Source organism: Microcystis aeruginosa NIES-4325 (genome assembly GCF_008974145.1).
In the GTDB taxonomy this organism is placed as follows: domain Bacteria; phylum Cyanobacteriota; class Cyanobacteriia; order Cyanobacteriales; family Microcystaceae; genus Microcystis; species Microcystis aeruginosa_G.
Window position 1 is genome coordinate 1 of record NZ_BJKP01000013.1, and the last position, 57,671, is coordinate 57,671.

48 protein-coding genes, 1 tRNA gene and 4 pseudogenes (1 of these 53 running past the window's edge) are annotated in these 57,671 nt (G+C 42.3%); 17 read left to right on the plus strand and 36 right to left on the minus strand.

Translation table 11 applies throughout. The annotated features are described in order from the left end of the window. Window positions 1-128: 128 nt before the first annotated feature. Both MiAbW_RS09120 and MiAbW_RS09125 read right to left on the minus strand, forming a co-directional pair. Window positions 129-710: pseudogene (locus MiAbW_RS09120) on the minus strand (protein kinase domain-containing protein); the annotation flags it as partial. A gap of 33 nt (window positions 711-743) precedes the next feature. Next, window positions 744-1,020, minus strand: a pseudogene (locus tag MiAbW_RS09125) (hypothetical protein). Between the two features lie 215 nt (window positions 1,021-1,235). On the opposite strand from MiAbW_RS09125, the gene hemC reads away from it, so the two are divergent. Further along, a complete protein-coding gene (hemC, locus tag MiAbW_RS09130) occupies window positions 1,236-2,195 on the plus strand; it encodes a hydroxymethylbilane synthase (RefSeq protein WP_151695865.1) in 960 nt (319 codons plus the stop codon). A gap of 79 nt (window positions 2,196-2,274) precedes the next feature. Here hemC and MiAbW_RS09135 read toward each other — a convergent pair whose 3' ends face one another. From MiAbW_RS09135 to thiS, 7 genes are all read right to left on the minus strand, one after another. Next, window positions 2,275-3,153 (minus strand): sulfite exporter TauE/SafE family protein, encoded by an 879-nt coding sequence (locus MiAbW_RS09135; protein ID WP_151695866.1) that lies wholly within the window; start codon window positions 3,151-3,153, stop codon window positions 2,275-2,277. 180 nt (window positions 3,154-3,333) lie between these two features. Continuing rightward, complete coding sequence (locus MiAbW_RS09140; RefSeq protein WP_151695867.1) at window positions 3,334-3,879, minus strand: rhodanese-like domain-containing protein; 546 nt, start codon at window positions 3,877-3,879, stop codon at window positions 3,334-3,336. Window positions 3,880-3,901: 22 nt separating this feature from the next. Continuing rightward, window positions 3,902-4,603 (minus strand): MBL fold metallo-hydrolase, encoded by a 702-nt coding sequence (locus tag MiAbW_RS09145; RefSeq protein ID WP_151695868.1) that lies wholly within the window; start codon window positions 4,601-4,603, stop codon window positions 3,902-3,904. A 203-nt stretch (window positions 4,604-4,806) separates the two neighbouring features. Next, on the minus strand, window positions 4,807-5,100 hold the full coding sequence (locus MiAbW_RS09150) for a ferredoxin (protein WP_151695869.1): 294 nt from the start codon (window positions 5,098-5,100) through the stop codon (window positions 4,807-4,809). Between the two features lie 315 nt (window positions 5,101-5,415). After that, window positions 5,416-6,186 carry a peroxiredoxin-like family protein gene (locus tag MiAbW_RS09155; protein ID WP_151695870.1) on the minus strand — a complete coding sequence of 257 codons (771 nt, stop codon included), beginning with the start codon at window positions 6,184-6,186 and terminating at the stop codon, window positions 5,416-5,418. Then, entirely contained in the window at window positions 6,183-7,319 is a 1,137-nt protein-coding gene (locus MiAbW_RS09160; protein WP_151695871.1) for an anhydro-N-acetylmuramic acid kinase, read from the minus strand. The genes MiAbW_RS09155 and MiAbW_RS09160 overlap by 4 nt, the downstream gene beginning before the upstream one ends. Before the next feature lie 33 nt (window positions 7,320-7,352). Beyond that, window positions 7,353-7,562 (minus strand): sulfur carrier protein ThiS, encoded by a 210-nt coding sequence (gene thiS / locus MiAbW_RS09165; RefSeq protein ID WP_151695872.1) that lies wholly within the window; start codon window positions 7,560-7,562, stop codon window positions 7,353-7,355. Between the two features lie 550 nt (window positions 7,563-8,112). Between thiS and MiAbW_RS09170 the strand changes: the two genes are divergently transcribed. Continuing rightward, on the plus strand, window positions 8,113-8,670 hold the full coding sequence (locus MiAbW_RS09170; protein ID WP_151695873.1) for a PEP-CTERM sorting domain-containing protein: 558 nt from the start codon (window positions 8,113-8,115) through the stop codon (window positions 8,668-8,670). A gap of 73 nt (window positions 8,671-8,743) precedes the next feature. Here the strand turns inward: MiAbW_RS09170 and MiAbW_RS19575 are convergent, their stop codons facing one another. Next, on the minus strand, window positions 8,744-8,881 hold the full coding sequence (locus MiAbW_RS19575) for a hypothetical protein (protein ID WP_172967357.1): 138 nt from the start codon (window positions 8,879-8,881) through the stop codon (window positions 8,744-8,746). Next, window positions 8,871-9,092 (minus strand): hypothetical protein, encoded by a 222-nt coding sequence (locus MiAbW_RS09175; RefSeq protein ID WP_151695874.1) that lies wholly within the window; start codon window positions 9,090-9,092, stop codon window positions 8,871-8,873. Before MiAbW_RS09175 ends, MiAbW_RS19575 begins: the two co-directional genes overlap by 11 nt. A gap of 114 nt (window positions 9,093-9,206) precedes the next feature. Here MiAbW_RS09175 and MiAbW_RS19580 point away from each other — a divergent pair, with 114 nt between their 5' ends. From MiAbW_RS19580 to MiAbW_RS09200, 6 genes are all read left to right on the plus strand, one after another. After that, complete coding sequence (locus tag MiAbW_RS19580) at window positions 9,207-9,371, plus strand: hypothetical protein (RefSeq protein ID WP_172967358.1); 165 nt, start codon at window positions 9,207-9,209, stop codon at window positions 9,369-9,371. 222 nt (window positions 9,372-9,593) lie between these two features. Then, entirely contained in the window at window positions 9,594-14,168 is a 4,575-nt protein-coding gene (gene gltB / locus MiAbW_RS09180; RefSeq protein ID WP_151695875.1) for a glutamate synthase large subunit, read from the plus strand. Window positions 14,169-14,259: 91 nt separating this feature from the next. After that, window positions 14,260-15,483 carry a hypothetical protein gene (locus MiAbW_RS09185; protein WP_149979343.1) on the plus strand — a complete coding sequence of 408 codons (1,224 nt, stop codon included), beginning with the start codon at window positions 14,260-14,262 and terminating at the stop codon, window positions 15,481-15,483. Further along, a complete protein-coding gene (locus MiAbW_RS20000) occupies window positions 15,461-15,682 on the plus strand; it encodes a DUF4926 domain-containing protein (RefSeq protein ID WP_238707228.1) in 222 nt (73 codons plus the stop codon). The genes MiAbW_RS09185 and MiAbW_RS20000 overlap by 23 nt, the downstream gene beginning before the upstream one ends. 150 nt (window positions 15,683-15,832) lie before the next feature. After that, window positions 15,833-16,081: a hypothetical protein gene (locus tag MiAbW_RS09195; protein WP_151695876.1), complete on the plus strand. Its 249-nt coding sequence runs from the start codon at window positions 15,833-15,835 to the stop codon at window positions 16,079-16,081. Next, entirely contained in the window at window positions 16,074-16,484 is a 411-nt protein-coding gene (locus MiAbW_RS09200; protein ID WP_151695877.1) for a type II toxin-antitoxin system VapC family toxin, read from the plus strand. Before MiAbW_RS09195 ends, MiAbW_RS09200 begins: the two co-directional genes overlap by 8 nt. A 554-nt stretch (window positions 16,485-17,038) precedes the next feature. Here MiAbW_RS09200 and MiAbW_RS09205 read toward each other — a convergent pair. The 7 genes from MiAbW_RS09205 to MiAbW_RS09235 form a co-directional block, all read right to left on the minus strand. Then, a complete protein-coding gene (locus MiAbW_RS09205) occupies window positions 17,039-17,773 on the minus strand; it encodes a M15 family metallopeptidase (RefSeq protein WP_151695878.1) in 735 nt (244 codons plus the stop codon). 31 nt (window positions 17,774-17,804) lie between these two features. Continuing rightward, a complete protein-coding gene (locus MiAbW_RS09210) occupies window positions 17,805-19,196 on the minus strand; it encodes an NAD-dependent malic enzyme (RefSeq protein ID WP_151695879.1) in 1,392 nt (463 codons plus the stop codon). 388 nt (window positions 19,197-19,584) lie between these two features. Then, window positions 19,585-21,765: an O-linked N-acetylglucosamine transferase, SPINDLY family protein gene (locus MiAbW_RS09215; RefSeq protein WP_151695880.1), complete on the minus strand. Its 2,181-nt coding sequence runs from the start codon at window positions 21,763-21,765 to the stop codon at window positions 19,585-19,587. Between the two features lie 12 nt (window positions 21,766-21,777). Then, window positions 21,778-23,937, minus strand: a complete 2,160-nt coding sequence (locus MiAbW_RS09220) for an O-linked N-acetylglucosamine transferase, SPINDLY family protein (protein ID WP_151695881.1) — start codon at window positions 23,935-23,937, stop codon at window positions 21,778-21,780. A gap of 17 nt (window positions 23,938-23,954) precedes the next feature. Further along, window positions 23,955-26,108 (minus strand): O-linked N-acetylglucosamine transferase, SPINDLY family protein, encoded by a 2,154-nt coding sequence (locus MiAbW_RS09225; protein ID WP_151695882.1) that lies wholly within the window; start codon window positions 26,106-26,108, stop codon window positions 23,955-23,957. A 17-nt stretch (window positions 26,109-26,125) separates the two neighbouring features. Continuing rightward, window positions 26,126-28,276, minus strand: coding sequence for an O-linked N-acetylglucosamine transferase, SPINDLY family protein (locus MiAbW_RS09230; protein WP_151695883.1), 2,151 nt, complete (start codon window positions 28,274-28,276; stop codon window positions 26,126-26,128). 196 nt (window positions 28,277-28,472) lie between these two features. Next, complete coding sequence (locus MiAbW_RS09235) at window positions 28,473-28,808, minus strand: c-type cytochrome (protein ID WP_151695884.1); 336 nt, start codon at window positions 28,806-28,808, stop codon at window positions 28,473-28,475. A gap of 184 nt (window positions 28,809-28,992) precedes the next feature. Here MiAbW_RS09235 and MiAbW_RS09240 point away from each other — a divergent pair, with 184 nt between their 5' ends. Beyond that, the gene (locus MiAbW_RS09240) at window positions 28,993-30,054 is read left to right on the plus strand and encodes a mechanosensitive ion channel family protein (protein WP_151695885.1); all 1,062 of its coding nucleotides are present in this window, start codon (window positions 28,993-28,995) and stop codon (window positions 30,052-30,054) included. A gap of 44 nt (window positions 30,055-30,098) precedes the next feature. Here the strand turns inward: MiAbW_RS09240 and MiAbW_RS09245 are convergent, their stop codons facing one another. The 3 genes from MiAbW_RS09245 to MiAbW_RS09255 form a co-directional block, all read right to left on the minus strand. Next, on the minus strand, window positions 30,099-30,779 hold the full coding sequence (locus MiAbW_RS09245) for a GerMN domain-containing protein (protein WP_151695886.1): 681 nt from the start codon (window positions 30,777-30,779) through the stop codon (window positions 30,099-30,101). Between the two features lie 212 nt (window positions 30,780-30,991). Then, complete coding sequence (locus tag MiAbW_RS09250) at window positions 30,992-31,807, minus strand: LmeA family phospholipid-binding protein (protein ID WP_151695887.1); 816 nt, start codon at window positions 31,805-31,807, stop codon at window positions 30,992-30,994. A 7-nt stretch (window positions 31,808-31,814) separates the two neighbouring features. After that, on the minus strand, window positions 31,815-32,057 hold the full coding sequence (locus tag MiAbW_RS09255; protein ID WP_002763591.1) for a hypothetical protein: 243 nt from the start codon (window positions 32,055-32,057) through the stop codon (window positions 31,815-31,817). A 145-nt stretch (window positions 32,058-32,202) separates the two neighbouring features. Here MiAbW_RS09255 and MiAbW_RS09260 point away from each other — a divergent pair, with 145 nt between their 5' ends. Further along, complete coding sequence (locus tag MiAbW_RS09260; protein ID WP_151695888.1) at window positions 32,203-34,167, plus strand: flavin-dependent dehydrogenase; 1,965 nt, start codon at window positions 32,203-32,205, stop codon at window positions 34,165-34,167. A gap of 336 nt (window positions 34,168-34,503) precedes the next feature. Here the strand turns inward: MiAbW_RS09260 and MiAbW_RS09265 are convergent. The 3 genes and pseudogenes from MiAbW_RS09265 to MiAbW_RS20435 all read right to left on the minus strand — a co-directional run. After that, a pseudogene (locus MiAbW_RS09265) lies at window positions 34,504-35,229 on the minus strand (formylglycine-generating enzyme family protein); the annotation flags it as partial. 316 nt (window positions 35,230-35,545) lie between these two features. Next, the gene (locus tag MiAbW_RS09270; protein WP_072926669.1) at window positions 35,546-35,866 is read right to left on the minus strand and encodes a hemolysin XhlA family protein; all 321 of its coding nucleotides are present in this window, start codon (window positions 35,864-35,866) and stop codon (window positions 35,546-35,548) included. Window positions 35,867-35,877: 11 nt separating this feature from the next. After that, a complete protein-coding gene (locus tag MiAbW_RS20435; RefSeq protein WP_016514863.1) occupies window positions 35,878-36,000 on the minus strand; it encodes a hypothetical protein in 123 nt (40 codons plus the stop codon). A 152-nt stretch (window positions 36,001-36,152) separates the two neighbouring features. On the opposite strand from MiAbW_RS20435, the gene MiAbW_RS09275 reads away from it, so the two are divergent. Beyond that, window positions 36,153-36,368, plus strand: coding sequence for a hypothetical protein (locus MiAbW_RS09275; RefSeq protein WP_002762940.1), 216 nt, complete (start codon window positions 36,153-36,155; stop codon window positions 36,366-36,368). A 76-nt stretch (window positions 36,369-36,444) separates the two neighbouring features. On the opposite strand, the gene MiAbW_RS09280 is transcribed toward MiAbW_RS09275, so the two are convergent. The 3 genes from MiAbW_RS09280 to MiAbW_RS09290 all read right to left on the minus strand — a co-directional run bounded on the left by MiAbW_RS09280 (window position 36,445) and on the right by MiAbW_RS09290 (window position 38,634). Beyond that, entirely contained in the window at window positions 36,445-37,869 is a 1,425-nt protein-coding gene (locus MiAbW_RS09280; protein WP_151695890.1) for an AAA-like domain-containing protein, read from the minus strand. 189 nt (window positions 37,870-38,058) lie between these two features. Beyond that, window positions 38,059-38,406 carry a YkgJ family cysteine cluster protein gene (locus MiAbW_RS09285; RefSeq protein WP_151695891.1) on the minus strand — a complete coding sequence of 116 codons (348 nt, stop codon included), beginning with the start codon at window positions 38,404-38,406 and terminating at the stop codon, window positions 38,059-38,061. A gap of 156 nt (window positions 38,407-38,562) precedes the next feature. Then, a tRNA-Val gene (locus MiAbW_RS09290) sits at window positions 38,563-38,634 on the minus strand. An 81-nt stretch (window positions 38,635-38,715) separates the two neighbouring features. Between MiAbW_RS09290 and MiAbW_RS09295 the strand changes: the two genes are divergently transcribed. Both MiAbW_RS09295 and MiAbW_RS09300 read left to right on the plus strand, forming a co-directional pair. Continuing rightward, a complete protein-coding gene (locus MiAbW_RS09295) occupies window positions 38,716-39,237 on the plus strand; it encodes a metal-binding protein (RefSeq protein WP_151695892.1) in 522 nt (173 codons plus the stop codon). 236 nt (window positions 39,238-39,473) lie between these two features. Further along, a complete protein-coding gene (locus MiAbW_RS09300) occupies window positions 39,474-41,261 on the plus strand; it encodes a 6-pyruvoyl-tetrahydropterin synthase-related protein (RefSeq protein WP_151695893.1) in 1,788 nt (595 codons plus the stop codon). On the opposite strand, the gene proC is transcribed toward MiAbW_RS09300, so the two are convergent. From proC to pipX, 4 genes are all read right to left on the minus strand, one after another. Next, window positions 41,238-42,050, minus strand: coding sequence for a pyrroline-5-carboxylate reductase (gene proC, locus MiAbW_RS09305; protein WP_151695894.1), 813 nt, complete (start codon window positions 42,048-42,050; stop codon window positions 41,238-41,240). The two genes, MiAbW_RS09300 and proC, sit on opposite strands and share 24 nt — an antisense overlap. Window positions 42,051-42,182: 132 nt before the next feature. After that, window positions 42,183-42,755, minus strand: coding sequence for a cell division protein SepF (locus tag MiAbW_RS09310; protein WP_151695895.1), 573 nt, complete (start codon window positions 42,753-42,755; stop codon window positions 42,183-42,185). A 318-nt stretch (window positions 42,756-43,073) separates the two neighbouring features. Next, window positions 43,074-43,733, minus strand: coding sequence for a YggS family pyridoxal phosphate-dependent enzyme (locus tag MiAbW_RS09315; RefSeq protein ID WP_151695896.1), 660 nt, complete (start codon window positions 43,731-43,733; stop codon window positions 43,074-43,076). A 3-nt stretch (window positions 43,734-43,736) separates the two neighbouring features. After that, a complete protein-coding gene (gene pipX, locus MiAbW_RS09320) occupies window positions 43,737-44,009 on the minus strand; it encodes a transcriptional coactivator PipX (protein ID WP_151695897.1) in 273 nt (90 codons plus the stop codon). A gap of 508 nt (window positions 44,010-44,517) precedes the next feature. On the opposite strand from pipX, the gene MiAbW_RS09325 reads away from it, so the two are divergent. Then, entirely contained in the window at window positions 44,518-46,059 is a 1,542-nt protein-coding gene (locus MiAbW_RS09325; RefSeq protein ID WP_151695898.1) for an NAD(P)H-quinone oxidoreductase subunit N, read from the plus strand. A 99-nt stretch (window positions 46,060-46,158) separates the two neighbouring features. Here the strand turns inward: MiAbW_RS09325 and MiAbW_RS09330 are convergent, their stop codons facing one another. From MiAbW_RS09330 to ychF, 3 genes are all read right to left on the minus strand, one after another. Continuing rightward, on the minus strand, window positions 46,159-48,192 hold the full coding sequence (locus tag MiAbW_RS09330; RefSeq protein WP_151695947.1) for an N-6 DNA methylase: 2,034 nt from the start codon (window positions 48,190-48,192) through the stop codon (window positions 46,159-46,161). A gap of 33 nt (window positions 48,193-48,225) precedes the next feature. Beyond that, complete coding sequence (locus MiAbW_RS09335) at window positions 48,226-49,200, minus strand: hypothetical protein (protein WP_002734555.1); 975 nt, start codon at window positions 49,198-49,200, stop codon at window positions 48,226-48,228. 337 nt (window positions 49,201-49,537) lie between these two features. Beyond that, window positions 49,538-50,629, minus strand: coding sequence for a redox-regulated ATPase YchF (ychF, locus tag MiAbW_RS09340; RefSeq protein ID WP_151695899.1), 1,092 nt, complete (start codon window positions 50,627-50,629; stop codon window positions 49,538-49,540). Window positions 50,630-51,008: 379 nt separating this feature from the next. Between ychF and MiAbW_RS09345 the strand changes: the two genes are divergently transcribed. After that, window positions 51,009-53,042 (plus strand): elongation factor G, encoded by a 2,034-nt coding sequence (locus MiAbW_RS09345; RefSeq protein WP_151695900.1) that lies wholly within the window; start codon window positions 51,009-51,011, stop codon window positions 53,040-53,042. Between the two features lie 186 nt (window positions 53,043-53,228). Here the strand turns inward: MiAbW_RS09345 and MiAbW_RS09355 are convergent, their stop codons facing one another. Both MiAbW_RS09355 and MiAbW_RS20005 read right to left on the minus strand, forming a co-directional pair. Continuing rightward, complete coding sequence (locus MiAbW_RS09355; protein ID WP_151695902.1) at window positions 53,229-54,842, minus strand: hypothetical protein; 1,614 nt, start codon at window positions 54,840-54,842, stop codon at window positions 53,229-53,231. A gap of 30 nt (window positions 54,843-54,872) precedes the next feature. Continuing rightward, window positions 54,873-55,040 (minus strand): annotated as a pseudogene (locus MiAbW_RS20005) (IS30 family transposase); the annotation flags it as partial. A 597-nt stretch (window positions 55,041-55,637) separates the two neighbouring features. On the opposite strand from MiAbW_RS20005, the gene MiAbW_RS09365 reads away from it, so the two are divergent. After that, entirely contained in the window at window positions 55,638-56,864 is a 1,227-nt protein-coding gene (locus tag MiAbW_RS09365) for a dicarboxylate/amino acid:cation symporter (protein WP_151695903.1), read from the plus strand. Between the two features lie 116 nt (window positions 56,865-56,980). After that, on the plus strand, window positions 56,981-57,671 hold the start of the coding sequence (locus tag MiAbW_RS09370; RefSeq protein ID WP_151695904.1) for a cation:proton antiporter. 698 nt of this gene lie beyond the right edge of the window; 691 of the gene's 1,389 nt are visible here — the first part of the coding sequence; its start codon is at window positions 56,981-56,983; its stop codon lies off the right edge, out of view.

Genomic DNA, 57,671 nt, shown 5'->3' on the forward strand with positions numbered 1-57,671 from the left:
AAAATTTCTGGAGCCCAGTGGAATGAAGAAAATATCCCTCAAGTGCTTAAACACCGCTGTGCTTACCTAAATAACAGTCTTTAGCTATTGAATAGTATTTATGTTCTGACAAAACTGACTTGCTCCCGATCCCAAGCTGAGGAAATATCACCCCTAAAGGCTTCGGGAGGCATATAAATAATTGTACCGGTATTGTGGACTGTTTGAGTGTGGCTTTTGTTATTTAAAGTTCTAATTAAGCCAAAATCTGCTAACTTGTATTGTTGATTAACCTTGAGGATATTACCCGGTTTTAAATCTCGATGGACTTTATTTTGTCCATGAAGATAATTTAAGCCCTGGGCGACTTGAGCAGCAATATTTTTAATCTCACTTGATGACAAACTGCCTTTGGCGATGTGATTTTCTAAGCTACCCTGTGCCAATTCCATCACTAAATAAAGCATTTCAGTATTGAGAAAAGTAAATTCCCCCACCGAATAAGCCTTAATTAAATTAGAATGTTCTAACTTTCTGGCATTTTGTAACTCAATTAATTTATCATCGCTACTTTCGGGGATAACTTTAATGGCAACTTCTTGAACCGATGTATTTCTGACCATTTCACTAGCATGAAATACACCACCAAAACCACCCGCACCGAGAAACTTATTAAGACGATAAGAGTTTATTTGTTGCCCTTCTAACATCCTCATCATTTGGTCTAGCATAATAATAACTCCACGATTTAAAATTACCTATAATCATTGCAGCAAATTCGCCCCAATCAAACCGACTCGATCGACTGCTCGATGTCCGATTCTAACGAACCAAATTTGAGCATCGGTCAATCGGGTTAAAAGTTGAGTTGGAAACTGTGAGGATATCTTTGGCTAATTCAAAAGCACCTGTTTTGATATCAATAGCTACAATCTTCCCATGATTGTCCTTCTCAACCTGCTGACGCAGCCGAGACTGATAGATTTCCTGTCCACGTCGGACAAATTCTTCTTTGTTATAGCAAGGGTGTTGTAATGTCATTAGTTAGACGCTGTTGCAACCTTTGTCCCTCTATTTTAATCTAGGCTTTCAGCTTTGCTGTCAGTAGGGAATAATAGTCACCCCATTTCCTGAAAAATATTAAGAGATGTAACTATTTATGCCTAACCTAGAAAGTGATTACTCAACAGGGCTGAGATCAGGATAGTCTAGATCGAGCAGTCAGATAGATGTTTAGTTAAATTCCTACTTCAGATATGTCCGTTTCTAGTCCTCCTCGTTCCCTGCGTATCGGTTCCCGTAAAAGTCAGTTAGCCCTAGTACAAACCTATTGGGTACAGGCAGAATTGAGTAAACACCACCCCCATCAACAGTTTGAGGTGGAGACGATGAGTACCCAAGGCGATAAAATTCTCGATGTGGCCCTGGCGAAAATCGGTGATAAGGGTTTATTTACCAAAGAATTAGAAGTGGGAATGTTGGATCGATCGATCGATCTTGCCGTCCATTCTCTCAAGGATCTGCCCACTAATTTGCCCGAAGGCTTAATCTTGGGTTGCGTCACGGAAAGAGTTAATCCGGCCGATGCTTTGGTGGTAAATAGCCAAAACCAAGACTATCAATTAGACACTTTACCGGAAGGTGCGGTGGTGGGGACTTCTTCCCTGCGGCGATTGGCCCAGTTGCGTTACCATTATCCCCATCTGACTTTTAAAGATGTGCGCGGCAATGTTAACACCCGTCTGGCAAAACTAGACGCGGGAGAATACGACGCGATTATTCTGGCAGTAGCGGGACTGGAAAGGTTAGGATTAGGCGATCGAGTTCATCAGGTTATTCCGGCGGAAATTTCTCTCCATGCGGTGGGACAGGGGGCTTTAGGGATAGAATGCCGCGATGGAGATCCGGAGGTTTTGGAAGTCCTAAAAGTGTTGGAACACGCCCCTAGTCGCGATAGATGCTATGCTGAACGCGCTTTTTTACGCGAGTTGGAGGGGGGCTGTCAAGTTCCCATCGGAGTGAATACGGCGATCGAGGATGGTATCCTAACTTTAACGGGTATGGTGGCTAGTCTCGACGGTAAGCGCCTGATTAAGGACTCGGTTAGCGGCGATCCTAGCCATGGGGAAGTCTTAGGACGAGATTTAGCCCATAAAGTGCGCGACGCTGGTGCTGGAGAGATTTTAGCCGAGATTTTCGCTGAAGTGGGACGATAATCAGTGATCTGTCTTAAGTAGGGTTGGCTAAATAAATCTAACCCACCCTACACCAGACGAAAAACTTTGTCAGCAAACCCTAATTAACTTCAGTTTGGTGGGTAGTATTCTCCGCTGGGATGATAGGATTGCTTTTCGGAGCTAGGAAATTGTGCAGGATATGACGATTTTGAATTAAAACTAAAGTTGCGATCGCTAGGAGAAAATAACCAAAACCTTTTTGTAACTGTTTTGCGGACACAAACTGTCCCAGATAGGAACCGATAAGAGTACCGAGGGCAGCCGCAAAAGCAAAGGATAGGGTTAACTGCCAATCGAGGCTAATATGACCTAAATAACCCAGTAATCCGGCTACAGAATTGAGGAAAATAATCAGCAAGGAAGTGGCGATCGCTTGAACCATGGGGATTTTACCCAATAATACCAGCGCGGGAACGATAGCGAAGCCTCCCCCAACCCCAACTAATCCCGTCAGGACACCCACAGCGATTCCTTCGCTCATTAACCAGAGCCAGCAATATCGGCACACTGGTTGGGGGTAGAGAGTCAGATCTTTTTGCCGATCGCGGGCTTTATAATCAGGATTATCTATCTGTGTTGATCTACCAATCATAAAGGCTGCCGCTAGGATCATTAGCGTCGCAAACAGGAGCATCTGGAAGGTGGCAGTGACGAAGGGTAATGTGGCTAATCTTGCTCCCAAAAAAGCCCCCATCATCGTCGCAGAACCGAAGATAAAAGCGGTTTTTAAGTTAATGTTGCCTTTTTTCCAGTGGGGAATCGTGCCGAGTAAACTGACACTACCGATGACTAGAAGCGTCATAGCGATCGCCGATTTGGTCGGTACTCCCATCACATAGACTAGAATCGGTAATGCTAGTACAGAACCTCCTCCTCCTAACAATCCCAGACTAATCCCCGTACAAACGGCTAATAAATGTCCAATTAACCAAGTCATTTCAGTTATCAGTGATCAGTGATCAGTTATCAGCTTCTGAAGACAACAGGCCCCAAGTAAAGAGTCTGACAATTCTCCTACCTAAAAAGAAGGCTAGAAACTAAGTACATCTTAGGTTTTAGATTCAGCCCTTGTTATCAGTTATTTACTGGTTACTGATTACTGATTACTGATTACTGCTTACTGATGGGGTTGATTATAGGGAAGTTTGGCTAGAAGCATAGCTAAGGCACAGGTATTACTAATCCCCGCAAAAACCAGACCAGAACCGACAAAACCGCTTAAAATCAGGAACCAAGGCGAGAGAAAGGCTCCTAATGCCGTTCCGAGGACAACTAGGGAACCAGCGACGATCTGCACCTGACGAAATAGGCTAATTGGCGCATTTTTGTCTTTTTCGGTGGCATAACCCGCACTTTTCCAGGTATTTAAGCCGTTTTTAAGCTGGGCAACTTGGCTAAATCCTGCCGCAATCAGTTTTTGTGCCGCTACAGTGGACCTGTTGCCGGAATTACAATAGAGAACTAGGGTTTGATTGGGGTCAAAAGCGATCGAATCGGGGTTAAAACTGGAAAGTGGTACTAATTTCGCCCCTGGAATGCGATCGCTGGCGTACTCCCCCGGTTCTCGCACGTCAATTAAGCAAACTTCTCGGCGCTCAATTAAGTTTTTTAAAGTATGGGCATCAAATTCTAGTAATTTTGCTTGATTTGTGGTATTGGTCATCGTTAATCTCCTGAATAGATATTTAAGCTAAAACAACTCCTAAATTGCCGCAGCCTTGGTTAGCGGGAACTGCCTCCATGATCTTTTTGGGATCGGGTAAATTAAGACTGTTCATAAACTCGATAAATTGTCTGCGGTTACGTCCGACAAAACGGGGATTGTATTGTTTTTCTTCGGCAATGGTGGAGACAGTTAAACCGCGATAGTCGTGGCCGGGATAAACTAGGGTACTATCGGGGAGAGTGAAAAGTTTTTGCGTAACCGAATCAAAGAGAGTACCAGCATCGCCGCTTTGGAAGTCGGTACGACCACAACCCCGGATAAATAGGGCATCTCCTGTCAAAATATGACTGTTATTGACTAAATAGGCTAGATGACTATCGGTGTGGCCGGGAGTAGTGATCGCTTTGATGGTGATATTTCCTAGTAACAATTCCTCTCCATCCGCCAGATGGCGATCAGCACAGGCTACTTGAGCATTTTCGGGAACTATACCCAGACAGCCTGTGATTTGCCTTAATTTTCCAGTTCCTGTGACGTGATCGGCGTGAATATGGGTTTCTAAACAATATTTTAGCGTTAATCCTAGCTCCCGTAATTGCCGATCATCCCTTTCCACCTGTTCCCACACTGGATCCACCAATACCGCTTCCTTGCTGACGGGATCGGCAATCAAATAAGTATAAGTGCTGGTTTCGGGATCGAACATCTGACGGAATAGCATGATCTCTGACTCCCCTTATGTAGCTTTATAACTATACTACCATATAATTATAAATTGGTAGTATATCTCTGGCAGGATTAATTTTTGGGCTGTATCTCACTGTCGAGTCAAGGGGCAAAAATACAAACAAAGCGAGAACTGTCGCTCTTGCAGTTCCCGCTCTATTATTGTTGGAGCATCTAACTCCCAAATATTGAGTTAAATTAGTACAACTCTTCTTCTTGGTGGGTGATGATCACACAGTCAGAAGTAGGACGGGCGACACAGGTGAGGACATAACCCGCCTCAATTTGATCGTTATCTAAGAAGGATTGATCGGATTGATCAACGCTACCAGATTCGATTTTACCAGCACAAGCAGAGCAAGCACCAGCACGGCAAGAAGAGGGTAGATCTAATCCTTTTTCTTCCGCTATATCGAGAATATATTCATCATCGGGAACATCAATTTTATGCTCGCCATCGGGTGTTTTCAGGGTGACTTTATAAGTTGCCATAGGTTGTTCCTCTTAATCAATTTAATCAATCCAGTGAAAACGGCAGTCTCAAAATGCCTTCTCTCGCTGTTTAGACTGAAACGGGTCGAATCAGTTTCCTTTTTGATACTACGGGAAAATTTACCCGGCTCAACTTACCATTAGTAATGACAGCCTTAAATAAACTTAAAATAATATTTACTTATCTCTTGGGTAAATAACTCCCGACAGTTGCGGATCAATGGTCAAATAATTTCATCAATCTTTGGGTAATAAGGTAGGTGGACAAGATTAAAGGTCAGGGTTGGGATTGGGCTAGATGGAGAAGAAAAAAGCTTAATCTGGCAAAAAAGCAAGGGGATAACTCATATTCTCAGCAAAGCCCAAGATACCTCTATCTCGATGCTCATAGAGTAAATTTCCTTGACTATCAAATAAAAAAGTCCCTCCCCGTTGGGTTAGATAACTACTATCGGGAACATAGGTTGACCAATTGCCCAAAACTTGACCCATATTACGCAGTCTCAGGGTGGCTAATTCAAAAGGTCGCTGAAAACCTTGACCCCCGGCAAGATTGAATAGGGAACCCCGGAAAGGTGGTAAAGGCCGCGCTTGAATTGTTTCCGCCTCGGCAATTAATTGCGGGGCTTTGCGATCGCCAAGATAACCCCGCAGCACTTCGGCCAGAGTACCCGGACTACCCACACCCGCACACATGAAAATTAGATTTAACCAGGCATTTTGCCCAGGAGAAAATCCGGGTAATTTTAGCGATAAACCGCGATAAAGTCCTAATAAATTATGTAATTCAGCTTTGGGGTCAACAAAAAGCCAATCTTGCCGAAATTTCGTATATTCAGAGAATTTTAAGCCCGAATTGCGATCACCGATACCGATGGCACGAATGGTTATCCCGGCATTTTGCCAAAGGGCCGCCTCTTTTTCTAACCACCAAGCGTATTCGAGACTGTCAAAATCTCCCAATTGCGGCCAAACAAGAATTAAAAGACGTTTGTAGTCAGTACAATCGCTTAAAATTGGCACTATTTGCCCATCGCTGACCCTTTGGCGTTGAATTGTTGAAAATATTTCATAGCTGCTGCTCATAGGTAAATTTCTCCTAATAAAACCGCTGCTTTTGCCCCCGTGACTTGCGGTAAATTACCGGGGAAATTGTGCCAGCGCCAATAGGCCAAAAGGGCAAAAGCGATCGCTTCTTTAAAATCGCTATTTAATCCTACCTCATCGGTGGTTAAAAGCTTGACATTTGACCCCAAATGTGCTAGGAGTCGTTGGCGCAGGTAGGCATTACGAGCGCCACCACCGCAGAGCAGCACTTCTGCGGGCATTTCTGGCAAAAAGGTTTGATAGCTGTGGGTGATCGAAATGGCGGTTAAATCGGTTAAACTAGCCAACCAGTCGGCATGACTGAGGGAATAAGCTTGGGCATCCTCGTGCAATTGGGCTAGATAGGCGGGACTAAATAACTCTCTGCCAGTGGATTTGGGGGGATATTGGTGAAAATAAGGCTCCTGTAGCCATTTATGAACTAATTCGGGGCAGGGTTGACCCTGGGCCGACCATTGACCGTTATAGTCGTAGGTTTGTTGGCCTTGGCTCAAAAATTGTACGGCCAAATCGATGAGAACATTGCCGGGGCCGGTATCCCAACCGCAAATTTTTTGCTGCCAATTTTCCGTTTGTCGGGGGGGTAGATAGGTTAAATTGCCAATACCGCCGATATTTTGGACGCAGCGGGCTTTGGTGGGGTGAGAAAGCAGATAAGCGTCAATTTTCGGCACTAGGGGCGCACCGTGACCAGCTTGGGCGATATCGGCAGCGCGAAAATTACTAATGGTGGGGATACGGGTGATTTTTGCGATCGCTGCTCCCCGTCCTAATTGTACCGTGTAACCGAGGCGATCGTTTGCGGGGGGTCGATGAAAAACGGTTTGACCGTGACTGCCGATTAATTGGGCTTTTGGGGCTTCTTTTTGGATATTTAAGACGGCTTGGGCGAATTCTGCGGCGATATCATCATCTAAGCTGGCTAAAGCTTCAATAGAGAGCTTTTCTCCCCCACAGACTTGCACAATTGTCTCGCGTAATCGGGGGGAATAGGGATAGGTTTCCCCAGCTAATAACTGCACCTGTGGAGATTCCACTGTACCGCTAATCTCCACTAAAGCGGTATCGATGCCATCCACCGATGTGCCACTCATTAAACCGATAACTAACAAGTTTTTTCCCTCAACTGTCGATTGTTGATTATTTTATCCCCCTCCGACAATAGTAACAATTTCTAATTTATCTCCCTCTTTGATTTCCGTGTTTTGCCAATACTGACGATGGAGGATTTCCCCGTTATATTCCACTGCAACTAACCGAGGATTCATGCCCAAATTTTCTAATATTTGTGGTAGTTTAGTTTCTGGTAAACAGGTTTGAGTTTTGCCGTTAATTTGCAGGGTTATTTCTGACATAGTTTTGAAAGTAAAAGGCTCTCCCTTACTTGTAGCGATAACTATTTGGCTCTCTTAGATTTGGTGGGTAAAATATATTCTAAGATACAGTCTTGGGGTAGTGAGTGGAACGAACCACTCCAGACACAAAGGACACAAAGACTGATCGCTACTATATAAGTTAAACTTATCACACAAAGAATAAGAGAGCCACTATTTTAATGCTAATTAATGCGATGTGCAACTAAAAACGACACAATCAGGGTTTCCGAGGATACTTGATCTCTGCTGATTTCTGAAAGCCTTGTAAATCAAGACTAAAAATATAGTTGCACAGGGGGTTAATTATTTTGTTTGTCTTTGGCCAATGACAAGAGCGATCGGCTGTTAGAGTTCACCCTAAATCGGGGCAATTATCGAGGCAATAAACCCAACTCCTATACCATAAAAAAGTCAAAAAAACTGTATTAAAATTAGCAGAAGTCGGCAAAAAAAAAAAAAATAAGATATGTGAAGAAATTTTGCATACCTTAACTTTACTTAACCTAACTCCACATAGGAGGATTTACCGATGAAAGTCACCGTCGCATCTTTTAACAAACCCCTAACCGTCGCCCTCGCCACGGTAGCCACCGCCACCCTCGCACCGGTTGCCAGTGCCGCCACTTTTAACTTCTCCTTCGGCAACGTAACCGGTCCGGTCTCTGGAACCGTACAGGGGACGCTCACCCTACCGGACGGAGACGGGACAAATGCCGCCACTTCGCTGATCGTGACTTCCGCTCCCTCCGCCCTAGGCTACACACTCCCCTTGGATGTTCTGGCGAATCTTACTAATTTAGTGAGTAATAGTTTTACGGTCAGTGGCGGGGTGATTACCGCGAGTTCATTTGCCGCTCAGAATAGTGGCGCAGCTTTGACTCTAAATTTTTTCCCTGGCACCATCGGGAGTGTATTCACTGTCCAGGGATCAGCAGCTGCATTCAGTGGTGTCGTCGATCTCAATAGTACAACCCTAACCTTCACTCCCACCGTTCCTACCACCGTTCCCGAACCAGCGACGGTTCTCGGTTTACTCTCCGTTGCTGGGGTGGGTTTATTGTGCAAAGGACGGAAACTAGAAGGGTAATTTTGACCGACTGATCCCCCCTTAGTCCCCCCTTGATAAGGGGGGTGCCTGACAACTTTTAACACCTACCTACTTAACCAAAGGGATTAACGATCATCAATTGATTCTCGATTCGCTGACCATCTTGTAAATCTTCACTGTAGAGAATTTGACAGCCCGCTTCCAGAGCGCTGGCCAGTATTAAACTATCAAAAAAAACTTTATCGGGCATTAGCCTCGTCCCGATCGAATGTAAATCCCCGTGTATTTAAAGAAATCGCCTCGAACATCGTTTTTTCAGTTTTCTGGCTCGGTTCGGGGATGATTTCCGAGTCATCCAAAACAATCACCCGTATCATCTTACCTTCCCATCGAGAAGAATATCGGGGGGGAACGCTCACCCGACCCTTATGAATAACCGTCCTAAATTCGATCGCTTCCATACATGGCTCCAATTAAACCCTATCTCTACTTTAGCTCTAGAGTCAAGCTATCATAGCTCGGACCTATTTTAGAGACTAAAATAAGGTTAAAAATCGCTTGCAGGGTTTAAGGTGATGGAAGGAAAAGAAACAGGACTAAATGAACGGGAACTAGAGGAAATTCTGGAAATGGCGCGGGATGCGGCGGAAAAAGCCCGATCGATGGGCGAGGTAATTACAGAAAATTCAAAAAAATGGCGAGAAAGAGCAGAAAGAACCAATCGAACGGGATCGAGATAGCGATCGAGTATTTCTTCGATTATAGGAGCGATCGAACTTGTATCGGAAAAGCGATCTCGATCGAGGGGGAAAGCAGCGAGAGGAACCCTTGTCACATCGAAACATTTCCTTAAGATATAAGACCGAAGGTCCAGTCTGGATACAGAATTGATATACCTAGAATCGCTACTCTGGCTCACCCTCTAGGCCCTTCCCTTCCAGACTGCTAGGCTATTAGACAAGATGAATAACAATCAAACTCCACGGAAACAAGGACTATACGATCCCCAATTTGAACATGATGCTTGTGGTGTCGGTTTTATCGTTCATAAAACGGGTAAAAAGTCCCACGATATTGTTGAACAGGCCTTAACAATTTTATTAAACCTCGATCACCGTGGCGCGTGCGGTGCGGAAAAAAATACCGGAGATGGGGCGGGTATTTTATGCCAAATCCCTGACCTATTTTTCCGGAAAGTGACCAGTAATCTAGGTTTTACCTTGCCAGCAGCCGGACAATACGGGGTAGGAATGCTCTACACGGCCCCTGATGCCGAAATTCGCGGGAAAAGTCGCCAGGAATTCGAGAAAATCGCCGCCGAAGAGGGGTTAAAAGTTCTCGGTTGGCGTGATGTTCCCACGGATAACTCTAGTTTGGGCAATTCGGCCAGATCTACCGAACCCTTTATCGAACAGGTTTTCATCGAACGCGATGCCAATTTAAGCGATGATCTGGCCTTTGAACGCAAATTATACGTTATTCGCAAGCGTTCCCACCTCAATCGTCAATCTTTTAATCGTTACTGGTATCCTTGCAGTATTTCTAGTCGTACCATTGTCTATAAAGGGCAATTAATGCCGGTACAGGTGGGTGACTATTTCCCCGATTTACACGACCCCGACTTTCAAAGTGCTTTAGGATTAGTCCATTCTCGTTTTAGTACCAATACCTTCCCCAGTTGGGAACGCGCCCACCCTTACCGTTATATTGCCCACAATGGCGAAATTAATACCCTGCGAGGTAATATTAACTGGATGCACGCCCGTCAGTCGATGTTTGCCTCACCCTTGTTCGCGGAAGACATCAAAAAAATCCAGCCGGTTATTAATATCGAGGGTAGTGACTCCTTAATTTTTGATAATGCCCTAGAATTAATGGTTTTATCGGGGCGTTCTCTCCCTCACGCTGTCATGATGATGATTCCTGAACCCTGGGCAGCCCACGAATCGATGAGTGACGAGAAAAAAGCCTTTTATGAATACCATTCCTGTTTAATGGAACCCTGGGATGGTCCGGCCTCGATCGCTTTTACCGATGGTACGATGATGGGAGCAGTGTTAGACCGCAATGGTTTACGTCCTTCCCGTTACTACGTCACCAAGGATGACCTAGTAATTATGGCATCGGAAGCGGGAGTTTTACCCATTGAACCGGAACGCGTCGCTTTCAAAGGTCGTCTGCAACCCGGCCGGATGTTCCTTGTGGATATGAAAGAAGGTCGTATCGTGGCCGATGAGGAGATAAAAGCAGGTATTGCCAAAGCTCATCCCTATCGCCAGTGGTTAAACGAAAATTTAGTCAATTTAGACGATTTACCGGCCGTTGAAACTGCGCCACCGGAAACTGCTGTTTCCCTAATTCAACAGCAAACCGCTTTCGGTTACACTTTTGAAGAATTACGTCTTTTATTAGCCCCCATGGGCCGGGATGGAGTGGAAGCAGTGGGTTCCATGGGTTCCGATACACCCCTAGCCGTCTTGTCCGATCGCCCAAAACTGCTTTATGATTACTTTCAGCAGTTATTCGCCCAAGTCACTAACCCCCCGATTGACTCGATTCGCGAAGAAATTATCACCTCTCCCATTACCACTATCGGTGCGGAGAGAAATCTCCTAGATCCCCAGCCAGAAAGCTGTCACCTGATTAAACTTAACTCTCCCATCCTCACTAACGCCCAATTAGCGCGTTTACAGGGCAATAGCGAATTTAAAACCGTGACTATTCCCATTCTCTTCGATCCCACTTCGGGAGTCGAGGGGATGCGTAGCACAATTGAGGCAATTTGTCAAGAGGTGGACGAGGCAATTTTAGCGGGCGCGAGTATTATTATTTTAAGCGATCGAGGTATCGATAAAAATCACGCCCCGATTCCCTCACTGCTGGCGATTGCTGGTTTACACCACCACCTCATCCGGCAGGGAACCCGCACCAGAGTCGGCCTTGTCCTGGAATCCGGCGAACCCCGGGAAGTGCATCACTACGCCCTTCTCCTCGGTTATGGTTGCGGTGCGATTAATCCCTATCTAGCCTTTGCCACCCTCGGCAGTATGATCGAGGAAGGATTATTGGTGGGAGTTGACCACCAGACCGCCTGTAAAAACTACATAAAAGCCGCCACCAAGGGCGTAATTAAAGTGGCCTCTAAAATTGGCATTTCTACCCTGCAAAGCTACCGTGGGGCGCAAATATTCGAGGCTATCGGCTTAAATCGATCGGTAGTTGATCGCTATTTTACTTGGACAGCTTCCCGCATTGAAGGGGCCGATTTAGAAATTATTGCCAAAGAATCCCTACTCAGACATGGCCACGCTTTCCCCGACCGGGATGTTAATGTGCATACCCTCGATATTGGCGGTGAATATCAATGGCGTAAGGACGGGGAAGCCCATCTTTTTAGCCCAGAAACCATTCACACCCTGCAACAAGCGGTAAAATTGGGCAAATACGACCTCTTTAAGAAATATTCCCAACTGGTCAACCAACAAAATCAAAAATTCTTCACCCTGCGGGGACTATTAACCTTTAAAAACCGGGAAAGTATCCCCATCGAAGAAGTGGAACCGATTGAAGCGATTATGAAACGCTTTAAAACTGGGGCCATGAGTTACGGTTCCATTTCCAAAGAGGCCCACGAATCCCTCGCTATTGCCATGAATCGCATCGGTGGCAAGTCGAACACGGGGGAAGGGGGCGAAGATTCCGAGCGCTACACTTGGACAAATGAACGGGGAGACTCGAAAAATAGTGCCATTAAACAGGTAGCTTCCGGCCGTTTTGGTGTCACCAGTCTTTACCTCTCCCAAGCGCGAGAATTGCAGATAAAAATGGCCCAGGGGGCAAAACCGGGCGAAGGCGGTCAATTACCGGGTAAAAAAGTCTATCCTTGGATTGCCAAAGTCCGTCACTCCACCCCCGGAGTTGGTTTAATCTCTCCCCCACCCCACCACGATATCTACTCGATTGAAGACCTAGCGGAGTTGATTCATGACCTAAAAAATGCCAATCGTGCGGCCAGAGTGAGCGTAAAACTGGTTTCTGAGGTGGGAGTAGGCACAATCGCCGCCGGAGTCGCTAAAGCTCACGCTGACGTGGTTTTAATCTCTGGTTTCGATGGTGGGACCGGTGCCTCACCCCAAACCTCGATTAAACACGCGGGTTTACCCTGGGAGTTGGGACTAGCAGAAACCCATCAAACATTGGTGTTAAATAATCTTCGCAGTCGCATTGCGGTGGAAACCGATGGCCAGATGAAAACCGGGCGCGATGTGGTGGTGGCGACCCTATTGGGGGCCGAAGAATTCGGTTTTTCGACCGCGCCACTGGTGACGTTGGGCTGTATTATGATGCGGGTTTGTCATCTTAATACCTGTCCGGCGGGGGTAGCGACTCAGGATCCGTTATTACGGAAGAATTTCATCGGGGATCCCGAATATACGGTGAATTTCATGAAATTTATCGCCCAGGAAGTGCGGGAAATTATGGCCGAATTGGGATTCCGCACCTTAAATGAAATGGTGGGGCGAACTGATGTATTAGAGCCGAAACAGGCGGTAGAACATTGGAAAGCGAAAGGAATTGACCTAACTCCAATTCTCTATCAACCGGAGGTGGATCCAGAGGTAGGACGCTATTGCCAGATTCCCCAGGACCACGGTTTAGATAAGTGCTTGGATATAACCGTTTTACTTGATTTATGCAAGGATGCCATTGAAAAAGGCGAAAAAGTTAAGGCGACACTACCGATTAAAAATATTAACCGCGTGGTGGGGACGATTTTAGGCAACGAAATCACTAAACGTCACTGGGAGGGTTTACCGGAAGATACCGTGCATCTCCATTTTCAGGGCAGCGCGGGGCAGAGTTTCGGTGCTTTTGTTCCCAAAGGGGTGACACTGGAGTTAGAGGGGGATGCCAATGATTATGTGGGTAAGGGTTTAAGCGGTGGCAAAATCATCGTTTATCCGCCCAAAGGTTCCACTTTTGTGGCCGAGGAGAATATTATCATCGGTAATGTGGCTTTATACGGTGCAACCAGTGGTGAGGTGTATATTTCTGGGGTTGCTGGGGAACGTTTCTGTGTCCGCAATTCTGGAGTTAATACCGTAGTTGAGGCCGTTGGCGACCATGCCTGTGAGTATATGACCGGGGGTAAAGTCGTTGTTTTAGGTCCCACCGGTCGCAATTTCGCCGCCGGGATGAGTGGTGGTGTCGCCTACGTCCTCGATGAGTCGGGGGATTTCGCCACTCGTTGCAATACCCAAATGGTAGCTTTAGAGGCGCTAGAAGGGGAAGAAATCGACGATTTACGCGAGTTAATTCAACGCCATGCTGATTACACCCAAAGTCAAAAAGCAGCCCTGGTTTTAGCAAATTGGTCGGAAATGTTGCCCAAGTTTGTTAAAGTAATGCCCAAGGATTATAAGCGGATGTTGCAGTGTATTAAAGAGGCGTTAGATTCTGGTTTAACCGGCGATTCTGCTCTCGATGCCGCTTTTGAAGCCAACGCCCGCGATGTGGCAAGGATTGGCGGTAGTTAGGGTTTAATGGGGGCTGAATAAGCCCCCTTGTTAATTTAGGGGAGATTTTGGGGCAAACTAAAGATAGATTTATGTTTATTAGGCACACAGTATGACTCCCTTAAAACTGACATTTGATATGCCCGCTCACATCCTAGAAGGTTTATTAAACGGTACTTTAGAAAGAGTTGGCGGCGTTGTACGCGATGCCTCAACCAAACAAGTAGTAATGTGGCTTCGGGATACAGCAACTAATACAATATCAACGGCTGGCATTCCAAGTTTTGATCCTGTAACCGGCGTTTTTAATCTAGTCGTAGAGGGAGTGAATGCGGGAGTCTCGATTAATGGCTTCAAGGCTGTTAATCAAAGACTCGACTTAATGCAAGGAGTTTTAACCCTAACTTCAGCCGCAAGTATTTTGAATCTTGGTGTTTCTGTTATCAGTTTTACATTCATGGCGCATCGTTTAAAAGAACTAGAGAAACGTTTACAAAAAGCTCAAGAGTTTTTAATTAAAATTGACAGAAAAATAGATTTGAGTTTTTATGCCAATTTTCGAGCAGCCTTAGACTTAGCGATTAATGCTTTTACCATGAGTAAGGGAGATAATCGTATAAGTAGCGCAGTGAATGCTATAAACAGATTTCTAGAAGCTCAACATATATACTTAGATTATGCTGATAAAGAGTTGGAACAAAAAAGTCAGATAGCTGATGAGTATTTGTTAACTTTATGTCTCGCTTATATTGCCGAAGCTAGATGTTATTTAGAATTAGAGGAATTTGAAACTGCCGCAAGACGGTTTGAAGAGGGTAAAATTCAAATCTATACAAGAATCGAAAAATATGTAGATACCTTGCTAACTTCTAATCCCTCGATGTATTTGCACCCTAAACTAAAAGGACAAATAGATTTATCAAGACTAACGAGAATTTATCAATGGAAAAGTCCTATTTTAGACGAAAATTCTGTGTTTGAAATTATTCGAGATGATATAGGCGGTAAATCGTTAATTGACGATGGCCAGATCAATAGTTGGATTGAGTCTTTACCAGCATCAATAATTGAAAAATCAGAAATCAAAAAGGGATTTTGGGGAATAGAGTCGGAAACACGAAATGCCGTAATCGAGCGATTACCGATAATCATGGAAGATATGGAATCTATAATTGAGACAAATTACCGTTTTGAAGCTTATGAAGTCGAAGTTAAAGCATTGTCAAAACTTGGTATTAGTTTTCATGAATGGCTTAAGCTACAGCCAGAAGAAAACAAGTCTAAAAATAATAATTTAATGTATATTATTCCTAATGAACCCCTCGATCTATCTTAACAATTGTGATTCTACTAAAAGACATTACCGAAGAAAAACCATCGGCGGGAGACGTGGGAAATTGGTAGAAAAACATCAAATCGAGGGATTAGAAACGGGGTATAGTGTCGAATTTTTCGATAGGTTGGGAAAAACGATTACTGTTGTCACCATGGCCGAAAATTCCCTCCGTTTCCCCACCCACGAGGATCGACCTTGACCCTACAGGACTGATATTTTCCCATCTTTAGCAGAATATCGGCATCTAGAAGAGGGTGCGATCGTGCGGTAGTTATAGTTGAGAGGGTGTGTTACACTAGCCTTAAGGCACTGTGTAGGCCGTACTCGAATTACTTCTCAACAATCCATTATGATAAAAAATCTACGAGTTAGTTATGATGGAATGGTTTTCCGTCCCGAAGAAAAGATTGAATTAGAACCCAATACCAATTACATCATCCAAATTATTTCTCGGGAAGATCCACTAGAAAATAAACATAAAAATGCTTGGGAACTGTTAGAAGAAATGGCTGGCACCTATGAAGCTCCAGAAGATTGGTCAAGGGAACACGATCATTATTTATATGATACTCCCAAAAGAAATATAAGCGATGAATAAGTCCAAACTTTTTTTAGATACGGTCTTTATCCAAGCAATTCTCAATCCTCATGAGCAATATCATCAAATTGCTATGCAGTTCCTCCCCTATGTAAAAAATGCAACAGCAGTTTGGGTTACTGAAGCCATTTTTATGGAGGTTGGTAATGCTCTTAGTCATTACAATCGTCCTAAGGTTTCTGCCTTTATCAAGCAATGCTATCAAACCGATAATTTATTCGTTGTTACTATCACTTCTACTCTTTTTCAAAAAGGCTTAAAGCTCTACGAATCAAGAGCTGATAAAAGCTGGGGATTAGTAGATTGTTTTTCTTTTATTGTTATGGAAGAAAATCAAATTACCGACGCTTTAACTTCAGATGTTCATTTTATTCAAGCAGGTTTTCAAGCTTTACTACGATAATTAATTAGCGATCACCATTTAGTTAAAGATATAATTTTACGGCAAGCGGGAAGATGAAAGGACTTTCTAGTCCGATAATACTAAATCTGTTGAGTAACGCACAGAAAACGGGTTTCTCGGAGAAACCCGTTTTCTACTCATGCAAAAGGCAAAGGGGAATAAATAATCAGTTTTTAAGGTTCTTCCGAACTTACACTGTAGAAAATTCCTCAAGTTCCCTCTCTGCCCAGCAATGCTCTAAAGTTGATAAATATCAATCTAATAAAAACTCAAAGCCTTAGTATATAAGCTTTTAAAGCGTGAGTTGTTGATAGTTTTACATGACAGGTTCGGTAGAGCCGTTTTTAATAACCAGATTTATTATTAGAAACACTCACAATACAATATAATCCTATTTTAGTAATTAATTCCAGAAAATGCCATTGATCGCCGATAAGATTATCTTATTTTTGTTTTTCTAATTGTTGGGTTTTCTAAAAAGTTGGTGCGTTACGGCAATATTTAGACCTTGATTTTTTCCCTAAAAACAAGGGATTGCCTAACGCACCCTACGTTTATTTTTGTTTTCCTAATTGTTGGGCCTTATAAAAAGTTTCTAAACTGTGACTATCCCCGACAAAACGCCAGTGCCAAGGTTCATAATTAATACCCTGGAGATTATTTTCGGGGAAAGATAACTCGAAACTATACTGGGCAGCGTTATTTTGCAACCAACGAAAAGCCGCAGTATTAGCAAAACTGCTACTTAAATTCGTTGCGGGAGTGCGACCATCGCCAATATCGATCGCATAACCGGTATGATGTTCGCTGTAACCTGGAGGTGCGCTCACTTCTGCTCGTTTGCGGGTTTGCTGATTGCGTTGTTTTTTAACTTCAAAAAAGAGCTTTTCTTGGGTTGCTTTTGATCGAAATGCGGAAATCGGCATTAAAATCACCCCCGACCTTCTCGCGTCACTCTGCATCTGGATAAAAGCTTTGGCTGCTGCTTTCCTTAAACGCATAGCACCATCCGTAGTAATAGGGGCTAATTCCGTCTCTGGGGCCTCTTGATAGGGTAAATGACCTAGAATGTTCTCAATGGGGCTAGGAGTGGCTTTAATCAGGGGGGAGGGGTTAATAACCGGTTTTTTTACGGAAGCAGGGGGACGATTCAAGACTGCTATGGCAATTAGGCCAGTTCCCACCAGAGCAAGTAAACCGCTTGCGATCGTTATGAGACCATTAGGATTAGTAGTTTTTCTGTACTGGCTGTCCCGCAAAGCTTCGGGAATATCATCGATCGGTTTCACGGTTTACTGACCCTCCTCCAAGATAATTACATTATTCCCCGGCCACTCCATCTTGACGAGCAGCCTGTTGAACGGCGGCGGCCACAGCCGTAACTACACGACTATCAAAAACCGAGGGAATAATATTCTCTCGATCGAGATTAGCAGGAGTGATCAAAGAAGCGATCGCTTTGGCCGCTTCCAGATACATATTATCGGTGATTGCCCTAGCGCGACAGTCCAAGGCCCCGCGAAATAATCCGGGGAAAGCGAGAACATTATTAATCTGATTGGGATAATCACTGCGTCCGGTAGCCACCACGGCCACCAAATCATTGATTAATTCCGGTTGAATTTCGGGAATCGGATTAGCCATGGCAAACACGATCGCATTTTTGCCCATTCCCTTGACCATTTCGGGAGTCAATACCCCCGGTGCGCTCACCCCCAAGAAAACATCAGCGCCTTTGAGAGCATCCCCTAGCTTACCACTGGCAGCCACGGCCCAAGCTTGTTTTTCTGGGGTTAAATCGTCCCGGTTTTGGGAGAGGATACCATGGGAATCACAGAGGATTATATCTGTAGCTCCTGCGGTTTTAAAGAGATTAGCGATGGCGATTCCCGCCGCACCCGCACCATTAATGACGATTTTGACTGTATCAAGCGATTTTTTGACCAATTTGAGGGCATTAATCAGGGCAGCTAGGGAAACGATCGCCGTACCGTGTTGATCATCGTGGAAAACGGGAATATTTAACTCCTCTCGCAGACGTTTCTCGATTTCAAAACAGCGTGGCGCGCCGATATCCTCTAGGTTAATACCCCCAAAAACCGGAGCGATTCTTTTGACGGTTGCGATGATTTCTTCGGGGTCTTGGGTGGCTAAACAGATGGGAAAAGCATCAATTCCGGCGAATTCCTTGAATAACATCGCTTTCCCTTCCATTACTGGTAGGGCAGCCTCTGGCCCGAGATTTCCCAATCCTAATACCGCACTACCATCGGTCACTACTGCAACAGTGTTGCCCTTGATGGTCAATGAGTACACTTGTTCAGGTTGGTGGGCGATAGCGGTGCAGATGCGACCAACTCCGGGGGTGTAGGCCATGGCCAGGTCATCTTGGGAGGTGAGGGAAATACGACTTTCAATGGAGATTTTACCCCGACGATGGATATCGAAGGTGCGATCGGAAACTTTGAGCAGTTTAACATCCGGCAGAGCTTTAACCGCGGCGATAATCTGTTCCGCTTGGTCGGTACTAGCGGCATCAACCATAATCTCGCGGGTGCTAATCTTTAAATTGCGTTCGATCAGAGAAATCTGCCCTAAATTCCCCCCGACATCGGCGATCGCATTGAGGACAGAAGCGAAGGTTCCCGCTTGATTGGGGATTTCTATCTTGAGACTTAAACTATAGCTAGGATTGGGCGTTAAATGAACCATGCTGAAGGCTTCCAATACTGATAAATATTGATTATCTTCTATCTGTGAGGGACTTTGGTATCTAATTGCGCAGTTTCTTTAGCTATTAGGATATCGGTGGGCCGCACACCAGTAGGACCACAGGGAGTCAAACCATGGCAGTTATCTTAATGGTGAGGTAGGAAGTTTTCCTTTTGGGGAGTCGGTCTTCGGATCTCTTATTCTTTGTGTGATCAGTTTAACTTAATATAGGATCGCTCAATCTTGGTGTCCTTTGTGTCTTTGTGGTTCGTTCCACTCGGTCTCGCGTAGCGAGCGCGTTGCGACCGCCAGCAGCACTGTATCTTATAATACATTTTACCCACCAAACCGAAGGGAGTCGGTTCTCGGTCGGCGATGGCAAATTAGGTTAGACTTCATCTTGATGAGAAAGGCTGTAAATATTCCACATTTGTTGATAAGCATTTTCTAAATCTCTGGTAAATTGTCTGGCATTCCAGAGGGGAGATGTATGACGAGACTTTCGGAGTTTCCAACGGACTTCTTCTCTTAAATTTTTATCCAATCCTAACTTAATTCCCCACTGCACATATTCTTCATCACTCCAAGCTATACCCTGACTAATGCCAGCATTTTTCATAAAAGTATAGCTATTGCGGGCTGCAAATTGTTCACCAACCCTAGTGACTAAAGGAATTCCCATCCAGAGGGTTTCTAGGGTTGTGGTTGCACCATTATAGGGATAGGTATCGAGAACTAGATCAGCAATTCCTAGATTAGCGCGATGGGTTTCCTCATGCAAATCATTGGGCAAAAATCTTAATCTATCTTGACTAATTCCCAATTCGTCGGCACTTTTGAGAAATAATTCTCGAATGGTTTCTTTGTCGGCAAAACCTTTGATTAAAAGATAGCTATTAGGAACCTGTTGGAGAATCTGCAATTGCAGATAAATCATGTTTAAGGTGCGTTTTAATCCCGATTGCACGGTCAGATAAATAATAGCACCATCGGGAATATTTAAATCAGTTCTTCTCCTAGTGGGAACACCCACTTCAAAACCATCCACGGATAAATAAGAGTTAGGAAGTCGGATGATTTGTTCTGAATAAATTTCTTCAGCATTTTCGGGTAAAACGTAGTTATCGGCAATAAAATAATCAATAGCAGGGATTCCCGACGCATCTAATCCTAACCAAGTTACCTGTATCGGTGCGGGTTTTAAAGCCATTACTAGATAAGTTGTATTATTAGTTAAGCTATCAATATCCACTAAAATATCTAAGTGATCTTGACGAATTTGGGCGGTTATTTGTGCAATTTTTGCTGGCAAGTTATAGCTATAATCTGAGTTATTTTTAAACCATTTTTCAGTAATTTCGTCCGCTGCTTGGTTGACAAAATAGGTGTAAATTTCAAATTTATCTCGATTATGATAGTGAAATAACCAGCGACTTAACCAACCCACAGAATGGCGACGGAGAGTATGGGCAATATAACCAATTTTTATTTTTCTTGCTGGAGATTTTGGAGAAGAAACAGGAGCAATATAGTTGTAGCGGTTTCTTATATCTGCTTGAAAAATTTCCGCTAGTTTACTTTGTAAATATCGATTAATTTTGGGATTATCTTGATAGTAGGGAAGACAGCTAGTAACTCCTAAAATAGAGTCGATAATAAAAGGACGTGCATGAAATTGTTTGTCTTTAATTTGCCGATCAATTAGTTGTATTAATTGATCGATAAATTTAGGTAAATTTCCCCAGTCTCCCTTAGCTTGTAAAATACCAATAACTAGAGAAATTCCCAAGAGCTTTTCAGTAGTTGTCTGGCAACTTTTATAAAAATTATCGGCAATTTCTAGAGCTTTTTTATAGTCAACAGTGGTGGTTTTATAAAGATTAAACAAACTACTTTGTAGGTATAAATCCTCTGGGAGAAAGCGCAAACAAAGTTCTACTAAATTAATAGCAAATACACTTTGCTTTTGTTGATAACCATAATTGACAATTGCTGACATAACTTTAGCTGCAATTATTGCTGGATTATTGATATGTAAGGCTGCTAATTCTAAAAAGTAGATGGTATCAGTACAGGGGTAGATTAAAACTTTTTCCGTCACTCGCAGCAGTAAATCAAGATTAATTGCTGCTGTAGCTGTATTCTCTAACAGTTCAAATACACACAAATCATTGCACTTTTCCATCGCAAAAATTTGGAATTGTATTTCTAATTCCATCAGATGCAGGAGATTATTTAAAAAACTAGGATTAAGATTTTGTAGATGCAATCGAATTAGATAACTTGTCTCTAGTCTTTGGGAATTTTCTTGTCTGGTTGCCTCGGCATCTAAGATTTGAGTTAAAGTTTCTATCCACCCCGATAATTCTGATTCGGCTGCTTGACTCAACACCAATAACCAAGTAGCTTGTGCCTCTTCTTCTCTATCCTGTAAAAGATAGGCTAATCCTAGATAAAAATAATCCTCAATTACTGGAGAATTGTTTTCAGTTAACTGTTCATAAAACTGCACCACCAGTTGATAATTGTTGTCGTTTAAGTGGGTTTGTACGTCTTGATGCCATTGCATAGTTTTTATCCGCTAAGATTGACAATAAATATTCCACATTTGCCGATAAGCATTTTCTAAATCTCTGGTAAATTGTTTGGCATTCCAGAGGGGAGATGTATGACGAGACTTTCGGAGTTTCCAACGGACTTCTTCTCTTAAATTTTTATCCAATCCTAACTTAATTCCCCACTGCACATATTCCTCATCACTCCAAGCTATACCCTCAGTTATTCCCGCGTTCATCATTAAAGTATAACCGTTGCGTGATGACCATTGTTGCCCCACTTTAACCACCAGAGGAATTCCCATCCAGAGGGTTTCTAAGGTGGTTGTACCACCATTAAAGGGATAGGTGTCCAAAACCACATCAGCGATGGCTAAATTTGCCCTGTAGGTTTCCGTCTGATAGAGAGGAAGCATCTTAATTCGATTAGTTTCTACCCCAACTTCTGCGGCAATTTGACAGAATAAATCGAAGAGGGAATTATCATCAGCAACTCCTTGAATCAGGAAATAACTATTAGGTACGGATTTGATGATTTGTATTTGTAAGCGAATCATCGCCAGATTACGCTTAATTGCTGTTTGAGAACTTAGGTAAATAACGGCATCATTATTAATACCTAAATCCTCTCTTCGTAGGGTAGGAACGGCTATTTCAAAACCATCCACAGCGACAAAAGCATCAGGTAAACGCCAGATTTTTTCTTGATAATATTCTTGGGCATTTTCTGGCAATACATAAGGATCCGCTACAAGATAATCTACTGCGGGTAAACCAGAACCATCAAAACCTAACCAGTTAACTTGAATAGGGGCAGGTTTTAATGCAATAACTTGGGCAACGATTGCCCCAGTACCACTATCTAAGTCCACCAGAATATCGATGTTATCTTCTTTAATTTTTCGGTAGGTTGCTAGGGAATCAGCAGTAGCATGATAGATTTTATCTGCGGGATTAGAAAACCATTTTTTAGTTATTTCATCCACAGGTTGACTCACCATATAAAGGTGAATATCGAACTGCTCACGATTGTGATAATTAATAGTCCAACGACTCAATAAACCTACGGGATGACGTTTTAAGCTTTGGGCAATGTAACCAATTTTAAGTTTTTTATTGGGATTATTTTCTCTGGTTTTGTCAAAATTTTCCTCCTGAAAACCCAGCATTTCTTTGTAGTTTTCTTGAAAAAAACTGCCAATCTGACTTAAAAGAATGCGATTCTCTTTCGGGTTATCTTCATAGTAAGAAATCGGGTTCATAACTGTTAGTAAACCTTCTCTAACTAAGGGATGTATGTCTTGGGGCTTTTTTTCTAAAAATTCTTTGATTAAGTGTTTATACTCTTGACAAATGCCAGGAACGTTATTCCATTTTGAGGCTCGCAAAGAAGCATTAAAAAGGAGAGATTGACTAAACATTTTTAAATCAATCGTTTGACTTTTCTCTTTCAACTTATTGACTAAATTTATTGCTTTTTCATAGTCAGGTAAAGAGATGTAAAACCAAAATAAATTAACTTCTAAGTACCAATTTTCGTGATAAAGTGGTAAAAAAGCTTCCGTTAAATCTACCGAATAAAGAGGCAGTTTTTTTTGAAAAGCTACCTGACGAGTAATTTTTAAAATATGATCCAGAAGTTTTAAAGAATTCGACAGATAGGGTAAACTTAACCGAACTAATTCTATGGTATATTTATGAGCGTAAGGTATGACGGCAATTACTACCTGTTCCAATAATTCAGAGTTAACTGAACCCTGAGTAATTAATTCTAGTATTTGCCATTCTTGCAGTTGTTGAGGATGAAATCTATTTAATTTAATTTCAACGAGGGTTAAATGCAGTAAATTATCGAGATAACTGGGATTAATTTCCTGTAGATGTTTACGGATTAACCAACTGGTTTCTAGATTTTCTAACTCTAATTGTCGGTTAGCTTCGGTAGCTAAAATATTGCTTAATTCTGGCAGCCATGACTCGGTTTCCTGTTCTTCTCCTTGAGTAAAAACAAATAGCCAAGTAGTTTGCGCTTCTTCTTCTCTTCCTTGCAAAAGATAGGCTAATCCTAAATACCAATAATGACCAATTTCTAGGGGTTCTTTTTCTATCAGTTCTTCATAAAACTGACTAACAATATCGTATTGATTGTTTTCTAAAGCTGATTTTACTTCATTTTGCCAAGACATGGTTTAATTCTCCTTAATTAACTTTCACAATATATTTGCCACATTTGACGATAGGCATTTTCCACATTTTTAGTAAACTGACGGGCATTCCAAAGGGGTGAAGTTTTTCTAGATTCATCTAATTTAGCGATAACTTTGCGTCTCAACTGTTCATCCATTCCTAATTTTATTCCCCAATCGATATACTCCTCATCACTCCAAGCAATACCCTCACTAATTCCCGCATTAACCATTAAAGTATAACTGTTACGACTTGCCCATTGTCGTCCAACTTTTGTCACTATAGGAATCCCCATCCAAAGAGTTTCTAGAGTAGTAGTTGCACCACTATAGGGATAGGTATCGAGTACCACATCGGCAATTTGGAGATTAGCGCGATGAATTTCTTCGTTAGCAACTCCTGAGAGAAAGCGCAATCTATTTTCATCGATTCCTTCCTCTTTAGCAATGCTGATAAATAAATCTTTGATAAGCTTTTCACTCCCCGCACCTTTGATTAGTAAATGACTGTTGGGTACTGCTTTAATAATCTGCATTTGTAAGCGAATTGTGGCAGGATTTCTTTTTAATCCCACTTGCAAAGTTAAATAAGTAACTGCGTCTGCTGGTATGTTTAAATCCTGTCGGGTTAGAGTTGGTGTCCCGATTTCAAATCCATCCACGGCAAGATAACAATTAGGTAAGCGCCAAAGCTTCTCTTGATAAAACTCCTGAGCATTTTTTTCTAAAACTAAATTATCTACAAGGAAGTAATCAATAGCAGGTATTCCCGTGGCATCTAATCCTAACCATGTTATTTGAATTGGTGCGGGTTTAAGTGCCATAACTCGACAGGTGGTATCATGAGTTATACTATCTAAATCTACTAAAATATCGATGTTATCTTCATTAATTTTTTCAGCAATAATTTGGTGATTTGCTGGTAAATTATTATACTTATGCGCTTTATTTTTAAACCATTGTTCCGTAATATCGTCCTCGAATTGATTGACTAGATAGAGATGAATGTTAAAGTTATCTCGTTGATGATAATGAATTAACCAGCGACTTAGAAAACCGACAGAATGTCGCCGTAAAGTATGGGCAATATAGCCAATATTGAGCTTTTTATTTACATCTTTAAGGCTCTGAGAATCGATAGTAACTTGCTTAAATCTTTTTTTAACTGCCTCTTGAAAAAGTTTAGCTAACTGATTACTTAACCAGCGATTACCTACTAAGTCATCTTTTAAATAAGCTAAGGGAGAAGTGAGAGAAATAACCTCAGATTCATTTCTCATGGGACATTGAGACTGTTCTAAATTATTTTGAATTGCTTGATAATATTCTTGGGTTTTATTGTCAATATTTAACCAATTACCCGCTAAAAGTTCTGTATAGAGGAGCAAATAAATATTATCTAACTTTGCAGCTTTATCATTGGATAAATTCTTGATTTTATTGGCAGTTTCCAGGGCTAACTCAAAGTTACCAGTATCGAGATAGTATTGATGAATTTTATACAAAAGTAGTAAGCGATCAGGTATAATATCTAGACAGCTAAGAGTCAAAATAAAAGCATTAGTTTTATCGGTATAATAAATCTTTTCAATATGTTGTTCGATAATTTCCAATATCGCCGATTGCTGTGACTCTATTTTTAAAACGGTTATGATAATATCTAAAACTTCTTGCGCTGGCCAATCTAGGAGTTTATAGACTGTGTGTAGGAGTAAACTTATATCGAAAGTTTCTAACTTTTCCGAATTAATTAAATTAACTATTTGCCAATCTTTAAGTTTTTGGGGATAAAAATATTCTAGCTTAATTTCTAACAAAACTAGATATAATAAATTTTTTAGGTTATCTGGATTTATCTGGTAGATATGCTGACGAATTACCCAGCTTAATTGCCAATTTTTTAGCTTAACTTGTCTGCGCGCTTCCCCATCCAAAATATTGACTAAATCTGCTGTCCACTCAGTCACTTCCCGTTCATCCCCTTGACTGAGGACGAATAACCATATCGTTTGTGCTTCTTCTTCTCTTCCTTGCAAAAGATAGACTAATCCTAAATACCAATAATAATTAACTTCTAGGGGTTCTCTTTCTATCAGTTCTTCGTAAAACTCACTAACAATATCATATTGATTGTTTTCTAAAGCGGTTTTTACCTCATTTTGCCAAGACATGGTTTAATTCTCCTTAATTAACTTTCACAATATATTTGCCACATTTGACGATAGGCAATTTCTACATTTTTAGTAAACTGACGTGCATTCCAAATCGGTGAAGTTTTTCTAGATTCATCTAATTTAGCGATAACTTTGCGTCTCAATTGTTCATCCATTCCTAATTTTATTCCCCAATCGATATACTCCTCATCACTCCAAGCAATACCCTCACTAATTCCTGCATTAATCATTAAAGTATAACTATTTCTCGATGACCATTGCTGACCAACTTTTGTAACTAAAGGAATCCCCATCCACAGCACATCTAAAGTCGTCATTCCTCCCGTGAAAGGATAGGTATCTAAAACCACATCAGCTATTCTTAAATTTGCCCGATAAATTCCTGTGGGATAAAGGGGTAAGATTTTTAATCTCTCATAATTAATTCCTTCTTCCTCGGCAACTTTGAAAAATAATTTTTCCACTGATTTAGCATCACTTAACCCTTGAATACTCAAATAACTATTAGGAACTGCTTTTAAAACTTGTAGCTGAAGTCGAATAGTTTCAGGGTTACGTTTTACCCCCGTTTGTACGGTTAAGTAATTAATTGCATCCTCGGGAATCCCTAAATCATCCCTTCGGAGAGAAGGGTAAGCAACCTCGACACCATCCACGGAAATATAGGAATTGGGTAAGCGCCAAATTTTTTCTCGGTAATATTCCTGTGCATCTGCTGGTAAAACGTAATTATCAGCAAGATAGTAATCAATTGCGGGAATTCCTGACGCATCAAAACCTAACCAAGTCACTTGTATTGGTGCGGGTTTTAGTGCCATGACTTGACAAGTTGTATTATCAGTGATGCTGTCTAAATCTACCAAAATATCAATGTTATCTTGACTAATTTTTTCAGCAATTAGTAGAGAATTTTTCTGTAAGTTATAGCAAGCATTGACCTTATTTTTAAAATCATTTTCAGTGATCATATCTTCTTTTTGAGATACTAGGTATAAAGAGACATGAAATTCATTATAGTCATGATACTTCATTAACCACCTAGAGATTAATCCGATAGAATGATTATATAATGTATGGGCAATATAGCCAATTTTAAGAACTTTATTGGTATCTTTAATAGTCGATTTTTGATAGTAATTATAGTTAGAGTTATTGCGAACATACTCCTGAAAAAGTTGACCAATACAATTATTAATGTAACGGTTTTTTTTGGGGTTATCTTCTAGGTAAACTAGAGCAGATAAAATTGTTAGGGATGGTTTCTCCAAAAATCTGGGACATTCTCGATTAGCGATACTTTTTTGCAAGGATTCTGCATATTCTTCAATATCTGTCTTAATATCGATCCAATTACCACTGAATAATTTGACATAAAGAGCAATATAATCAGCGACAGCTTGAGAAGGCAACCCTTGACAACTTGTTTTTAATTGATTAGCGACTTGGATAGCAGCGGGAAAATCTAGATTATCAAAATAACATTGATAAAGTTCAGCTAACAGATAAATTTGTCCTGGTTCTACTGCTAAACAAGTATTAATAATATCAATAGCCAATGGTTTATTATTCATCGCTAGAGAATTTACTTTAGCTTCTACTACTTTGATGAAAGTTGGTCGCTGACAGTTAGATTGAAATATTGCCTCTAAGTAAGGGACAGTTTCTGGTATCTGATAATCGAGAAATTGTTCTAAAACTTCTGCTAATAAACTTAACTCTAGACTCTGGAAATTATTTGTTTTTAACACATCACCAAATAACCAAGCTTTTAACTGCTCCTGCTCGAAATAATTCAAATCAATTGCTAATAAAATAAACCGCAGTAAATTATCAATATTATCGGGACTAATCTCGCGAATATGTCCTCGAATTAACCAACTGGTTTCTAAATTGCCTAAGTCTAATTGTCTGCGCGCTTCCCCATCTAAAATATTGACTAAATCTGCTGTCCACGCAGTCACTTCCTGTTCATCCCCTTGACTGAGGACGAATAACCAAGTAGTTTGTGCTTCTTCTTCCCTAGCTTCCAAAAGATAGGCTAATCCTAAATACCAATAATAACCAATTTCTAAGGGTTCCTTTTCTATTAATTCTTGATAAAATTGGCTAACTTGCCAGAAATCCCCTTGGATAATTGCCGGTTCAACTTGGGAATGCCAAGACATAAGTATTTATGGTTAAGTGTCCCTACTAACGTACCCAAACAGAAGCAAAATTTTTCTATATAAGTAAAATTTATCAGTCGGTCAGGGGTTGGGTGTTAGGGTTTTGGGGTTTTAGTTGAAATTCCCCCATTCCCCGACTTCCCACTCTCCACCCAGTTTAAATGACTCTTAGCTTACCATCAATGTCAGCCAAGAGTCAGTTTTTTGAAAGATTTTCTAAATAAACCAATAAATCGGCCATAGCTTGAGGATCGGGCTGAAATTTCGGCATTGGCGGGGTTTTCCCACTAATTACCTGTTCAATCAGACTAATTCTCGATTTGCGATGGGAAACGTCCTCTAAACTAGGTCCGATGATGCCATCAGCAAACTGACCGTGACAAGCAGCACAGTTAATTTGAAAGATTTCGTAACCGCGACTGACATTACCTTGTAGGGATAACACCTCTTTAATGTAGGGATCCGACATCTTAGCCAGATGAAAGGTGATTAAAAAGGTGCTAATCAGGAACAAAACCACGATTATAACCATTAAGAATCGATAAATCCCGAATTTTGGTTTAACTAACTGACTATTCACGAAAGCTGCCGAAGAAAAGATGAGTTTCTCTTTACATTTTGCAACTTTTTGCCCCAAAATTCCACTGCCCCTGCTAGAGATAGAGAAATGGGGAGTAATATAAGGCACAAGTGCATCTTTTTCTAACCCTCTAGCAATGAACCTATTAACCAGACTGGAAGATTGGCCCTATGTTATCCTACCTATCACCATCGTCCTCAGTTTCCTGCTGTTGGGATGGCTCGTAGAAAAGCGCGTTGTCAGTCAACTTTTATCGATCGCCAGAGAAAAAAACCTGCGTTTCTCGGAAGGGGTTTTACGTTCCCTTCGTGGATTAAGCATACTTTGGTTCGGACTTTTGGGGTTAAATATTGCCCTCTCCCTTCCCAATCTTCCCCTCTTTCCCTCCCTAATTCTCCTGAGCCAAAAATTTCTGCTAGTGGCTTTTTTAGCTTCGGCTACTTGGGTTGTTGCTCAATTATCCGTGGAAATATTACGAGTTTATGCCACGGGAGATGATGGTATTTCTTCCCTAACTTCCCTATTTGAATTTCTCGCCAAAGTTCTGATTTTTAGCTGCGGTTTTTTGATTATTTTAAGCTCGATTGGCATTTCGATCACTCCGATGCTTACTGCCTTTGGTATTGGGGGTGTTTCCCTCGGTTTAGCTCTCCAAAATACCCTAGCTAATTTAATGTCAGGGATTAATATTATCACTTCTAAAAAAGTTAAACCAGGAGATTATATTGAACTGAGAACGGGAGAAGCTGGTTATGTGCGAGATGTGGATTTAAGATGCACAGTCATCGAAGAAATTACCAATAATCTTTTAGTTATTCCCAATGCTCAGATCATTTCTTCTAGTTTCCGTAACTATAGTTTACCGGATAACTCCCTACTGGTTCCCGTGGAAGTGGGCATTAGTTACGATAGTGACTTAGAAAAAGTCGAAAAAGTTACCCTAGAAGTTATGCAAGAAATCGCCCAGTTATTGCAACCTCACCTCGGTAACTATAAACCCTTGATCCTTTATCATAAATTCGATTACTATAGCATTGTGCTAACAGTTTATCTCAAGGTGGTAGAAGAAGAATTTTTTCAACATCTCACCATTAAACACGAATTTATTAAACTCCTACACCGACGCTATCAGCAAGAAGGAATTAAAATTCCCTATCCGATTTTTTTTCCCTATCCCCCCACTAATTCATCTAGTTAAGTTCAATTGGCTATCGCAACAAACAATTTAAATGCGCCGACAACTTAAAACTGGTAATTCTCCTCAAAAAACTTACGAGTCATCGGTTGAGCAACTTCAATACCGTGGCCTTCTCCTAATAATTCTAGGGGTTTTCCTTCCACTTGAATCCAGACTTTAGCATTGGGATCCTCGGTAGTAGTCGTATAGATGATTTGTGCCAAACGACCGATCAACATATCAGGACCATCATCAGTGCCAAACTCGCGCGAGAGATTAATCTTAATTCCCGTTTTATCTACTTTTAAATCAAGTAATTTAGTGCCAGGAGGAATAGTAGTCATATCCTGAGAATTACTGGGACCAGCTAATAGAGTTTGCAATACTGCTGTTAACTCTCCCCCGCCGCTATTCGCTTTTTGAACGGTAATTTCTTGGGTGACTAATTGATTACCCGTATCAGTCACTTTTAACCAATAAACCTGTCGATTTTCCCTAACAGGAATAGCTGCAGGAGTTGCTGTCGGACTTGTCTTCACTGGACCGGGAGAAACCGGTTCAACAATTGGTGATTGACTTATCGGCACCGGAGTAGGAGATTCAATCGGGTTTTCGCTGGTTTTCTGAGGGGAAGATAGGTGATGGACGGCAAACCAAGCAGTGGCCCCACCGGCAGTAAATAAAGCGAGTCCGATACCAATTATCCAAGGCAAAGAGATTTTATCACTAGAGCGAGAACTAGGCATAATTCAGTTATCAGTTATTTAAGTAGTCGTGCAGAATAAATTTCCTAGTGAAGATAGGCAAGAGGCAAAAGGCAAAAGCTCTATCGAAATGTGTAATTAATTTTGCTTAGGTACTTATCAGATTTTAGTTTTAAGTGAGCAGTATTAAATAGCAGTTTTCTTTTCACTGATTACTGATTACTGAAACATCTCCTCTTTTCTGACCGTTAAATTTAATTGGGGTTCCCCGATCGAGGTTCAATTCTGCCAAAGGCGGCTATACTCAGCTTATCATCGTTGATCTGCAATTGTAGAAGGCGGGCGATAATTCCTTGTTTCTCGAAGTTTTTTAAGTCTAACTGGGTGGATATACCCTCGGCAAACCCTTTGAGAAGGCGCGAGGAGATGCGACGACCATTAAGAGTGGCTGTGGGGTCAATAAGCTCGATTTTTCGCCCCTGCACTAGCTTAAATCCCACTTCTAAGCTCAGATCGAGGCGGGCTGCCGGTTCGTCTGGCCGTTGGGTCTCTAGCTGCAGGCTGAGAGCGACTCGATTATTATTAAGAAAGTTAAAATTTGCTTGACTAAGTTGATATTTTGTGATACCCAATTCTTCCCTAGAGGGAATCAGATTATTAATCAGGGTCTGAATTTGTTCTTTGACCGCTGCCGATTGTAAAGCTTGATTAACATTAGTTTCCGTGAGGACAAGATGCAATGCCCCCGCAGCCGGTCGGCGCAAGGCGGCGGCTAAATTGGCGTTTTTTTGCTGTAATCGCCGCAGATCTAGGCTAATTGGCTCTGTTTCTAGCTCGATCTTCTCAAGGCGAACATCAGCAAGGGGATAAACTCCCCTTGCTGAAATGCGAACTCGATCGATTTTGCCTTGCAGAGCCTGATAATTGGGAGTATTATCGACTCTCACGGCTAATTGTTCCACTTTTTGGACTTGGGAGCGAAGGGTATGGGCTAAAACCGTATCGATAATTGCCCCTGCGGGGGTTAACAGGGTCAAAACACTAGCGAGAGTGATTGTCAGCCATTCCATCGCTCAATTACACCCATCCAGCTAAATTTTGCCAAGCATTAGTCAAAAGCTGACTTAACCAACGTCGTTGCACTTGATCTAAAATCGGGTCTTCTGCGAGAATTTCTTCTGTCAGATCATCGAGAGATTGACCCTGGGCGCGGGCCATTCTAATAATTCCCGCAATCACGGCAGCGATCATCTCCTCATCGACGGGACGCTGTCGGAGGGCGGCAATTTCTTCGGGGGTAGTCGGGATGGGATAATTCATAATCAGATGGGGTAGGCTTTGTATTAATCTAGGTATGTAAAGTTTTTTAAACTTTTTTCAGAAAACTTTCTGTGTAGTCTAGCGTAATCAGACCATTTTTGACTTGGTACTTTTGGGTATTTGTGGGTGTAATAACTAAATCAAGATGAGAGAAATCCTTTACAGAGAAATTCCGACTCCTGACTCGATCGCCGTTTGTCAGTGGTTACAATCCGATTGGCAACCCGCAAACGGTGTCAAGACAAATACACCTAACGGGGTGAGATTGCGCTTATCGGAGGCGATCGAATTATCGATCTTTGTCTGGACGCTGCAAAGGACTACTTATTTAAAAGTTTTCCGCTGGGGTGAGCGATCGCATGATCAAGAAACATCCCTGACTCGGCAGCTCGATCGAGCTTTACAAAAGCGTTTTCCGCTGGAGTTTAGCACGATACCAAATATCGATCAAAAAAATCACTCAATTTTTACAGATTTAGAAGCGGACTATCCCCTAACGGTTCACTACTTCCGCAAAATGCCGCAAGGGGAGGCGGATTTAGAACGTTTGTATTGGTGGGAAAAACGTTGGCGCGACAGTGCCAAAAATCCCCAACAACCGCAGCCGGTAATTTTCTCTAGCAGCGAGGAAAATGATCATCCCATCGCCTACGACTTAATTTATATTGGTGGTGCCTTGGGGGCAATTCATGCGGCACAGATGGCCAAATTAGGTTATCGAGTCCTCTTAGTAGAAAGACTGCCTTTCGGACGGATGAATCGGGAATGGAATATCTCTCGATCGGAGTTTCAAAGTTTAATTAATTTAGGTCTATTTACTGCCGAAGAATTCGAGGAATTAATCTTCCAAGAATACATCGATGGCTTTAATAAGTTTTTTGATGGTAATAACCCCCCCCATTTGAAGGCGGAGATTCTCCATACTCCTACGGTTTTAAACATCGCCATTAATTCTGATAAATTGCTCCGCTCCTGCGGTAAAAAAATACAGGATCATGACGGTAAAATTCTCGATCAAACGGAATTTATCAAGGCTGATATTACCGCCAATAGTGTTACTGTCACCCTTAATCATAGCGGAGAAATTCAACAGATAAAAGGCCGTTTATTAATTGATGCTATGGGTTCCGCCTCTCCCATCGCTTGGCAATTAAACGGAGTGCGCGCCTTTGATAGTGTCTGTCCGACGGTGGGAGCAGTAGTAGAAGGATTCGATCCTCTGGTGTGGGATTCTCACTATGGCGATGTCTTAAATTCCCATGGCGATATTTCTAAAGGTAGGCAATTAATTTGGGAATTATTTCCGGGGGAAGGAAAAGAATTAACCTTCTATCTATTCCACTATCATCAAGTCCATCCCGATAACCCTGGTTCTCTGTTGGAAATGTACGAAGATTTCTTTACTATTTTGCCCGAATATCGACAGTGTGAACCAGAAAAATTAACTTGGAAAAAACCAACCTTTGGTTATATACCTGGTCATTTTAGCACAGGCAAAAAAGATCGAATTGTCTCCTTTGATCGCATTTTAGCCATCGGTGATGCCGCCTCCCTGCAATCACCCTTAATCTTTACTGGATTCGGTTCTTTGGTGCGTAATTTAGAGCGATTAACCCATCTTCTTGATATGGCCTTGAAACACGATTTACTAACAGCTAAAGACCTAGAAAATGTGCGGGCCTATCAAAGTAATGTGGCGGTAACTTGGTTATTTTCTAAAGGAATGATGGTTCCCACTGGAAAAACCTTACCACCCCAAAGAATTAACGCCATGTTAAACACATTCTTCGGTTTATTGGCCGACGAACCTCCGCAGGTTTCCGAAACTTTTATTAAGGATAAAACCGATTGGTTGACCTTTAGCCGTTTAGCAATTAAAGCGGCCAGAAAAAACCCCGCTTTACTGTTATGGATAGCAGAAATGGCCGGCAGTCAGGATTTAATTCGTTGGTTGGGTTCCTATCTCGATTTTAGCCTTGATGGAGTCAAAAATCTGCTTTTTGGTTCCTGGTTTCCCCAATGGTTAAAAAACTCCCAAAGCTGGCTAGAAAAAGACAATCCTCGCCTCTGGTTAAAGCTATTGAGCTTTAATTATAGCTTAAGAAATTAGAGGATATTTATCAGGTAAACTTTGATATAAAGGAGAGTAGGAACTGAGAAGTGGGTTTTTAAGGTTCGATTGGAAGTTAATCACACTATTAAACGGGGGGATATTCGGCAGCAGTTAAATAATCATAATAAAAACCACTCCAGACACAGTAGCGGCTCTTGTCGGGTGCGTTAGTAATAGCATAACGCACCAATTTTCTTAAGATGGTGCGTTACGGCGCAATCATAATTTAATTATTAACAAATTTCCTTTAAATACGCGCAAACACACACCCTACAAGCTACTAGCGGCAGGAAAAATTGGAAAAAGTAAAAAAGGGTAAAAAGGGGAAAAGGGTTACAGAGTCCTCCCAGCACCGCTCACCACCCGAAAACCGCGGTCGTTGCGGTAGGAGCCAGGGCTAAACCTGATGCGGCTGGCAGAACGACAGTAATAAGGGTTGAAGTCCCAAGAACCGCCGCGCACTATGTAATAATTATTATCATTTCTTAGCCAAGCACTGCCATCCCTTGGTGCATTCTCATAGCTATCATGCCAATTGTCTTCGCACCATTCCCAAACATTGCCACTCATATCATACAGTTCCCAAGCATTGGGCTTTTTCTGTCCTACAGGATGAGTTGTCTGCTGAGAATTTCCTACATAGCAAGCGTAATCTCCTAACTGATTAGCATCATCACCAAAATAATAGCGAGTGGTTGTCCCCGCACGACAAGCATATTCCCATTCCGCTTCTGTCGGTAGGCGATAGGTTTTCCCAGTTATTTGACTCAATTTTTGACAAAAAGCTTGAGCATTGTTCCAACTAACCCTTTCTACCGGATTTTGCGGATTGTTTTGAAACCGAGAGGGATTGGTTCCCATTACCGCTTCATATAGTGCCTGAGTCACTGGATATTTACCAATCGCAAAACCGTTTACTTTAACTTGGTGTTGAGGCTTTTCATCACTTTTAGCATCGGGATCACTATCAGGAGATCCCATGAGAAATTGACCTGCTGGTAAGCCTACCATCTCCAGTGTTACTCCCTTGGGTAGTTTCTCTGTAAATGGAGTTAGATTTATCGGTTGAGGACGAAATTGAGTAATAGACTGACATGAAGAAACAACACTAGCGACACTCCCGGCTGTAACTAACCCCAACTGTTTTAAAACTTTACGGCGCGACCATCTTTTTGACATTTTTTCAAGCCTCCCAAATTTTTGAAGTGGGTGAACTATGGGAATCTTAAGAATTAGTAAAGTGTAGGGTGGATTAGGCGGTTACAAATCCCGTCAAAAAAGCAAAATTAACAATCCGCCGTAACGCACCGATTATATGATTAATTGTACCTGAATATCAAACAGGAAACAGAAGCCTGTTCCGCGGCAGTGGGAGTTAGGGGTTGCTAACAGGGGGAACAGTGATGACAAAGCGGATGACAGTTCCGATAACTGCTGTTGCCAAGATGGTGATTAATGCCCAAATTTGGGCTTTCTGGGAGCCTTTAATCTCTTTTAAATCACCTTGTAAGGTGTTGAATTCTCCCTGTAATGCCTTGAGATCTCCCTTGACTTCGGCCTCGAATCTGACTTGAACAATCTTGATCTCTGTGACATCTTTCTGGAGCGCGTCTAGCTTCTGATTGGTCTCTTTAAGATTCTGATTAATCTGGTCTAGGATTTTTCCTAAATCGGTTTCGATGGTGGGGCCGCTCATGGGTTAGACTCCTAATTAATTGGTGCTGTTGTTTCTGACTTAGATTTCAGGGTTTGAACAAATTGTAAAACTTTTTGTTGCTTTTCCGGTGTCAGTTCTCGCCATTGTTCAAGTATTTCTTCTTCTTTACCCATAAATACCTCGCTCTTGAATTATAAATTGTTTGGTTTTGAGCAAGGCTCATTAATAAAAACCACTCCAGACACAGAGGAAACAAAGATCATATCATTTTGGGTTTGCGGTGGACGTTGTAGAATAGAGAAAACCTACTGCGCTGATAGATACCATGCCCTCTCCTGCTATTACCACGATCATCAAGATGGTTGAGTCTCTGCCTGATGAGCTTCAAGAGCAGTTAGTAGAGTATGTTCGAGCTTATATTGCAGAAATTGAAGAAGAAAAACGATGGGATCAGTCGTTTAAACAGACGAAGAATAATCTAGTCGCAGCAGCACGGAAAGCCAAAGAAGAGATTGCGGCAGGATTGTCCGCACCGAGTTGATTTTCCTTGAGGATGTTTATGGTGATAACTTTAGCACTCCTAGGCTGTGTTAGCCGAGCGCCTAACGGACTATAAATTACATGGCATAGCGACTTTTTTCGGAAGTATCAAAGTGAGCAAGCGTAATTTTTTTGGCTAAGATAGAAGTTTTTCGAGGCAAAAAAACAGAACGTTGCCGGAAATATTCGCCAAAATATTGACGATAGAGAGGACAACTCACTCGGCAAAACTTACCTTGTCGGTGAATCAGTCCGAGACTTTCTAGGTGAAAAGCGGCAATTAAATCAATTTCTATGTCTTTTTCTGCCATCACCACCTTAGCAAAGATAGCCGCTAAATTGCCCTTTAAGTATTGCAGATGCGAAAGTAAACGTTTAAGATGATCTGCAAAAATATTATTTTCTTCGCCGATCGAATTAGCTAGAATGGTTTCTAGGGTACAATCACCCCGATCAATATGATAACAAGCAAGACGAATTAAATAGGGATTACCCCCTAGAAATATCCGTAATTTTTCAGAGTCAAAATTATGATCTAATCCCTGTCTTTGGCTTAATTCTCGTACTTGTGCGCTGGTAAAATTAGGCAATTCGATCGGTAAACCAAGACTAAAAAGAGATTGATAGGTATCTGAGGTTTGATCAAGCTCCTGTGCAGGAGAATAGGCAACAATTAAACGTAATTTTTGCCAGAGGGGTTTGTTTTTGCCTTCCTCGTGCCAGAGGTGCAGAATACTAAAAAATTCTTCCCTTAGCTGTGGATAGGGTAAAAGATATTCAAGATCATCAAATGCAATCACTAAAGGGCGATCGAGATGGGAGAGAATATGCTTTTCTAGATAGATTTTACAGTTAATTTTACCCCCTAAGAATTCATCCCAATCCTCTGGGAGATGATTGTCTAAATCTAACTGGCGACTAATACTAACACAAAGCCAACGCAACCAGTGATTTAAATCTTGAAAAATTGAGCTTTCTGCTAATCGAAAACTGAAATAAAGTGTATGGTATTGCTGTTGTTCTGCATAATTAATAATTCTGGTTATCAGGGAAGTTTTTCCCATTTTTCTGGCTGCGTTAATCCAGATAAGACTGCCTCCGCGCAAGATCTCTTGATAACAAGTCTGTTCTAGATTATTTCTGTTAATATAAAAGGGGGAATTGAGGGGGACTTGTCCCTCTGGGAACTCAGGCAATAGTTGAGGATTAATAGTATCAGTTTCTGGTAAGTTAGGACGATAATAATCGCTATTTTCTAAAGTTAAATTAAAAGCTTGAAAACAATGTTTTAGGGTTTGTTTATCCACTCCCGATTCACAAGCAAATACCTTCATCAGAGTATCTACCCCTAAAAGAGTTTTCTCGCTGAGAACTTCTAGGGTGAAACGATGACCGCAATTATCCCGATATTCCGCTTCTTGTTTAGCAGTAAGTAATTTTTCTAGTCCCCTAGGGGTGAGGATAACCCCGCGTCTGCGGCGCTGTTTTTCTGGTTTTTCCATGATAGTGTTTCCCTGTCCTGAACTCAAACTCTGCACCTCTAGAGGTTTTGAGTTTGCTATAGACTTATCCTCAACAGGGAAACAATCAATTCCGTAATTTTACCGGTTTAGCTATGGAGAGGATCGGGACAATAACCAGACCACTTGTTTTCCTCTCCGTCTGAGTTATTTCTGGGATAGGGGTAAATCTTAGCCTACTTGCTGACGATAGCTATTTATTTCTAGGCTATCTTCCCCATAAAGATCCTCAATGTGTTGATGACAGCAATCGATCGCAAATTGCTCAAATTCTCCCAGTTCAATTTGATACATTTTGGCAAAAATATCGGGTTGAACACGACAAAATTCTGGTCTCTGGTCATAAATGGTACAGAGACGGGTTTGGCGATCGAAGTATATACACCAACCTTCTTCCCCCACCATGCTTAGATATTGACTTAATTGTGGGGGAGTAAGATATTCTTCTAAGTCAGGACGCTCATCGGGATTGAGTTGACAACAAGCTCCACAATTTTTAATACATTTCCAATTGGCCATATAACCGCTGTGCCGCGATGAATTAATCCTAGTACCTACTAACTAGCTTACTACCAAATAGTCCCAATTTTGCCTGCCAGCAGCAATTCCCCTCAATAGTTTTAATCTCAACCGGTGATCGGGAGTGAAAGCTTGACGAGCAAAGACTGGAACAAATGGGCGTTGTAAGGGTCGAACTTACGGCATCCTGCTTGTAAGGCAGGCGCTCTACCACTGAGCTAAACGCCCGGATTAATTTTGTACTTCCTAAGCATAACATATATTTTCAAAAAAGTATATTATTTTTTTGAGCGAGTTAATTTTTTTCCGATGCCCTCTGGTCGAACTCACGATCGCATTACCCTAATTCTGCTGCCACCGATTGCGGGGGCGAGTTTTTTGGTCAGTGGCAGTGGTAAATTAACCCTGTTACTCTTGGCCAGTTATTTGTTTAGCGGATTCCTGTTTGGGCCAGATCTGGACATCCACTCGGTACAGTACAAACGTTGGGGTTATCTGCGCTGGTTGTGGCTACCCTATCGTTCTATGATCCGTCATCGCGGTTGGTTATCCCACGGTTTATTGATCGGCACGGTCTTTCGGTTATTTTATCTGGGTAGTTTTCTTTTACTAGCGGCGATCGTCATCATTCCGATCCTGCAAAGTTTCTGGGGTATAGACTGGGATTGGCGACAGTGGCCGCAGCAAGTGATCGCATTATGGCAACAGTATCCCCAGGTAGCGATCGCTATTTTCCTGGGTTTAGAATTAGGGGCGATGAGTCATAGTTGTAGTGATTGGATCGGATCGGCCTATAAACGTTCTCGAAAAGGGAGGAATAAAAAACGTTAAGACAAGGCTGAAAGTTATCGTTAACTACAGACCATAGCTTTCTTGGCTCTTCTGGTTTCTGTGTGGAAACGAGGTCTATACTGATAGTTTATTTAACAAAATAGTCCTAAAAGTGTTTCCCAGTAAAGATTTCACGATTTTATAAGCAAAAATTATCACACAAAGTCAAGAAGAGCCCTTTCTTGACTTTTAGGAAACCAAAGCATAACATAAACAAAGCTTAAGAGAATGAAATTATGCCGACTAATGGATATAAATCGGAATGGCGATTGTTTGGCAAAACCCCTTTTTTACCGACCTATTGGTGGGATGTAGGGGCAATTGTTTTAATTTTACTGGCAACAATTGTCATTAATTCTCGCATGATCCGTCATGGACTAAATGGATTGGGCGATTTACGTTGGCATATTACTTGGATTCAGCATTTTTCCGAACAGATTAGAGAAGGTATTTTCTATCCTCGCTGGTTAGCAGGAACCAACTTCGGTTACGGTAGTCCCACCTTTGTGTTCTATCCACCTCTCGTCTATTACATTGCCTCTTTTTTCAAACTAATTGGACTCAATAGCGAACAAGCGATTAGCACGGTTTTTTCTTTGGGGATTTTTCTGATCGGAAGTGCCTTTTATCTCTATGGTCGCAGTCAGTGGCATCCCTTAGCAGCTTTCGGAGGTGCTGTTTTTTACATGACCTCTCCCTTTGTCTTCGGTCTCCTCAATGGTGGAGGGTTAGCGAGTCTATTTGCCTTAATTTGGATTCCTATCGGTCTATTTGTGATTGATAGGGCGATTCAGCAGCCGCAATGGCGGATTATTCTGGCTTGCTTTTGGATGCTGGTCGCTTTAACCCATACACCCAGTTTGCTCATTTATGCGATCGCTGGAGGTTTGTATACTTTATCTTTGTGGCGACGGTATTCTTTCGGACAAGTTTTTGTCACTCTTACATTTATGGCTTTAGGTTTGGCGATGGCCGCTTTTTACCTACTGCCGGCAGTTTTAGAGCAGCCCTTCACCAACATCAATTACATCTTTACCTTTTCGGGTAATTATATCAATTTCTTAGATTTATTGACTGAAAACTTTCGTAATCAACTTTTTTTGCAGTTATTCTGTTTGTTTACTCTCGCTCCCATCGCCTATCTGAGCCAGAGGTCATCAGCAGCGCAAAAAAGAAATATTATCTACGCCGTAGCAGTAATGTTAGTGGTTTTATTCTTGGTCAGTGCGGGGTCAAATTGGATTTGGCAATCGATTTCACCACTGCAAAAGCTAGAAACTCCCTACAGGATACTGTCATTATTATTCTTCGCCGGCGCTTATCTGTGCAGTGTGGCTATTGATGGACTGCAGCGAGGAGGTTATTTCTGGAAATTCTTGGGCTTAACTCTCATTACCCTGATTATTCTTTTTAACCTACGTTCTGGCCTCAAAGACACTTATGCTTATCCTACCCTTCATAGTGGTGGCAAAGGCAAAGTCTTTATCCGTCCTTGGATAGAAACTATTCTTAATGATCCCTTCTCAGATAAACTGATCGACGTTCCCGAGTACCGCCCCTTCTTACCAGTATCGGGCAATTATCCAGATTTTGTCCGGGAAAGATATTCCGATTCGGGACTACCCTTAACTTTCACTGCCAATACGCCCCTTCCAGTTCCCCAAATTGGAGAACCGCGATTTTCCCTGGTTAGTGGTCAGGGGCAAGTGAAAGTCGAACATTGGGGAAGTTATCACCGAAAATTAAAGGTAGAAGTCCAAGAACCTGCCATCCTGCGAGTCCGTCTTTATTATTATCCCGCTTGGCAGTTAACCGTTAACGGTCAACCCCAACCCCTAGAAATGGGCAAGGATGGAACTATACTGGTCAAGTTAGCACAGGGTAGTTATATCCTACAGCTATCCTACGGTTGGACAAATGCCCTGATCGCTGGCACGGCGACCGCTTTGTCTGCTTTCCTAACGCTATTGGGTTACGGTGTATTTCTCTGGCGAAAAGGTTTACTTTTCGGAACTACGCCCTAAATCTTTAGATCTATGATAGGCCGCCACTACTGCCTCGATAATTGTCGAGCGAAAAGAGCCTTTTTCTAATTGTCTCACCCCGGCAATCGTGGTTCCCCCGGGGCTAGTGACGCGATCCTTTAATTCCCCCGGATGTATGGCCGATTCTTTTAATAGGGTTGCCGTCCCTAAAACTGTTTCTATGGCCAATTGAGACGCAATCGCTCGCGGTAATCCAGCCGCCACACCACCATCGCTTAAAGCTTCCACCATTAGGGCCACAAATGCCGGACCCGATCCCGATAATCCCGTTACTGCGTCCATCAAAGCTTCGGGAACTTCCACCACCGAACCGACCGCAGCAAAAATATCTCTGGCTACGGCTAGATGTTCCGGTTCCGCATGACGACCAGATGCGATCGCTGTAACCCCTTGTCCCACCGTGGCCGGGGTATTGGGCATCGTCCGGATTACGGGGCGATCGGGAAAGCCCATTTCTAAGCGATTGAGGGTAACTCCCGCTAAAATCGAGATAATTAGGGGTTTTTCGGGTATTCCTAGCAAACTATTCACTACTTGCTCTAAAATTTGCGGTTTTACCGCTAAGATTAACACCTCAGTTGCTCTAGCGGCTTCCCGGTTATCCTCGCTGACTTGTACTCCGTAGGTATTAACCCAAAAGTTGCGCCGTTGGGGTTGGGGTTCACTGACTAACACAGTTTCGGGACTATAAATATTTTTTTTTAATAAACGGCTGATAATGGCCTCAGCCATCACTCCACCACCAATAATTCCTAAACGAATAGACACAGTATTATTAAAAGTAAAAAGTAAAAAGGAAAAAAGGCAGATCTATTGGTCTTACCCAGAAAAAATACATCCTCTCGAGCAATCGCTCGATTTCTAGCTTCGACAAACTTGACGAGAGGACTATGGGAGAATTCATTGAGCTAATCGATTGATTTCAGCACCCCAAGCAGGTGCGGTAGAAACGGGACGAGTCATTTTCGGGTTGTCGGTGATATCGTGAATAGTTCCGGAAAGGGTGCTGACTTTAACGCAGCTGGGGGTAAATAGGAAAATACTCTCACCGATGCGTTCTTGATGACCATCAATTGCATAAGTGCCACCGGCGACAAAATCCACGGCTCTTTGTGCCTCTTCGGGATCCATGACGTTGAGGTTTAAAACCACCGATTTGCGTTCCCTCAGGGTTTGGATAACTTGGGGCATTTCCTCAAAGGAATGGGGCTCGATCACGACTACTTCTGCATTATTGTTGTTAATACCTGGCATACCAATGACGTTACTTCTGTTGGGTCCCATAGATGTGGCTGTATTGAGATTTAAAGGTTCGCGTTGACGACGATTAAGGGGTTCTTCTTCTTCGTTTTGATCCCTATCTTGGGGGGAAGACTTTTCCCAGTTCATTTCTTCGTAGTCGGTTTCGTCTTCGTCTTCCGGTTGTTCGGAGATACCGACAAAATCTTTGAGTTTGGTAAAAATGTTGTTCACAGTCTAATGTCCTTCAAAAGATTTTTTTAGGTGGTCTTGGCTAGAGTCGGAGTGAGCAGGGGATTTTAACAATTTTCGCTCTAATTTGGTACAGGGGAACTATTTTGTTAAGGGTTCGTCATTTTAGTCGTCTGGAGGCAGCGGTTAGTTCCCTTTTTTCAGTTATCAGTTATCAGGGGATACTTTTCAGGGATTGGGAAGAAGTCAATTCCCCATTTTTAACCACCAGTTTCTAGACCAGACGCTGTAATTTTAAGATATATTATCACCAATAATTAAAATTTATAGGGGTTTTTTCTGTAAATTTAGGGAGATGGTTCAGTAAATGCGCTCACCAAAGATGCCAGTTCCCACCCGGATCAAAGTGGCTCCGGCCTTGACGGCCAGAGGATAATCGTTAGACATCCCCATGGATAGATGATGCAGGCATAAACTAGAGCTATTCTCGATGATTTGGGCTAAATCGCTGGTTTTTTCAAAGGCGGCTAACTTTTCCCCAGCCGATAATCCCCAGGGCAGAATTGTCATCAAACCTTGAATTTTTAGCTGTTGACAGTTGACTAAATCGGGAATATCTGCTAGGAGTTCGGCCCTGTCCCAACCGAACTTATCGGGATCGGGGACAACTTTCACCTGTAGCAAAACTTGGGGATTCATCTCTAATTCCCCAGCTAGGCGATCGAGTCTTTGGGCTAATTTTAAACTATCGAGGGAATGGATTAAATCAAAAGATTCTAGGACTTTGCGGGCTTTATTTGCCTGTAGATGCCCGATAAAGTGCCAAGAAATATCTGGGAGGTCTTTTAGTTCTTGCTGCTTCGAGATTGCTTCCTGTAGCTTACTTTCAGCAAAGTCTCTCACTCCTGCTCGGTAAGCTTGACGGATATAATCGCTCGATACCTGTTTACTGACGGCAATCAGGCGCGTGGAGGGGGGGAGGGTGAGACGGATTGACTCGATACGACTAGCGATCGTCATGAACTAGACTGAAAAGGTTTGTTGATAAGTTTGGTTGAGACTGTTAAATTCTTGCACATTACTGCCCCGTCGCAAATTTCGCAGCCGGTTTTCCACTAAAAGACGAGCATCGGAACGACTAATCGGATCGAACGAGACTTTTTTGGTTCCCACCGTCACCAGAAAAAAAAGACGTTGGGCATAAAGAGTGGTAAATAATTCCTGATGTTCTTCTAATATACACACTCTATATAATAGACCGAAAGTGGGATGATTGAGATAGGTTTCGTTACTCATTCAAGCGATCGCTAAAGGAAAAGGATGGAGCGAACTAGAAAGTTTTTCAACAACAAAATCAAGCGGATGGCTCGAAAACAGGTGATTTTCTGGGTGTTTCCCCTAGCCTGATTCTACCAGAATCCTTCAATGACAACTAACGATGCCAGTCTATGTCATGATTTCCTGAGTTTTCACTTTTTCCCTGTTAACTTGGATACATCTCGGTGACAAGTTGTCATCATCAGAAATTAGCTCTGCTGCAAAAATCAAAGATTTTCCCTTAGCTGAGGAGACTCCGAGACAGGAAGATAAAAAAGACAAGAGACAACTACAATACCCATAAAAGCTAAGATTATCTCAAATTTATCTGATTTTTTCGATATTTTAACCCGATAGAGGCGATCAGTGCAGTGAAAACTCACATCTGATCACTGATAACTGATAACTGATCACTGAATCACTGATGAAATGCCCTAAGCTTGTATTAAGCCTTTTTTAACTTCAAATTCCTTTAACCTCAATCAATATGGATTTTTCTAGTCTTGTTGCCAGTCAGCTAAACGCCGGCGTTATCTGGCCCGAAGGAATCCTGATTATTACCCTGATGGTGATTTTAATCGGCGATTTAATCGTGGGACGGAGTGCCAGAAGTTGGCTGCCCTACGCTGCGATCGCTGGTCTGCTCGCTGCCGTGGTCGCGCTCTATTTTACCTGGGACAATCCGAAACCAGTGTCCTTTCTAGGGGCTTTTGAGGGCGATAATCTCAGTATCGTCTTTAGGGCGATTATTGCCCTTTCTACCGCCTCCACAGTGCTGATGTCTGTGCGTTATGTGGAACAAGCGGGAACCTCCCTGGCGGAATTTTTAGCCATTATGCTCACTGCGACTATCGGGGGAATGTTCCTATCCGGCGCTAGTGAATTGGTGATGATCTTCATCTCCCTAGAAATGCTCAGTATTTCCTCCTATCTAATGACTGGTTACATGAAGCGGGATCCTCGATCGAACGAGGCCGCCTTAAAATACCTGTTAATTGGAGCTTCTAGTTCAGCCATTTTCCTCTATGGTGTTTCCCTTCTCTACGGTTTATCCGGAGGTGAAACCAGTTTAAGTGCCATTGCCCAAAAATTAACCGATGTTAACGGTGGTCAGTCCTTAGCCTTGGCGATCGCATTAGTGTTTGTGATTGCCGGTATCGCTTTCAAAATTTCGGCGGTTCCCTTTCACCAGTGGACTCCTGATGTGTACGAAGGTTCACCCACTCCCGTGGTGGCTTTCCTCTCGGTGGGTTCCAAAGCGGCCGGTTTTGCCCTAGCAATTCGCCTATTAGTCACGGTTTTCGGTCTAGTCAGCGAACAATGGCGGTTTATCTTTATCGCTCTAGCAATTTTGAGTATGATCCTCGGCAACGTGGTCGCCTTGGCCCAAACTAGCATGAAACGGATGTTAGCCTATTCCTCGATCGGTCAGGCGGGTTTTGTCATGATTGGTTTAACTGCTGGTACTGACGCGGGTTACTCTAGCATGATTTTCTATCTGTTAATTTACCTGTTCATGAACCTAGGGGCTTTTGCCTGTGTGATTCTCTTTGCCCTCAGGACCGGAACCGATCAAATTGCTGAGTATTCGGGACTCTACCAGAAAGATCCGCTCCTAACCCTCTGTTTAAGCATCTGTCTGCTCTCTTTGGGGGGAATTCCGCCTCTAGCGGGCTTCTTTGGTAAGATTTATCTATTCTGGGCCGGTTGGCAAGCGGGACTTTATGCCCTCGTCCTCGTTGGTTTAGTCACCAGTGTGGCCTCGATTTACTACTATATCCGTGTGGTCAAAATGATGGTGGTCAAGGAACCCCAAGAGATGTCCGATGCGGTGAAAAATTACCCGGCTATCAATTGGACTCTTACCGGAATGCGTCCCCTACAGGTGGGTATTGTCCTCTCCCTAGTGGCGACTTCCCTGGCCGGTATCCTCTCCAATCCTCTCTTTACCCTAGCGACGGATTCCGTCACCACTACCCCCATCCTACAATCGGCGGCCATGGCGACGCATATTTCCCAAGTGAATTGAGAATCCCTGTTGATTTATCCTAGCTATTCTAGTCCTGTCTTAAGGTTGGGATAAATCAACCACCTTAAGACTTGTTCTAAGCTTAACCTGCTTTTTGCCTTACTCAAATTGGCCAAGTAAAAGACTCATTTGGTTAACAACATTCTCACTTGCTTTTAACGCTTCTTTTCTAATTGCTTGAATGTCAGCCATACTTTTTGCGATTCTCTGCTGTTCAGATTGGGGTGGAATAGGCACTAAAACTTTAGACAAATCATCTACTAAAATAGTAGGAATAGCATGACCTGTCATGTACCTTTTAATCTGACGCAAAAAAAAGTCTGTTCGCATATATACTAATAAAAACAAAGGCTCGACTCCCTGAATATTTCTTAATACTGAAAATCCATTTGAGCAAATTGCTCCGTCTTCATCTTCCGTGATTAGGGCTGTTGCTTGGCGTGGTGTTCCCGTACTTGCTCCTGAAATTGCTGTAATAATATCACCTTTGTACAATCTATAAGTTGCACGAGATGGGGCCTCATGTGCCTTAATTATTTGTTGGGAAACAACTTGCATTGTACGATAATCAACATCGGAAATGGCGATATATCTAATTTCACTATCCCTAGCTAAACGAAAATCAGCTGAATCTCTCAAAATATCGGCAATTTCACCTAAAGGTTTCGCTCCAATAGATTTCAGATGTTCTAATAATTTTTGGTCATTGGGTAAATAATGTTCGGCATCCAGTCTCGAATTGAGCAGGGTATTCTTAACTGTATAAATACAATCGCTGTTTTGTGCAAATTCCCCATTGATAAATGACCTAAAAGATTGAGAAATATCATCTATATCATCGTCAACTATTGGCAAACCTGATTTTGTTCGGGCTATAACTCCCGACTCGTTGCGCTTATATATTGTTTGTCCTTTAACGTCATAGCCTATTTTTTTGATTTGTGCCATAAAACAAGAATCATTGTTTGCTGGTAATTTTTGAACCACCAAAAGTGATGTCTTGATTCCAGTGCCGTAGGGTACAAAAGCTTCCGGCGGTATGGAAACAACACCTAATATTTTTGTTTGGGAGCGCAACCAATGCCGAATCGGTCCATTAGAGATATTTTGTAATAAACCATCGGGCAGAATAATCGCCATGCGTCCACCTGCCCGCAATAATTTTATAGATTTCTCAATAAATAAAATATCGGGCGACTGACCCGCTAAAACGGTTGGGGAAACTTCCCAACCATTGGACGCTGATTTATGCCATTTCCGGGCGAGAAGATATGATTGAAGAATTTTCTGGTCTTCTACTTTGCCTTTATTTCCGAAAGGAGGATTGGTCAAGATAACATCAAAGGAATTATTTAATTTTTCATCTTCGATAAGCGCATTAGTGCAGATAATTTCTGAACCTGTGCCACCTTCAAAAACTAAACGAATCATTCCCGAAAGGGCGACATCAGGATTAAATTCAATTCCTGTAATACTTTCTTGCACAAAAGTTGCTATATCAAACTCTGGGTTATTTTGTCGAACATGGTTTATTGCTTGAATTAAAAAACCACCACTTCCGCAAGCAGGATCTATAATTTTTTCGTTTGGTTTGGGGTCTATCATTTCAACCGCAAGGCGTACAATTGGGTGGGGGGTAAAAAATTCTCCCCTATCTCCACGCTGGTGTCTATTTACAAAAGTCTGGAAGGCTTCACCTTTTATATCGCCAGATGTTTTAGTTAAATTAATGTACTGTAACCTGCCTACAATATAAGCAAGAGTCAAAGGTTTTAACTTGAATGTGTCATCGGTGAAAAATCCCCGATAATGATTTTTGATGGAGGTAAATAATTGACTAAGACGCGACATAAATTCATCGGACTTATTGGCGACGATGGCTTTATATTCACTTGCCGTAACGCCAAAATTTACAGATTGCTTGGCAGATTTTTCGTCATGAAGTTTGATGATGATTAGTTTAACCATCTCGTGAAAAATCTTGTCTTTGAGCATTCCTTCGTTGGCGTAAATATAATTATGGCACTCTTCAAAAACTGCTGCAAGATTGTTAGAAGGTCGTAATTCCTGAATTTGGGGGAGTTTTTCAGGTAACAGGCTATCTTCGGAAAATAACAATCCTTGCTCTTTCATTTTTCCAGTTTGCTGCTGTGTTCTGTCCATTTGTTACAACTCTCCATTTGCTTCTTCTGTAATTAAATATCTATTATCAACCTGCATTTCGTCTTCTTTGACACTATCTTTCTCTTTCAATGTCTGGTAAACATCATTTAGATTTTCATACCAGTCATCAGTGATACTTAATCTTGCGTTGCCAGATTCATCAGTAAACACAAACCCCATGATGTAATTTTGCTGTAAGTGATTTTCATCCTCACCAGATGATTCTAGGTGTTGGGGGTTGGCAAAAAGAAATTTATGCTCTGAATACCGAAGAAAAATGTCAATCGAAATAACGTTAAATTCATCTTTTCGAGGCGTTGCTTGAGTTCTGTTGCTTGAAGCAGATTTGCCGGAAACAAAGTGAGTTTCCAAGACCCGAATCTTTGACATAACATAATTGAGGCGGCTGTCAAATAACGCATTTACTTCTTCTCTTGAAAGATGCTTCAATGCCTGTACTGCACGTGATTTGGCCGTTTCCCGTTGTGGGTTGTAGTTTTGAATTTCTTCATATTCATAAATGGTTGTTGAAAACTCATCTTGAAACTTTGGCAATTCTCGATGTATCCATTCGATAACTTGTTCTTCGATGTTGCCATTCTGGTCAATCCAATCAATTTTTCCAGAATGTGCAATGAGAAAAATTTTTAATTTCTCGAAGTTGTACAATTTATGCCACTTTTCAGAATTTGACTTTACGCCTTTAGATTCCACAACATACCAAAGATTAGATTCTGGTTTGCGAAAATAAAAATCTCCATGGTGATTTGGGTGCTTCCTACCTTCCCATTTTTCACGAATTCGTTTAACTTCAAATCCATATTCTTCTTCAAGTTTCTTTTTTAGCAACAACTCCGTGATTGAACCACTGACATATCCCTGTGCATTAGGGCTGTGCTTTAATGCTTCAAGAAAAATTTCTAAATTAGTCTTAAATACTCGGTGAACAAAATTAGTCAATCGTTCAAAAATGGTCATATTTTCGTCTTGTATTGTTGAGAAAAACCTTCCCAGAGTTGAATAGATAGAATATTTTTAGCCTTGACTCCTAGCAAACCAGTCTTTTAGTGGACAGAGATAATCGCCATCTTGATTAAACAAGAACTTGCCACTATACCTGATTATAGAATATAAATTAGAGGATGTCAAGAGATAAAAAATTCAGTTTAATGTTAACCAAAGTAAGTAAAAAAAGCTGAGAGATTGTTGATAACAGAAATTTGGAGCATCTTTCAATTTGACAACGCCGCTATTGACAACGCCAATTATTCAGCCTTTTGATCAGGTGGGTGGCACTCACCTGATTTATTTTTAGCTAAACATTAAAACGGAATAGTAAAACATCACCCTCTTGAACAATGTATTCCTTGCCTTCACTTCTGACTAAACCTTTTTCTTTGGCTGCGCTCATCGTGCCACTATTAACTAAATCCTCATAAGACACGGTTTCTGCCCGAATAAAACCCCGTTCAAAATCCGAGTGAATAACTCCGGCTGCCTGGGGTGCTTTCATACCAGAAATAATCGTCCAAGCGCGGGTTTCTTGGGGACCAGTGGTGAGATAGGTACGCAGTCCTAATAACTCGTAGGTAGCTTTAATTAAAGATTTTAATCCCCCTTCTTCTACTCCTAAAGAACCGAGAAAATCTTTTCTTTCTTCCTCCGACAATTCCACTAATTCCGATTCTACTTGAGCAGAAACGATCACAACTTTTGCCTGTTCCTCTTGGGCAATTTGACGGACACTTTCTACCCAATCATTACCCGTGGCCAGATCATCTTCGCTCACATTAGCGGCATAAATAATCGGTTTACGACTCAATAAACCGAGATTTTTAATTAATTCTTCTTCCTCTTTGCTTAAATCCACTTTTCGCGCCGAAATACCGTCATTAAGACAAATTAGGATTTTTTCAAGGATAGCCAATTCTTCGGCGGCTTCCTTGCTATTTTTCGCCTGTTTGCGTAAACGTTCCACCCGCTTCTCCACCTGTCCCAAATCCGCTAGAGCTAACTCTAGATTAATCACCTCGATATCCCGGGCCGGATCCACAGAACCGGAAACATGAATAATATCATCATTATCAAAACAGCGCACCACATGAACGATCGCGTCCACTTCCCGGATATTAGCCAAAAATTGATTACCCAATCCTTCCCCCCGACTAGCACCCTTGACTAATCCGGCAATATCGACAAATTCGATCCGCGTCGGCACGATTTTCTCAGAATTAGAGATTTTAGCCAAAACCTCCAGACGTTCATCGGGGACGGATACCACACCCACATTCGGTTCAATGGTACAAAAGGGGAAATTAGCGGCCTCGGCCTTGGCATTAGCCACCAGAGCGTTAAATAGGGTCGATTTCCCCACATTTGGCAGTCCCACGATTCCAGCTTTCAACATAAAAATTGCTTGATAAACATCATCCCGACCTCTCACTATATCAGGCTGCCTCTCGTTTTTGTAAATCCGGTTGATGAGAAAGACTATGGATAGTTAACAGCTTAGTTAACATTTATTTAACTTCCTTAACTAAAAGTAGGCGAGATTTTACAAGAGATTGCGAGAATGGGATGTAATGCTTGAGACTGAGTTAGGGTGAAGAGTAGGAAAGAATACACCTGTAGCACTGGGCAAAATTATGGCAAAACAGGCCTTTCACTTCTAAATACGTCCTGAGAGTAATTTTCAGTGCTATGACAGTATATTTACTAGGGCGATCGAGTGTAAATATCGCCCAATCGCCACAACTAATCACTAAATCATTGTTGGGGGTATCTGTATGAATCAAAGTATCGGAGCAAACACCCGTAATGTGGCCCTTGTCGGCCCCTACTCCAGTGGAAAAACCTCCTTACTGGAAAGTTTACTTTTCGTAACAGGAGCGATCACCAGAAAAGGCAAAATCAGCGATCGCAATACCGTCGGTGATAGTTCCACGCAAGCGCGGGATCGACAGATGAGTGTAGAAGTTTCCGTTGCCCATAGTCAATACCAAAACCTAAATTTTACCTTTCTCGATTGCCCCGGTTCGATCGAATTTGCCAGTGAAACCTATAATGCCCTGGTCGGGGCCGGTGCTGCTATTATCGTTTGTGAACCGGTGGTCGATCGAGTTCTCACCCTGGCTCCCTTGCTAAAATTCCTCGATGATTGGGAAATTCCGCATCTAATCTTCATCAACAAGATGGATCGCTGTAATAGTCACTTTAACGAAGTCCTACAAGCTCTCAAATCCGTTTCTAGTCGTCCCCTCGTTCCCCAGCAATATCCTATCCGTCAGAACAACGAAATTATCGGATTCATCGATTTAATCAACGAACAGGCTTATCATTACCATCCTAACAGTCCCGCCGATCCTGTACCTTTACCCGACCACCTCAAGGAAGAAGAACAGATCGCTCGACAAGAAATGCTAGAAACGATCGCCGAATTTGACGATCATCTTTTAGAAGAACTCCTCGAAGATATTAACCCCTCCCAGGAAGAAATTCTCCAAGACTTAAAACAAGAACTGGGAGCCGATCAGATAGTACCCGTGTTCTTCGGTATGGCGGAACGGGACTATGGTGTGCGTCATCTCCTCACCGCTTTAGTAGAAGAAGCGCCGGCCCCGACAATTACCGCCAATCGTCGCGGTCTCGATCCGGGTGCGGACGGGGACGCAGTGGTACAAATCCTCAAAACCTATTTTACTCCCCAGGGCGGTCGCCTTTCCCTAGGGCGAATCTGGCAGGGAACCCTTAACGATGGCATGGCCTTAAACGGTGTGCGGATTGGTGGTATCTATCGTCTCATGGGACAACAACAGCAACCCCTACAGCAGGCCCAAGCGGGGGAAATTATCGCTCTCGGTCGTTTGGAGGGAATCGCCACCGGAGAAGTGGTGAGCAGCGGCAGTCAAAAACCCGATCTTCCCAGAGGATTACAGCTTAAACCCGTCTTTGCTCTCGCTATTGCCGCCGCAAATCGCAAGGATGAAGTTAAATTAAGTTCAGCTTTGACGAAACTGATCGAAGAAGATCCTTCCCTCTACTGGGAACAACACGGCGATACTAAAGAAGTGATTCTCTGGGGACAGGGAGAAATTCATCTGCAAGTGGCCCTCGATCGCCTAGCACGCAAGTATAATCTACCGATGACCACCCATTTACCCCAAGTTCCCTACAGGGAAACGATCAAAACCAGTACCAAATCCCACGGACGTTATAAACACCAAACCGGCGGCCACGGTGCTTTTGGTGATGTATATCTCGATATTAAACCCCTGGCCCGGGGGGAAGGTTTCCACTTCCATGAAAGCATTGTCGGGGGTGTTGTCCCCAAACAGTATATACCCGGGGTGGAAACGGGAGTGCGGGAATATCTCGGTCATGGTCCTTTGGGTTTCCCCGTGGTGGATATCGATGTCACCCTCACCGATGGTTCCTATCACAGTGTCGATAGTTCCGAACAAGCTTTTAAACAAGCAGCCCGTCTAGCGATGACGGAGGGACTGCCTAAATGTCATCCAGTCTTATTAGAACCAATTCTATCGGTGACGGTTCTCGCTCCCTCAGAATACACTGCCAAGGTTTTACAGTTAATCAGTGGTAAACGCGGTCAAATTCAGGGTTTTGAAGCTTCTGAGGAGTGGAAAGGTTGGGATCAGATAACAACCTATCTCCCCCAAGCGGAAATGCACGATTTGATCGTTGATTTGCGTTCTTTGACTATGGGTGTCGGTTTCTTCCGGTGGGATGAGGATCACCTGCAAGAAGTGCCGGATAAACTGCGCGATGCGGTTTTAGCCATGCAGGGTAATGGTAACAAGTAGGCCATTTCACCCGTGGTGTGGTCTATTGAGAAAGGGGAGGGTCTCCTTCCCTTCCCTGATGGGTTACACAAGAGGTAGAACCTCTGGAAATGGGTTGGCAGGGAGACCATTGCAACGAGGTAATGGGGTTGCTGTGGCAATTCGATATATGTGGACTAAACAAAAAAAGTGCAGGGCTTTATGGTCTTACAATTCTTCTCTCTTGCTATTTATCTCAGGGGAAAAAGCTAATATTTGTGCGGTTTTAAAAATAGCTAAAGCTAAAATACCAAACCAAAACACGAGGTAAATTCTTCCTAGACTTTTAAATACAGGAATATCCTTGGCTTGATGAAGCCAGTTAAAAGGTAGAAAAATTATACGATTAAATTCTGCGTTCAGGTATTTCCTTTGCTCCGGAGTTGCTCTTTGGCAGGGAGGAAGAGATGAATTCAATAAGCATCCCAGATTAATCATCCTTTGTCCTAATCGGAAATCCAATCTAGTTCCTGGTACGCCTATATTTTTTTGAGATAGTTCCATGATCGGGTTCATAGTGACGGAGGCTAATTGAATGACCATGGCAATAGCTATTATTGCCACCATTAAGTTCCTCCTTATCCCTCGATATGATAGTAAAGATTGCAGGAAAATGCCAATCAAGGGAATTAAAAGCAATTGCACAGAGGTGACATGATATCTTGCTCCCCAAGCTAAATCTCCGCCCCAAAACGAGACTCGAGAATAGGCTAATAAATGTAGACAAAGATTGAGAATATTGACTAGGATATAGATACGAATGTATATGTTTATTTTTCTCCAAAGAATAGCAACTATAACTAAACAAGGTAATAGCAAAGGATCATAAATAAAAATGCTTTTAGCTGGATCGAAAAGAGCACCGATGAATCCAACATGATGAGCGTCAATAAAGGGAAAGTTTGGCTCTAGGTTAGGCATTCCATTCCACAATGGATCGGTAGTTAATTGTATCTGTGCCATTTTTGCACCAGACATAAAGAAGCTGCCGTAGCGCCAGTAATCAAAGAGTCTCCCTATTAAAGTAAAGGGAATAAAACCAAGAATCCAGATTCCAATTGCTTTGATTAATTCTGGTACACTTTGCTTAAGTCTTTCTCGATATTGATAGATTAGACAACTCAAGAAGAACAGGAAAACCGATAGAGCGTGTATTAGACTTGTTATTCTCATTAACATAGCTCCACCTAAAGCCAATCCGCTCATAAAAGCTAGGCTTGGATTTTTGGAGAAGGAATAGGCTAAAGCAGCAACGTAACCTATCATGACAAATAAAAGGATTTGATTGTTCTGTTGATGTATTTGGGCATAGTGTAAGAAGGTTGTACCCAAAAAAAAGATAACAGAACCTAATTGGGCAATTCTCTCATTGAAACCAAATTCTTTGAGCAACCAGAAACAAGTAACAACGGCAGCAATGTTTAAAGGGATAAAAATAAGGAAACTTACCGCTAACTGTCGCCAACTTTTTTCTGGAATAGCGGGAAACAAGTAATGAAGCCAAGTCCCTAATAAATCTCCAGGTAACATCAATAAAGACTGACCTTGTTCATAGGCAATATAACGCTTTCCATCAACTCCTAGAACTCCAAAACGAATATCTCCACGCATTTTAGGTTTGGTTTCGGAAGTAACCTGAACTTCTGAATCTTTTGTCCACCAAGCATGGGACATTTGTAATCGCAAACTTGTATCTATAATACCCGTACCTCCAGTGTTGATAACAAGAAACCATAGCAAAGCGATTAAAGCCAATTCTGATTTATATTTATTCTTTTTCATGATTGCTCAATAAGTTAAAATTGGGCTAATTCAAGTCTGAATTGCATCACTGTCTGATCTAGGTTTATAGAATACCTCATTCTGGGTACGATAGTCAAGACATTTTCGAGGACGATTGTTAATCAAGTTTACGTCTCTTTCTACCTCCTCTGGTTGGCTCTTCTGGTTTCTGTGTGGAGGGAAGAAGAATAGGGATAATTTTCCAGAAATATAGTCTTCAAAGCCTTGCCTAGCAAGAGTTCTAAGAATAATAATCAGGGCTTATCACACAAAGTCGAGAAGAGCCTCTGGTTTAACGATTTTAAAATTCTTCACCTTAGGGGACGAATTGTCTTAATGGGTGCATCTCATTTTTGTAAATCTACTCAGTCGCTATTTTTAAAGGTAAACTCTCTGCTAAAATTGGCTGTTATTTCCGATTTTTTCCCTCAATCCATGCTTTAGGGAAGGATAATACTTATGTATTATCTTAAGAATGACTGATAATTGCCGATTGTCGGTATTTCTGCAAATGTGAGATGCACCCGTCTTAATAGTCCATTAGTATGCTCTTTTAATCGCTTACTTTTCGTTTCGATCCGCCTCGACTCTTTGTTAAGATGTTGGTAGCTTATTATGGCGGATTCAGACTCAGTCTGTATAGAGAAGCCGCCGTAGTGTCTCTGATTTCTTGTTGTTAAAGATCGGACAATACCTGATGAGCCTTTCCTAGTCAAGCCTGTAGGCTGACGCGTTTCATTTTTGAATTGACACTATACTACCCCAAATTAGTCTCGGAATTCTCAACTTAACCTCATGAATTTATCTAACCTGATCTTAGTCGCCCTCGCTGCGGGAATTGTTTTCGGTGCGCTGCTGAATGGCTTTTTTCCTACGCTAATCCTGCCTTTAGATGACTATATTCTCGCGCCAGTGGGACAGGTTTTTCTGCGCTTAATTCAATTTGTGGTGGTGCCGATCGTTTTTTCTTCCCTTATTTTAGGATTAACCCGGGTACAGAATGCGGCGCGGATCGGTAGATATTTACTCAGATTGATGACTGGCTATCTGCTAACCAGTACACTTGCTCTGTTAATTGGCATGGCGACGGCGTTGCTATTAAAACCGGGAATAGGTTTAGAGGGATTTGCCACTAATGCCGCCATTACCACCAATACACCCGTATCCTTGAGAGATTGGCTGATTAGCTTAATCCCGGTTAATCCCCTAGAAGCTCTTACTGGGGGCAATCTTTTACAGGTAATCGTGACGGGAGTTTTATTTAGTATCGGCATCGGACTGGCCAAAGAGGGGGCAAAACCTTTTATTCTCTTGATAGACAGTCTTTATCTAATCAGCGAGAGAATCCTATCGGTGATTCTTTATCTAGCACCTGTGGGGGTATTTGCCCTGATTGCTTCGGTTATCGCCACCCAGGGATTAGAATTAGTGGCGAGACTTTTTTTCTATGTTTTTGGTCTGTTTTTGGCTAGTGCCTTGATGATTGGGGTGTATGTTTTGCTCCTTTTTGCCCTCAAAGGAGAACCTCGACGCTTTTTTGCTTCTTTATCGGAATCTTTATCCTTAGCTTTCGGTACTGCTAGTTCTAACGCCGCTTTACCAGTAGTTTTGCGGGAAATTCAAGAATATGGTTTACCCGAAGATATCGCCAGTTTCGCTATTCCCTTGGGAACGGTACTAAAACGCGATGGTTCGGCAATTTTACAGGGATTTAATGCTCTTTTTATCGCTCAGGTGTACGGAGTTCCTTTAAGTCCCTCTTTGTTATTAGCGATCGCACTGAGTGGTTTATTGGTTTCTTTTAGTACCCCTGGAGTCCCCGGCAGCGCATTAATTACCATGACTACCGTATTATCGGCGGCGGGTTTACCATTAGAGGGAGTGGCTTTAGTAGCGGGGGTCGATCGCTTGACCGATGGCTTTAAAACCGTATTAAATGTGATCGGTAATACAGTTAATGCCATTCTGCTCAATTACTGGGAATCAGGAGAAAAGGAAAAATCCCTAGAATTAAAAAACTAGCCTCACCTAGCCGCGGCTGAACCCTCGTAGAAGTTAGACAAAGGGCAAACTTTGATAGGGAATAACTGAATAGGCCGCCAGCTTGTTAGAGTATTGGGAGTAATTTTGAGCGAGCGATGATACTACAGCCTTTCCTTTCTTCCGATTGGAGTCCTAATCTTTCCCTGTTAGCCTCGGCAGCTACGGCCGAAACTGCTGATAGTGCCTTAGTTTTAGCCTGCGTGTTGCTGAGTTTGACCGTTATTTATTTCGCCTGTAAACTGGGGGGGGAAATATGCGTCCGATTCAACTTGCCCCCCGTGTTAGGAGAATTAGTCGGTGGCGTGATTATCGGGGTTTCTGCCCTAAAATTACTGGTTTTTCCAGAAGGAGGGGCGGGATTCGAGGATTCTCTGCTAATTCACTTCCTAGAATCCACTTCACCCCTCACCCCCGAGCAATCTCCCGCCGTTTTTAGTGCTGCCAGTGAGGTAATTTCCGTCCTCTCGGAATTGGGGGTAATTATTCTGCTGTTCGAGATCGGTTTAGAATCGGACTTGCAGGAATTAATTCGCGTCGGTCCACAGGCAGCTGCTGTCGCAGTGGTGGGGGTTGCGGTTCCCTTTTTGGTGGGTACTTTGGGTTTAATCTATATCTTTCATCTGGCCACCATTGCCGCTATTTTTGCTGGGGCAGCTTTAACAGCTACCAGTATCGGCATTACCGCCAAGGTTTTAGCAGAAATAGGGAAGTTATCGGCGAAAGAAGGTCAAATTATCATCGGTGCAGCAGTTCTCGATGATATTCTCGGTATTATCGTCCTCGCTG

Excerpts from the sequence above, each read along its gene's own strand:
- MiAbW_RS09245 (WP_151695886.1), bottom strand. The coding sequence starts at position 30,779 with ATGCCTAGTTCTCGCTCTAGTGATAAAATCTCTTTGCCTTGGATAATT.
- MiAbW_RS09315 (WP_151695896.1), bottom strand. The coding sequence starts at position 43,733 with ATGACGATCGCTAGTCGTATCGAGTCAATCCGTCTCACCCTCCCCCCC.
- MiAbW_RS09285 (WP_151695891.1), bottom strand. The coding sequence starts at position 38,406 with ATGGCCAATTGGAAATGTATTAAAAATTGTGGAGCTTGTTGTCAACTC.
- MiAbW_RS09335 (WP_002734555.1), bottom strand. The coding sequence starts at position 49,200 with ATGACCATTTTTGAACGATTGACTAATTTTGTTCACCGAGTATTTAAG.
- MiAbW_RS09345 (WP_151695900.1), top strand. The coding sequence starts at position 51,009 with ATGAATCAAAGTATCGGAGCAAACACCCGTAATGTGGCCCTTGTCGGC.
- MiAbW_RS09235 (WP_151695884.1), bottom strand. The coding sequence starts at position 28,808 with ATGGTTATAATCGTGGTTTTGTTCCTGATTAGCACCTTTTTAATCACC.
- MiAbW_RS09150 (WP_151695869.1), bottom strand. The coding sequence starts at position 5,100 with ATGGCAACTTATAAAGTCACCCTGAAAACACCCGATGGCGAGCATAAA.
- MiAbW_RS09275 (WP_002762940.1), top strand. The coding sequence starts at position 36,153 with ATGCCCTCTCCTGCTATTACCACGATCATCAAGATGGTTGAGTCTCTG.
- MiAbW_RS09260 (WP_151695888.1), top strand. The coding sequence starts at position 32,203 with ATGAGAGAAATCCTTTACAGAGAAATTCCGACTCCTGACTCGATCGCC.
- MiAbW_RS09135 (WP_151695866.1), bottom strand. The coding sequence starts at position 3,153 with ATGACTTGGTTAATTGGACATTTATTAGCCGTTTGTACGGGGATTAGT.
- MiAbW_RS09175 (WP_151695874.1), bottom strand. The coding sequence starts at position 9,092 with ATGGAAGCGATCGAATTTAGGACGGTTATTCATAAGGGTCGGGTGAGC.
- MiAbW_RS09250 (WP_151695887.1), bottom strand. The coding sequence starts at position 31,807 with ATGGAATGGCTGACAATCACTCTCGCTAGTGTTTTGACCCTGTTAACC.
- MiAbW_RS09330 (WP_151695947.1), bottom strand. The coding sequence starts at position 48,192 with ATGAAAGAGCAAGGATTGTTATTTTCCGAAGATAGCCTGTTACCTGAA.
- ychF (WP_151695899.1), bottom strand. The coding sequence starts at position 50,629 with ATGTTGAAAGCTGGAATCGTGGGACTGCCAAATGTGGGGAAATCGACC.
- MiAbW_RS09200 (WP_151695877.1), top strand. The coding sequence starts at position 16,074 with ATGAATAAGTCCAAACTTTTTTTAGATACGGTCTTTATCCAAGCAATT.
- MiAbW_RS09220 (WP_151695881.1), bottom strand. The coding sequence starts at position 23,937 with ATGTCTTGGCAAAATGAAGTAAAATCAGCTTTAGAAAACAATCAATAC.
- MiAbW_RS09155 (WP_151695870.1), bottom strand. The coding sequence starts at position 6,186 with ATGAGCAGCAGCTATGAAATATTTTCAACAATTCAACGCCAAAGGGTC.
- MiAbW_RS09230 (WP_151695883.1), bottom strand. The coding sequence starts at position 28,276 with ATGTCTTGGCATTCCCAAGTTGAACCGGCAATTATCCAAGGGGATTTC.
- MiAbW_RS09240 (WP_151695885.1), top strand. The coding sequence starts at position 28,993 with ATGAACCTATTAACCAGACTGGAAGATTGGCCCTATGTTATCCTACCT.
- gltB (WP_151695875.1), top strand. The coding sequence starts at position 9,594 with ATGAATAACAATCAAACTCCACGGAAACAAGGACTATACGATCCCCAA.
- MiAbW_RS09255 (WP_002763591.1), bottom strand. The coding sequence starts at position 32,057 with ATGAATTATCCCATCCCGACTACCCCCGAAGAAATTGCCGCCCTCCGA.
- MiAbW_RS09365 (WP_151695903.1), top strand. The coding sequence starts at position 55,638 with ATGAATTTATCTAACCTGATCTTAGTCGCCCTCGCTGCGGGAATTGTT.
- MiAbW_RS09185 (WP_149979343.1), top strand. The coding sequence starts at position 14,260 with ATGACTCCCTTAAAACTGACATTTGATATGCCCGCTCACATCCTAGAA.
- MiAbW_RS09145 (WP_151695868.1), bottom strand. The coding sequence starts at position 4,603 with ATGCTATTCCGTCAGATGTTCGATCCCGAAACCAGCACTTATACTTAT.
- thiS (WP_151695872.1), bottom strand. The coding sequence starts at position 7,562 with ATGTCAGAAATAACCCTGCAAATTAACGGCAAAACTCAAACCTGTTTA.
- MiAbW_RS19580 (WP_172967358.1), top strand. The coding sequence starts at position 9,207 with ATGGAAGGAAAAGAAACAGGACTAAATGAACGGGAACTAGAGGAAATT.
- MiAbW_RS09140 (WP_151695867.1), bottom strand. The coding sequence starts at position 3,879 with ATGACCAATACCACAAATCAAGCAAAATTACTAGAATTTGATGCCCAT.
- MiAbW_RS09300 (WP_151695893.1), top strand. The coding sequence starts at position 39,474 with ATGCCGACTAATGGATATAAATCGGAATGGCGATTGTTTGGCAAAACC.
- pipX (WP_151695897.1), bottom strand. The coding sequence starts at position 44,009 with ATGAGTAACGAAACCTATCTCAATCATCCCACTTTCGGTCTATTATAT.
- MiAbW_RS20000 (WP_238707228.1), top strand. The coding sequence starts at position 15,461 with ATGAACCCCTCGATCTATCTTAACAATTGTGATTCTACTAAAAGACAT.
- MiAbW_RS09295 (WP_151695892.1), top strand. The coding sequence starts at position 38,716 with ATGCCCTCTGGTCGAACTCACGATCGCATTACCCTAATTCTGCTGCCA.
- MiAbW_RS09355 (WP_151695902.1), bottom strand. The coding sequence starts at position 54,842 with ATGAAAAAGAATAAATATAAATCAGAATTGGCTTTAATCGCTTTGCTA.
- MiAbW_RS09270 (WP_072926669.1), bottom strand. The coding sequence starts at position 35,866 with ATGAGCGGCCCCACCATCGAAACCGATTTAGGAAAAATCCTAGACCAG.
- hemC (WP_151695865.1), top strand. The coding sequence starts at position 1,236 with ATGTCCGTTTCTAGTCCTCCTCGTTCCCTGCGTATCGGTTCCCGTAAA.
- MiAbW_RS09280 (WP_151695890.1), bottom strand. The coding sequence starts at position 37,869 with ATGGAAAAACCAGAAAAACAGCGCCGCAGACGCGGGGTTATCCTCACC.
- MiAbW_RS09210 (WP_151695879.1), bottom strand. The coding sequence starts at position 19,196 with ATGGTTCATTTAACGCCCAATCCTAGCTATAGTTTAAGTCTCAAGATA.
- MiAbW_RS09325 (WP_151695898.1), top strand. The coding sequence starts at position 44,518 with ATGGATTTTTCTAGTCTTGTTGCCAGTCAGCTAAACGCCGGCGTTATC.
- MiAbW_RS09170 (WP_151695873.1), top strand. The coding sequence starts at position 8,113 with ATGAAAGTCACCGTCGCATCTTTTAACAAACCCCTAACCGTCGCCCTC.
- MiAbW_RS09225 (WP_151695882.1), bottom strand. The coding sequence starts at position 26,108 with ATGTCTTGGCAAAATGAGGTAAAAACCGCTTTAGAAAACAATCAATAT.
- MiAbW_RS09215 (WP_151695880.1), bottom strand. The coding sequence starts at position 21,765 with ATGCAATGGCATCAAGACGTACAAACCCACTTAAACGACAACAATTAT.
- MiAbW_RS09195 (WP_151695876.1), top strand. The coding sequence starts at position 15,833 with ATGATAAAAAATCTACGAGTTAGTTATGATGGAATGGTTTTCCGTCCC.
- MiAbW_RS20435 (WP_016514863.1), bottom strand. The coding sequence starts at position 36,000 with ATGGGTAAAGAAGAAGAAATACTTGAACAATGGCGAGAACTGACACCG.
- MiAbW_RS19575 (WP_172967357.1), bottom strand. The coding sequence starts at position 8,881 with ATGCCCGATAAAGTTTTTTTTGATAGTTTAATACTGGCCAGCGCTCTG.